The sequence below is a fragment of the Martelella alba genome (assembly GCF_006516955.1).
GTDB lineage: Bacteria > Pseudomonadota > Alphaproteobacteria > Rhizobiales > Rhizobiaceae > Martelella > Martelella alba.
The window spans coordinates 55951-113621 of record NZ_VHLG01000013.1 but is presented as its reverse complement, the minus strand read 5'-3'; the positions used below and the strand labels follow the sequence as shown (position 1 = coordinate 113621).

Genomic DNA, 57671 nt, shown 5'->3' with positions numbered 1-57671 from the left:
GCGTGATCAGCAGAACAAAGGCGATCCGCACGAATGAAAGTTTCGCCGTATGGAAGGCATAGGCGGCGAGTACGCCAACGGGCGTCGCAACCAGCATTGTCAGGATTGCAACCTTGATCGATGTCCAGGTCGCGCGCATCCATTCATCGGAGCTGAAATAGTGCTCATACCACCGAAACGACCAATGCTTCGGTGGAAATTCAAGATACTGACTGTCGGAAAACGACATTGGAACGACGATCAGCGTCGGCACGACAAGAAACAGGATGATCAGTGTTGCCAGAGCGTAGAGCCAGAGCCTGCCGCCATGGGTGACCTGTGTTTCGGTCGCCGGGGTATCAAGCCATTTCAGCATCAGTGTCCGCCTCCGGCAATCTGGTCGAGGTTGAGGAATTTCGAGGCGATCCAGAGGATAACCATGGTCATCACCAGCAGCACGACGCCCAGCGCACTCGCAGCCCCCCAATTTACGAACATCTCGATATTGGAAACGATCTTCATCGACACCATGATGACCTTGCCCCCGCCGAGAACCGCCGGCGTGACATAAAAGCCGAGGCAGAGAATGAAGACCATCAGCGCTCCGGCGAAGAGACCGGGAATGGTCAGCGGGAAAAACACGGTCCAGAACGCATGTTTCGGGGAGGCGCCCAGATTGGCTGCGGCCTTCATCAGGTCCCGGTCAATCGCCTTCATCGCCCTGAAGGTGGGCAGGATGAGGAAGGGCAGCATGATATGAACCATGCCGATCAGCGTGCCGGTCATGTCATGGACCATCTTGATCGGCTCATCCCAGAGCCCGAGCGAAATGGCCCATTGGTTGATCAGTCCCTGTTTTTGCAGCAGCACCAGCCAGGCATAGGTGCGCACAAGAAGCGATGTCCAGAAGGGCAGCAAGACGGCAATCATGAAAATGCTGGCGAGGCGGTTGGGCAGCTGCGCCAGAAAATAGGCCATCGGATAGCCGATCAGGATCGTCAGAGCGGTGGTGAAGACACTGACCTCGAAGGTCATCTCGAAGATGCGGCGGTAGGAACTGCGACTGATCATCCGCGCATAGTTCTCAAGCGAAAAGCTGCCATCCGCGCCGATGAAGGACAGATAAAACAACCAGCCGACAGGGATCACGAGAACCACGAAAACGATCAGCAATGCGGGTGCGCTGAGGCCGAAAAGCTTCAGCTTCTCGATACGCTCATCATGCTTCAGCCCCGCTGCATTGGTGTGTTTGGCAAGGGATGCGGCCATGTCAGTCCTCGCTTCCGTCGATGACAACCGCGTCATCAGGTTCGAGGTTGAGCATTACCTTGTCACCGACCGATGGCATGACCGAGAGATTGGCGCCGCGCACGGCGCCGCGCATGGTGATCAGCGTTCCATCCGACAGCTCGGATTGCAGCAGATAGCTGTCGCCCTGATAGACCACTTCGCGGGCAATGGCTTCAAACCGGTTGCTGCTTTCGCCGTTATTGTCGCGGGCGAGCGTGATGCGCTCCGGGCGGATCATCAACTGCAGGTCTTTTGCCTCGGGTACGGAACCGGCAATCTTCAGCGGCATATCGCCAAAGGCGACGCCCTTGCCGGTGCGCTGCACCGAAAGGAAGGTTGAATCGCCGATAAAGTCTGCAACGAAACGGTTGGCGGGCTGTTCGTAGAGATCGCGCGGGGCGGCCAGCTGCATGATCCGGCCATGGTTCACAACGGCGATGCGGTCGGACATGGTCAGCGCCTCACGCTGGTCATGGGTCACATAGACTGTGGTCATGCCGAGCTTTTCGTGCAGATGGCGAAGCTCGATCTGCATCTGGTCGCGCAGCTTCTTGTCGAGCGCCGAGAGCGGCTCGTCCATCAGCAAAATGCGGGGTTCGAAAACGATCGATCGGGCAAGCGCGACACGCTGGCGCTGACCGCCGGAAAGCTGGGTGATGCGGCGATTGCCATAGCCGCCGAGCTGCACGGTTTCCAGGGCGCGCTCAACCCGCGTGGCGATCTCGGCCTTGGGCACTTTCCGCAGCTTGAGTGGATAGGCGACATTGCCAGCCACGGTCATATGCGGAAACAGCGCATAGTTTTGAAACGTCATGCCGACATCGCGCAGGTGCGGAGCGAGGCGGATCACTTCGCGATCGCCGAATTTCAGGCTGCCGCTGTCAGGCCTGGTAAACCCTGCCAGCACCATCAAAAGCGTCGTTTTGCCCGAGCCGGACGGGCCGAGCAGGGTCAGGAATTCACCGCTCCTGACCTCCAGTGAGACATCGTCGAGCGCGTGAACTTTCCCGTAAGTCTTGGTGATGTGGCTGACGCTAATTGGCAGCGCTTCGGTATTTCGAGCCGTCAAGGCCATTCCTCCCAGGGGAGCTTCAAGGATTGGATATGCAGCATTGCGGGGGGCGGGCACCAGCACAGAGCGCTCCACCCCCCTTTTTGCACGCTCAGGCATGGACTACTATTCGGTCAGCATGTCCTGATACATTTCATTGGCTGTCGTTTCCCACTTGATATACCAGTCAAGCGAGATCGGAAGCTGTTTGGCGGCATTTTCCGGCGAGGACGGAAGCGTTGCGGCAACTTCCGGCGAAATCTCGCCTGTTTCATAGGCCTGCGTGTTGGTGGGACCATAGGAGATGTATTTCGGCAGGTCGTCCTGGTACTCAGCCTTGGAAATTTCGGCCAGGAACTTCATCGCCAGATCCTTGTGCGGTGCGCCCTTCGGGATGGCAAAGCAGTCAACGTCGAACAGTCCCTGATTGAAGCTGTAGGCAACTTTGGCGCCGTCCTTGGCGGCGTTGCCGAAGCGGCCGTTCCAGCCGGTGGTCATATCCACCTCACCATCCTTCATCAGCTGTGCCTGCTGGGCGCCGGATGTCCAGAAGACCTCGATATGCGGCTTTAGTTCGCGAATCTTGTCAATCGCGCGCTCGATACCTGCTTCGGAATCGAGAACGCTGTAGACGTCTTCCGGCGCGACGCCATCAGCCATCAAGGCTGGTTCCAGTGCGCCTGCGACGCTGTTGCCGCGATAGGCGCGGCTGCCGGGAAACTTCTCGGTGTCCCAGAAATCGGCCCAGCTATCGGGACCGTCTTCGCCGTAGGTGTCGGTATTCCATGCGTAAGTTGTCGAGAATACATCACTGCCGACGCAATAATCGGAATAAGTGCCTTTCAGGAAATGGGAAACGTCGACGACGTTGTAATCGATCGGTTCGAGCAGGCCTTCTGCGCCAGCCCGCGCCGCCGAGCCTGTGCCGCTGGCGACCAGGTCGAAAGTCACCTGACCTGTCTGCACCTGCAAGCGGACATCCGACATGCCGCTATAGGTTTCCTGCGTCAGGTCGATGCCCATCGCCTTGGCGGCCGGCTCGAAAAGCGCCTTGCTTTCAGCGTCCTGAAACGAGCCGCCCCAGGAGGCGACCGTCAATTCGTTGTCCTGCGCCATTGCCGATGAGGCAAGGAGCGTTGCAATCAGTGTCAAAGTCAATCTGCTGTTCATTTTCCCTCTTTCTCTTTTTAGAGTTTTCGATTTTCTCGTTATGCTCAGATCCGCCATCTGTTTTGATATTCGGGTCGCGTGCCGCTAGACGTGCGGCTTGCCCCCGGCCCAGGGGTGTTTGTCGACGAAGCGGTACCAGGTTACGGCTGCGGGCAGGAACCAGGGCTTGCCGAAGTAGAACGGGCGGGTCGGATGCTTCAGGTCGTCAAAGGCGGTCTTCCCTTCCGACGATCCCAGTATCTTCAACCCTGCCTTCATGCCGAGATAGCTCGCCATTGAAACACCGGAGCCGCAATAGCCAAGCGCGTAATGGACCCCGTCATGGCAGCCGGTATGGGCCAGTTCATCAAACGAGTAGGCTACGAACCCGGTCCAGGAATGGGTGATCGCAGCGCTCGTCAGTTCCGGAAAGATCCGGATCATCGCGTCTCGTAGCCTCGGCCCGCTGACCGCCGGATCCATCTCGGAAGCCGAGACGCGGCCACCGAAGAGAATGCGCTTCCGGTCAGGGCTGGCACGGTAATAGTAAAGCACCTTGCAGGTATCGCTGGCGATCCGCCCGGTCGGAAACAGGCGGTCGACCACGCCCTCGGGCAGTTCCTCGGTGGCGATCATATAGCTGCCGATCGGGATCACACGGCGCTTGAGCCACGGCGTCGCGCCAGTCGTGTAACCATTGGTCGCCACCAGAACGTTGCGCGCCGAAACCGGCCCTCTTTCCGTTCTCACCTCAAAGCCGCTACCCTGGCGCTCGATCGCTGTGACACGGCAATGTCCGGCGATCTCGACGCCTGCCTCAAGCGCCCGCTGCATCAGGGCGCGGTGATATTTTGCCGGCTGGAGCGCACAATGTTTCGGATAGACCACGCCGCCGTGATAGGTGTCGCTGCCGAGCTCCTTGTGTTGCTCTGCGCGTGGCACGGCAAAGGTCTCGATACCTTCGTCACGCCGCAGCTTTTCCGCTTCCCGCACAAGGACCTCGTAATGCTCGGGCGTATGGGCGGCATGAAAGCGGCCATTGCGCTCGAAATCGCAGTCGAAGCCCTCAGCGGCGACAAACTGGCCGAACCAGTCCAGAGCATCGACACCGGACTTGCGAATGGCACGGGCCTTTCGTTCTCCGAACTTCGCCGCCAGCGTCGAAAGCGACGGTTTCACGCTGGTACTGATCTGACCGCCATTGCGCGTTGAGCAGCCAAAACCTGGTGCCTCGGCATCAAGCACAAGAACGGAGCGTCCGCCGCGCGCGGCAACCAGTGCGGTATTCAAACCCGTGTAGCCAGAACCGACAATCACCAGATCCGCCTGTTTGCGCGGCTCTGATAGGGTGGCGGGAGCAGGGCCCAGATCCATGTGCCAGTATGGCGTTGTGCTTGGTTGCGCGGCGCGCATGCGATTTTCCTATGTTCAGTGGCCTGTCCGCTCGGTTGCCGGGCATCTGACGGTCTTGATCTTCGTTAAGAAAACCGTATGAGAGAAATGGATGGCTCGTGATATCCAATTTGACGATTTCACCAGACCATTTCTGCCAAAAAACGACGACTTGCAGACCCCGCAGTCTGACCAGCGGGATCTGCACACTCTCAATGCGGGTCAAAAGCCGGAAAGCGTTTCAGGCATCCAGTGAACGTCCTTGCGGCTGGCCTTGAAGAAGCATTGTCCATATTTTTCCAGGCTGTCAGGATCGATCTCAAAGCCAAGGCCGGGGGCTTGCGGCATATTGAACCAGCCCTTGTCGTGCAGGAAAGGCTGGGTGAAGATCATGTCACGGGCTTCCGGTATCCATCCGGGCTCTGCGATCGGGTATTCAAACAGCGCTTCGCCAGCAAAGCCGCTGGCGGCGAAGACATGGGCATTGACGATGAAGCCGAAACCGTTTGACCAGCAATGCGGCGTGAATTTGAGCCCGCGTTCCCGGCAGAGTGCGGCAACCTTCAGGCTCTGGCTGATCCCGCCAGCCCACATCGCATCGGGCTGATAGATGTTGTAGCAACCCATCTTCAGCATCCGCGCCAGCTCGCGATAACCCATGACATGCAGCTCGCCACCGGCAACGGGGACACGCGAATGGGTCGTCAGCTCAGCGATTTCCTCGTGCCATTCGCCGAAAAGCGGCTCTTCCACCCAGGCAAGGCCGACATCGGCTGCCGCATCGACAAAACGCTTGGCGCGCTCCAGCGACCAGAGCGGCGCCTTGCCGTTCTGGGTCAGCCGGAAGGCTTGGTTGCAATCGACCGAGATCTTCATCCGGCCCTGCATATGGGTCGCGATATCGGAGATATGTTCGATGTCGACCGCCTCATCAAAATCGTGAACGCGGATCTTCATCGTGTCGAAGCCCTCGGCAAAGCGGGCTTCGGCTTCCTCGCGGCGCACCTGCGGTGCCTTCAGTTCACCGGCAGAGGCATAGAGCTTGATCCGGTCGTCGGTTCCGCCAAGGTATTTGTAAAGTGGCAGGCCAGCGGTCTTCGCCTTGATATCCCAGAATGCCGGTTCCAGCCACCAGTTGAAATTGCCGCCGGCCGCCATGATCTGGATGCGCTCGGCAAGATTGTCGATGTCGTCCGCATCCTGTCCGAGAAACAGGCTAGCGATCGGATCGCCGAGGCCGGCGCGTTCGCGCCCGGAGGCCGGAAAGCCACTCCATCCCTCGACACCGTCATCGGTGATGAACCGGGCGATACACATGGAAACATGGGTCCTGATCGTACCGGGAATCCAAGACGGCGCATGCGGCGCAGGCAATGGTGTTTTCACCAGATAGAGCTCGACGCGGTCAAGCACTTGCATATTTCGGTCCTTTCGGAGGTTCCTTGGCTCGTTGGTCATGTCAGACTGGCGTGACCGGTATATGAAAACTATGAAAGGAATGGATTGGTCGTGATATCCAATTTGACAAATTATACAGACCAATTCGAGTGGAGTGCCGGGAGATCGCGTACAATGTCGATCCCCTTGCGCAACTCTTCCGGCGGTGCGCTGCCGAAGCCGAACACAAGTCCATTCTTTTCAATCGGGGCAAGGCAATAGCGTGACAGCGGCGCCAGAATGACACCGCGTTCACGCGCCTGTTCGACCACGGTCCTTGCATCGATATGCGGTGCGAGGTCCGCCGTTGCGTGAAATCCGCTTCTGGTTTCCTGCAGCCGGACGGTCTCGGGCAGCGAGATTGCTGCTTCTCTCAAGGCATCATAACGGGCCTTGTAGAGCCTGCGCATCAGCCGGATATGCGTGGCAAAATGCCCCTCATCCATGAAATCGGCGACAATCGCCTGGGTCGCGGTTGCCGGTCCGCTGGCCCAGGCGGCAAAGGTCTGATCGAAAGCATCGATCATGCCTTCGGGCACCAGAATGAAGCCAAGTCTCAGCGCCGGAAACAGCGACTTGGAAAAGGTGCCGACATAGAGCACGCGCCCGGATGTGTCGGTGCTGTAGAGGGCAGGCTGTGGCGCATTGTCGAAGTAAAATTCGCCATCATAATCATCTTCGATGATCAGCCCCTGCGCTTCTTCGGCCGCGCGCAGCAGTTCGAAACGCCGCGCCAGAGACATGACATGACCAAGCGGCTGCTGATGCGTCGGCGTTACGAAGGCCAGGCGGAAATGCGGTGACTTTTTCAGGCCATCAGCAACGACCATGCCTTCCTCATCAATGCCGACGGGAACCAGCTCCGCCCCCTGCGACAGAAAGGCATTGCGCGCGCCCGATGCGCCGGGATTTTCCATCCACACCCTGTCTCCCGGATTAAGCAGCATATGGGCGATCAGGGCGAAACCGTGCTGTGCGCCACAGGTGATGAAGATCTGTTCCTCGTGGCAGCGTATCCCCTTCAGTGCACTCAGATGCGTGGCAATCGCCTGGCGCAGGGCGCGCATGCCCTTCGGTTCGCCATAACCCATGACCTTGCTGCGCGCGCCGCGCAGCTGGCGGGCGGAAATGCGCGCCCAGTTGGTCATCGGGAAGGCATCAAGGGCAGGGAGCGCCGTAATGAAGGCGCGCGCCTCATGCGGCAGCCAGGTCCGCCGTGCATAGGACGGCTCGGCATGGGTGATGGCGTAGGAAAGCCGCGGCTTGCTCCCCGTTTTGGCGGGCTCAGCCATGCCCTGCGGCGGGCGCTGGGCATCAAGCGCATCGCTGACGAATGTACCGGCGCCGACCCGCGACACCAGCATGCCCTCAACGGTGAGGCGCTCGACAGCATCGATCACTGTCGTTCGCGACACACCGAGCTCGCGTGCCAGAATGCGTGTTGCCGGCAGACGGTCGCCCGCGCGCAGACCGCCGGACAGGATGATGTCGCGCAGCGCCATGTAAAGCTGAACGCCAACGCCTTTGCGCGAAGTTCGGTCGAGCTTGATATAGGAAAGAAGCGCACCGGCTGAATGTTTCATAAGCCGCAAACCTCGCGATTAAAGTGAAATTGGTCTGGAACAAGTTCTGAAATGGATATGTCTGATGCGCCAATTATGCCGCAAATGAAATGAAGTACAAGTTGACCAGAGCAATCGAAGTCTTATGAAACTCATCAAGATCGAAACATTCACCGACGAATTCATCTGCTTTGTCCGCGCCACCGCGCAGGACGGGGCCATCGGCTGGGGGCAGGTGGCGCCCTATTTCGCCGATATCACCGCTGAGGTTCTTCACCGGCAGATCGCGCCGCATGTGCTCGGCCTTGACTGCAGCGATATCGACGCGATGGTCGATCATGCGCGCGACAGGGAACACAAGTTTCCGGGGGCCTATCTGCGCCGCGCCATGGGCGGCGTTGATACGGCGCTCTGGGACATGGCGGGCAAGCGTGCTGACAAGCCGGTCTGTTCGCTGATCGGCGGCACGCCCGGCACGCTCAGGGCCTATGGCTCGTCGATGAAGCGTGACATCACGCCCGAGGACGAAAAAGAGCGTTTCCTGCGGCTGCGCGGCGAATATGGCTTTGATGCTTTCAAGTTCCGCATCGGTGCGGAGGTCGGACATAATCAGGACGAGTGGCCGGGCCGCACTGAGGAAATCGTTCCGCTGATTGCGAATGCGCTGGGCGGCGAGGCCGCATTGCTGGTTGATGCCAATTCCTGCTATTCGCCTGCCAAGGCGATCGCGGTCGGGCATTTCCTTCAGGATAACGGTATATCCCATTATGAGGAGCCGTGTCCTTACTGGGAGTTCGACCAGACCAAAGAGGTGAAGGAAGCGCTCGAGATCGACATTACCGGCGGCGAGCAGGACTGCATGATCGAAAACTGGCGACTGATGATCAGGGACAGGGTTGTTGACGTGCTGCAACCCGATATCTGCTATCTTGGCGGCATGTCGCGCAGCCTGCGGGTGGCGCGCATGGCCGAGGCGGCTGGCATGCCGGTCACGCCGCACAGTGCGAACCTGTCTCTGGTCACGCTGTTCACCATGCACTATCTGCGCGCCATCAAGACGGCGGGCAAATATCTTGAATTTTCGATCGAGGGCCGCGACTACTATCCATGGCAGGAAGGTCTCTTCCTCAATGATCCGTTCCACGTTGAGAACGGGCAGGTAACCGTGACCGATGCCCCTGGATGGGGCATCGAAATCAACCCGGAATGGCTGGCCAGATCGCGTTATCAGGTCAGCGAACTGCAGGACTGAAGGTGATGATCATGAACATCGAAGACATTCTCGCCGGGAAAAGGCCGGAAGGTCTTCCCGATGGCCATTTCATTGATGGTCAGTTCCGCCGTTCGTCTGATGCCGAGCTCATGGAAAGCTTTGACGCCGGGCGCGGCGAGGCTTTTGCCAGCTTCGTCAACGGTACGGCTGCCGATGTCGATGAAGCGGTCGCCAGCGCCAGAAAAGCCTTCGTGAATGTCTGGCGCGACATGGCGCCGGCCGAGCGCGGGCGTATTCTGGGGCGTGCCGCCAGCCTGCTGCGCGAAGAGGCCGAGCGCTTTGCCATCGTCGAGACGCTCGACTGCGGCAAGACGCTTTCGGAAGCGCGCGGCGATGTCATGGGCGCTGCCCGTGCCTTTGAATATTACGCTGGCGCCTCCGATAAGCTTCAGGGCGCGAGTTTCCCGCTGGCAAAGGGCTATCTCGGCTTCAGCCTGAATGAGCCAATGGGAGTTTCGGCCCAGATTATCCCGTGGAACTATCCAATTTCGACAGCAGCACGCGGCATGGCCCCGGCTCTTGCCGCAGGGTGCTCCGTTGTCGCCAAACCGGCAGAGCAGACCCCGTTTACTGCGCTTATGCTCGCAGACCTGCTGTCGCGCGCGGGCCTGCCCGATGGCGTCTGCAACGTCATCACCGGAACAGGCGCTGCCGTCGGCGCGCCGTTGAGCGCCCATCGCGATATCGATCAGATTACATTCACCGGCTCCGTTGTCACCGGCCAGCGGGTGATGCAGAGCGCCGCCGAACATGTCACCCGGCTGGTGCTGGAGCTGGGCGGGAAGTCACCAGTTGTCGTGCTCAGCGACTGCAACCGCGCGGCCGCTATCGACGGCGTGCTTGGTGCAATCTTTGAAAATGCCGGGCAGATCTGCTCGGCAGGATCACGACTGGTGATCGAACGCTCGATCCATGATGAATTCGTTGCCGAACTCGTTCGTCGGGCCGAGAAATACCGCCTTGGCCACGGGCTGCGCGATCCGGATTTCGGCCCGCTCAATTCCGCAGCCCATCTGCAAAAGGTCTCCGGTATCATTGATGAGGCGGAGGCCCGCGGCGCAAAAATCCTGACCGGCGGTGAGGTGGCAACCGATCCCGAAACAGGCAAAGGCTGGTTCTACAAGCCAACGATCATTGCCGACACGCCCTCAAGCGACGATCTCGTGCAGGAAGAAATTTTCGGACCGGTGCTGACCGTACAGGTCGCCGACGATGCCGAACACGCGCTCAGGCTTGCCAATGACTGCCAGTATGGCCTCGTCGGAGGCATCTACACGCAGGACATCTCCAAGGCGCTGAAGCTTGCCCGCGACATCGATGCCGGACAGATCTTCGTCAACGAATATTTCGCTGGCGGCGTCGAAGTGCCCTTCGGCGGTAACAAGATGTCGGGCTTCGGCCGCGAAAAAGGGCTTGAGGGCATGCTCTCCTATTGCAAGACCAAAAGCATAGCGATCAAGATTTAGGATAGGCGCAGCGGGTCTCCGGTGCTTCTTGATCCGCAGGCGAATCCCGGTTTTCAGCGCGTAAAGCCGGCCGGGATCCCTTGACGCTGGCCGGCAATATAAAGCGGAGCGCTTTTGGCCGGCCGATAACATAGATGCTGGAATGGCCTTTGTCGGCAATGCGTTCTATGCGCAGTGTTACGGTGCCCGGATGCGCCTTGTGACAGCGGTCTGACAGAAGATCGTTGTTTTCGTTGATCCGGCGTCTGCTGCGGCTTCCAGGGCGCAGCGTCCCTTTCCCGCCCACCGGCAGCAAGAAAAATCGGATCGGCCGCCACGGCGAAACCGGGTGGGCGATCACCTCTTCAGACACTCGAAATCAAACGTCACCACAATGCGCTGAACGACATTGAAAATGATATTGACAACGTTTTCATAAAGTGTTTTTTGCAATGACAACGTTTTCAGAATAAACGGGAACAGAGATGACGATCAGCTATTTCAGGGGCATTGCCGCCCCCGTCTCCGCACGTCTCGACATGATTGAAGCGCCAGGCTTACGCCCGCAATCCGGTGCCATACCCCTGCCGGTTCTGGCGCTGGATGAGGATGTGTTTGAGGCAAATTGCCGGGCCATGTTTGGCTATGCCGAAAAGGCCGGCGTGTTGCTGGCGCCGCATGCCAAGACCCCGATGTCGCCCGAACTGGCCCAGCGCCTGATCGATCAGGGCGCCTTTTCGCTTTCGGCTGCAAACTATCAGCAGGCAGCGGTGCTTGCGGGCCACGGCGTCCGGCGCGTCCTGATTGCCAACGAGATCGGCGGCAAGGCCTCAGGGCAGCGTTTTGCCACGCTTGCACGCGAATATCCGGGCACCGAATTCAGCTTCTTCGTTGATTCCCTGTCAAGCCTTGCGGCTGTCGCGGAAATCGGCAAAGCCACTGGCCAGCGCGTCGAAATCCTGATCGAGGTGGGCACAGGTCGCGGCGGTGCCCGCGATATCGCGACCGTTCGATCCATTGTCACGGCCGCTCTGGCCGAACCAGCCGTCCGCATTGTTGGTGTTTCGACATATGAAGGGGCCGCTGCCAAGGCAACCATTGCTGAGACCAGCCTGTCATTCCATGCGCTTTTCGCGCTCACGCTGGAGGCCTTCGCGCTGATCCGCGAGGCCCTGCCTGACCAGCCACTCTATCTTTCGGCTGGCGGCTCGTCCTATTTCGACATGGTCATCGACGCTTTGAAACCTGCAGCAGACCGTGATGGCAACACGAAGATCCTGCTGCGCTCCGGCGCGATCTATTTTCATGATCACGGGGTCTATCAGCGGGCGCTTTCAGCACTTGACGAACGTGGCGGCTTTGTCCGCATCACCGGGAAGACGGCATCCGAAAGCTTCGCGCCCGCACTTTCAATCTATGCCGAAGTGCTTTCGCGGCCCGAGCCAGGCCTTGCCATTTGCGGCATGGGCATGCGCGATGTTTCCTATGATCAGGACTTGCCTCTGCCGCTTTCTGTCTGGCGCGACGACGTCCTTCTCTACACGGCGCCAAGCGCGATGCGCGTTGCAAAACTCAATGACCAGCATGCCTTCGTGACGCTGCACCCCCATGCTGAACTGGAAGTTGGCGACATCGTTGCCTTCGGCATTTCTCACCCCTGCACCTGTCTCGATCGCTGGCGGCTGATTTTCGGCCACAGAGCGGACGGCGTGCTGTCCTCCGTCTACCCGACCTATTTCGGATAACAGAGCGAACTCCCATGCCAAATCTGAATTTTCGCCAGCTATGGCGATACGAGGATGACTTCATCCATGGCGTTCAGGTCACATTGCTTCTGACCCTTGTCGCCGTTACTGCGGGCCTCGTGATCGGGCTTGTCTGCGCCGTCTTTTCCTCAAGCCGCAACACGGCTGTCAGAGTGCTGATCCGCTCCTATGTCGAAGCGATCCGCAACACGCCGGTTCTGATCCAGTTGTTCCTGATCTTCTTCGTCCTGCCCTATGCCGGACTGAAATTTCCGCCCTTCTATGCCGCCAGCATCGCGCTGTCGCTCAATATGGGCGCCTATGCGACGGAGATCATCCGCGGCGGTCTTGCATCGATCCCGAAAAGTCAGCGTGAGGCGGGCGAATGTCTCGGTCTGACCGGTTGGCAGGTTTTCTACCATGTCATCCTGCCGCCTGCGCTGCGCAATATCTATCCCTCGCTGACCAGCCAGATCGTGCTGCTGCTGCTCGGCACATCGGTCGCTTCGCAGGTTTCCGCACCGGAACTGTTCCATGTCGCTTCCTTTGTCGACAGCCGGACCTATCGCTCCTTCGAGACCTATCTGATCATGTGCGGCATCTATTTCGCGCTCGTCATCGTCTTCCGCATCATCTTTGCCGTGATCGGCCGCGTGGCCTTTCGCTGGCCGACCGGACGATAGGAGGGGCCCATGCGCGCATTTACCATCTCCGATTTCCTCACCATGCTCTCCGGCCTGCAATGGACTGCGACGCTGGTTGTCATTGCCCTTTTCTTCGGCGCACCGCTGGCACTCATCATCGCCCGCATGTGCACGAGCCGCAGTGCAATTGCCCGTCTTGCGGCGACCGGTCTTCTCCAGCTCGTTCAGGGCGTGCCGGTTCTGGGGCTGCTGGTATTCTTCTATTTCGGCATGCCGGTTTTTCTCGGCATCAAGGTGCCGGCCATGGTCTCGGTCGGTGTTGCCTATACCATCTTCACGGCTGCCTTTCTCGGCGAAATCTGGCGTGGCGGCATCCAGTCGGTTCATGTTGCCCAGAGTGAGGCCGGTGCCTGTCTCGGCCTGACCGGCTGGCAGACCTTCCGCCATATCGTCGCGCCGCAGGCCTTCCGCACGTCGCTTCCGGCAACGATCGGCTTTGTCGTGCAGCTGATCAAGAATACCTCGCTCGCCTCGATTGTCGGCTTTGTCGAGTTGTCGCGGACCGGCCAGCTCGCCAGTGCGGCAACTTTCAAGCCTCTGCTCTGCTACGCGCTGGTCGCCGCCATCTATTTCATCGTCTGTTTCCCGCTCACGCAGTGGTCCCGTTTCCTGGAGGTCAAGCTCAATGGCGCTCGTTGATATTGCCAACGTTCACAAGAATTTCGGCCATGTTGAGGTCCTCAAGGGGATCGACCTTGCCATCGAGAAGGGCGAGATCGTCACCATTATCGGCCGCTCCGGTTCCGGCAAGTCAACGCTTCTGCGCTGCATCAACGGGCTGGAATCCATCGATCAGGGCGATATCCGTATTGATGGCCAGCAGGTTCACCACAACAAGACGGATCTGCGCAAGATGCGCGAGCATGTCGGCATCGTCTTCCAGCAGTTCAACCTGTTTCCGCATATGACGGTTGAGCGCAACATCACACTGGCACCGATCCTGACGAAAAAGATTTCGAAAGGCGCAGACGCGCGGGCGCTGGCGGAGAAGGTGCTCACCCAGGTGGGGCTGGAGCAGAAGATCGATGCCTATCCCTCCCAGCTGTCCGGTGGCCAGCAACAGCGCGTGGCCATTGCCCGCTGCCTTGCCATGTCACCCTCGCTGATGCTGTTCGACGAGGTGACCTCGGCGCTCGATCCCGAACTTGTCGGTGAGGTTTTGAAGGTCATGGAAGACCTCGCCCGGCAGGGCATGACCATGATCCTGGTCACCCACGAAATGAACTTCGCGCGCAACGTCGCCTCGAAGCTCATCTTCATGCATCACGGCCGCGTCCATGAGCAGGGCCGGCCCGCAGAATTGTTCGCCAATCCCAAAACCCCGGAACTTGCGAACTTCATCAGCTCGGTTCGCTGAGCATCCTAACCAAGCCCAAACAGGGGAACGAAAATGAAGCATTTCAAGACTATTATCGCGGCTGCCGCCATTGCCGCGGCCTCGCTCACCACGGCCACAAGCGCCTTTGCCAGCAAGCTGAGCGACATTCTCGACAGCGGCGAAGTCCGTATCGGCGTCCTCGGCGATGCAGCGCCCTGGGGCTTTCACGATGAAAATGGCAATCTCACCGGCTTCGACATTGAACTGGCGAAGCAGGTTGCCGAAGATCTCGGCGTCAAGCTCGATCTGGTCGAAGTCACCGGCCCGGCGCGTATCCCGAGCCTGTTGTCCGACCAGATCGATATCCTGATCGCCGCGGCAGGCGCCACGCCGGAACGTGCCCAGCAGGTCATGTTCACCACGCCTTATGTGGCGGTTCAGCTCGGCGTCTACGGCAAGTCCGATGCGCCGGCCTTTGAAACGGCTGCCGACCTCAAGGGTCAGTCGATCGCCGTTGCCCGCGGCTCCACGCTGGATGTCTGGCTGACCGACAATGCGCCTGAAGCCAATATTGTCCGCTTCGACGATACCGCCAGCGCCATGGCCGCCTATTTCGCCGGCCAGACAGACTTCTTTGCCGAAAACAGCGCGATTGCGCTGAGCGCCGCCAATGGCAAGGACGTTGCCCTGAAATTCCTCATCCGCCAGTCGCCGGCGCATGCGGCCGTTGCCCAGGGCGAACATGACCTGCTGCAGTGGCTCAATACCGATCTCTTCTACAACCGCATGAATGGCAAGCTTCAGGCGCTTCAGACGAAGTGGTTCAACGAAGCAACCGCGCTGCCGTGGATGTGATTGCGTGACCCGGAGCCGCCCCAAGGCGGGCGGCTCCGCCCATTCGAAACAAACCAACAAAGGAATAGATCCATGATCAAGCGCTATGAAGTCGGCTCCCGCATGAGCCAGGCCGTTGTTTCGGGCGGGCATGTTCACATTGCCGGGCAGGTGCCGGACAATCGCAAGGCGCCTTTCGAGCAGCAGGCCCGCGAAGTGCTGGCGCGTCTCGACAAGCTGATGGCCGATGCCGGAACGGATAAGTCGAAGCTTGTCTCCGTCACGGTATTGCTGCCGCATATCTCTGATTTCGATGCGCTCAATGCCGTTTACGATGCCTGGATTGATCCGGAAAATCCGCCGGCTCGCGCCTGCTATGAAGCGCGGCTCGCCGACCCTGACCTGCGTGTCGAGATGACCGCGATTGCGGCCCTCTAATCGCCATCGGTCAATTCAGGACAAACGAAAATGCATACTGGTGTTTTTCACGACCTCGATCTTTCGGCCGAGGGCAAGTCAATCAGCTATATTTCCATTCCCATGTCGGTGGATCGTTCTCCCTATTTTCAGGTGAAGGTTCCGGTCGTGACGCTGAAGAATGGCGACGGCCCGCGTATTTTGCTGATGGCTGGCAATCACGGTGATGAGTATGAGGGCGAGATCACACTGTCACGGCTGTCGCGACTGCTGACGCCGGAGATGATCCGTGGCTCGGTGACGATCATTCCTTTCACCAATGCCCCGGCCGTCATGGCGGCCAGGCGTTGCTCGCCGCTGGATGGCGGTAATCTGAACCGGGCCTTTCCGGGCGATAACGCGGGAACACCGACACAGCGCATTGCCTATTTCCTCGAACATACGCTGTTTCCGGCCCATGATGTGGTTTTCGATATTCATGCGGGCGGCACGTCGATGGAGCATCTCGGCTGTGCGCTGATCGAGCATATGGCTGATCCGAAGCAGCACGAAAAGGCGCTGGAACTGATGCAGGCCATGGGCCTTTCCTACGGCTTCGTCGCTGAAAATGGCGTTGATGCGCCAACGTCGATGGCCGCTGCCGCCCGGGCCGGTGCCATCGGTATTTCCGGTGAATTTGGCGGCTGCGCCACCGCCAGTGTGACCTCGATCCGCCTGACATCCATGGCCATTGACCGCGTCCTCATGACGCTTGGTATCGTTGACCGGCCGGTGCTGAATGCAGCTTTGCCCGCAGCCGAGCCGATGACGCTGCTGGCGCTTAAAACCCATCGCCAGGCCATCTATGCAACCAGGCGCGGCTGGTACGAGCCTGCTGTTTCGCTCGGTGATACGGTCAAGGCTGGTGATCTCGCTGGCTGGTATCATGATTTCGAGCGGCTTGAACTGGCGGAAGAACCGCTTTACTTCCAAGAATCAGGTGTGGTTCTGTCGCGTCGACTGCACACGGACAGTCAGGCTGGTGACTGCCTGATACAGGTTGCACTTTTTGCATGAAACGGGCCCATTCGGGCCGGCGGGGGCCGGAGACTTCATGAGCGAGACCGATTTGAATGCCCATAGTTTCGATCAGGTCGTTCGGGTCTGGCGAGGATCTGGAAATGGTCCGGTTTCCGCAAAGAACGGGCGCCCTCCCGACATCAAGGAGGTCGCCCGGCTTGCCGGTGTTTCACCGGTGACGGTATCGCGTGCCCTTAGGCAACCGGATATCGTCTCCCAGAAGACCCGCGAACGGATCCTCAGCGTTGTTCGCGAGACCGGCTATGCGTCCAATCCGCACGCGGTCGCGCTGCGCTCCGGACGCTCGACGATTGTGGCCGCCTTTGTCTCCAACCTTCTGAGCCAGCAATATTCGCAGGCCGTGCGTGCCTGTGCGCGGGTTCTTGAGGCGGAGGGCTATCAGCTGATGGTGGGGCAGACATCCTATTCCTATGCCATGGAACAGACCGCTATCCGTTCACTGATCGCACTTCGGCCTGCAGCGGTTTTCTTCACCGGCGTTATCGAGCTGGAAGAACACCGGCAGCAATTGAGCGAACTCGATATTCCGGTTGTTGAAAGCTGGGCCTATCCGCGTGATCCGCTGGATATGCTGGTCGGTATCTCCAATACGGATGGCGGGCGCATGGCGGCCGAACATCTGGTGGAGAAGGGCTATCGCCGCCTTGCCTATCTCGGACGCAGCGGTGGCCGTGGCTCGTTGCGTCTGAAGGGATTTCAGGCGCGAGCCCAGGAGCTTGGCGCCGACATTGTCCGCACCTTCTCGATCGATGGTATTGCCACGATCCATGACGGGCGGCAGGCCTGCCGCAGGATCCTTGATGAACCGCGTGATTTCGATGCAGTTTTCTGCGCCAATGACCTGCTTGGCACTGGCATGCTCCTTGAGGCTCGCCAGCGTGGGGTCAGGGTGCCGGACGAACTGGCCATCCTGTCCTTTGGTCACAATGATCTTGCCGGCGAACTGACGCCACGGCTGACAACGATCTCCTTTGATGTTGATCATCTCGGTGGTCGTGCGGCCGAACTGATCATCGCCCGCCTTTCCGGTGGCGAAAATACATCCGCCCCGCGTGAATGCCTCGATCTTCAGCTGCATGCCGGTGAAAGCACGTGACATTGCTCCATGCCTGAAAACAGGCGGTCAGTGGTGGCGAGCAAGGGTTTCATCGCGTTGGCGGCGGCGGATCGCACGGCGTGATATGAGGCTTGCCGCGACGACACCGGTCGCCACAAGCACCAGCAGAATCGTCGAGAGCGCGTTGATCTCCGGTGAGACACCCAGCCGGATCGAGGAGTAGATCTTGATCGGCAGCGTGGTTGAGGCCGGACCTGTGGTGAAGGAGGCAATGACCAGATCGTCGAGTGAGAGGGTGAAGGCCAGAAGCCAGCCCGAAATGATCGCCGGGGCGATAATCGGCAGGGTGACCAGACGAAAGGCACTGAGCGGGGTGCAGCCGAGATCAAGTGCAGCCTCTTCCAGTGCCTGATCGAAAGATTTCAGCCGTGCGGTCACGACGACGGCGACATAGCACATCAAGAACGTCGTGTGGGCCAGCACTACAGTCAGGACGCCGCGTTCGATTCCCATCGCGATAAAGAGCAGCAGGAGCGACAGACCGGTGATCACATCGGGCATGACCAGCGGCGCGAATGTCATGCCCATAAACAGCGTTCGTCCCGGAAAACGGCGGATCCGCACCAGTATCAGAGCGGTCATCGTGCCTAGAATGGTGCCCAATGTGGCCGAGATCACCCCAACCTGCAGCGTGATCCAGGCCGCAGACAGCATTTGCTGATCATGAAACAGCACGCCATACCATTTGAACGAAAAACCGCCCCAGACGGCCACCAGTTTCGAGGCGTTGAAACTGTAGGTGACAAGGATCACCAGCGGCACGTAGAGAAAGCTGAGGCCGAGAACAAGCGAGATCAGATTGAACAGGCTCAGGTGACGGCTCATTGTCCGCCCTCCTCGCCACGGGCCTGTGAACGCTGGAACATGAGGATCGGGACGATGAGGATGATCAGCAGGACCACCGCCACGGCCGAGGCTGTTGGCCAGTCGCGATTGGAGAAGAATTCGTCCCACAGGACGGCGCCGATCATCAGCGTGTGCGAGCCGCCCAGAAGTGAGGGGATCACGAATTCGCCGATTGCCGGGATGAAGACCAGGAAACATCCGGCGATGATACCCTGTTTCGATTGTGGCACCGTGACCAGCCAGAAGGCCGAGAGGCGCGAACAGCCCAGATCCTCGGCCGCCTCCAGAAGCGAGACATCCATCCTGTCAAGTGCGGCATAGATCGGCAGCACCATGAAGGGCAGATAGCCGTAGACAATGCCGAGATAGATGGCGAAGTCGGTATTCATCATCTGCAGCGGCTGGTCGATGACGCCGAGCCAGGTGAGCAGCTGGTTGATTAGCCCCTCTTTCGAGATGATGCCGATCCACGCATAGATGCGGATCAGAAACGAGGTCCAGAATGGCAGGATCACCAGCATCAGCAGCGCCGGGCGCCACTCGGCCCTGGCGCGCGACATGGCATAGGCGATGGGATAACCGAGCAGCAAGGTCAGGAGCGTCGCGAAAAATGCTATTCTGAGGCTGGAGACATAGGCTTTCCAGTAGAGATCGTCGGTCGTCAGATAGATGAAGTTGTCGAAGCTGAGTTCAGACAGGAATGACCGGATTGCGCTCCACCCGCCCCAGATGTCGAGGGTCGGTGAATAGGGGGGGATGGCGAGCGCAATCTCGGAAAGCGAGATCTTCAGCGCGATCAGGAAGGGGACAAGAAACAGCGTCAGCAGCCAGAGAAACGGAATGGCAATCAGGGCCAGGCGGCGCAACTTCATCGCAGAGCTCCTATCGCGTCAGCACGATGCCGGCGGTGTCTGTCCAGCTGAGCCAGACTTCGTCTTCCCAGGTGAAGTCGCGTCGCGACAGGCGCCTGGCATTGGTCATCTGTGCCGAAACCATCTGCCCGCTTTCCAGCGCAACGTGATAGGTCGACAGATTGCCGATATAGGCGATATCGACGACGCGGCCGCGGGCATGATTGGCGCGCTGATGATCGGGTTCGGCGGCGACCATGATCTTTTCCGGCCGGATCGCATAGAACACGCGCTGACCCTGCGTGAGCTGTTCGTTCATGCGGGCATGGATCGGAACTGCACCTTCGGCGAAATGAATGTCGACCTTGCCGTCGGGACCGGGATCGGCATTGCCTTCGAAGATATTCACGTCACCGATGAAATCCGCGACATAGACGGTTTCGGGGGCTTCATAGATGCCGGCCGGGGTTGAAACCTGAACGAGCCTGCCCTCATTCATCACGGCAACGCGCGAGGCCACGGTCATCGCCTCTTCCTGATCATGGGTCACGATGATGAAGGTGGTTCCTGTGCGTTCCTGGATATCCATCAGTTCGAACTGGGTCTCCTGGCGCAGCTTCTTGTCGAGCGCGCCAAGCGGCTCATCCAGCAGCAGCAGTTTCGGCGCCTTGGCGAGCGCCCGTGCCAGCGCCACGCGCTGGCGTTGCCCGCCCGAAATCTGATGTGGTTTGCGGCGGGCAAATTTCTCCAGACGTGTCAGGCGCAGCATTTCATTGACCCGCGCCTCGATCCGGTCCTTCGGCATGTTCTCGCGCTTGAGACCGAAAGCAATGTTTTCCCAAACACTTAAGTGCGGAAACAACGCATAGCTCTGGAACATCATATTGAACGGGCGGCGGTTCGGGGGAAGGGGGGTTATATCCTGTCCGGCAAACAGGATCAGGCCTGCGGTCGGGGCCTCGAAGCCGGCAATCATCCGCATCAGCGTTGTCTTTCCGCAGCCGGAGGGGCCGAGCAGGGCAAAGAATTCCCGCTCATAGATATCAAGGGTGAGATCCTCGATCGCGGTGAAAATGCCGAAACTCTTGCTGATATTTCGCGCGCGGATCAGCGGCGTGGCCTCTTTGTCTTGCCACGGGGCGAATATGGGGCGCGGTTTGGTCTGAGCCATCTGGACCTCTTATGGCTGCGTTCGGGACGAAGGCCCCCGCCAAGGGCAGGGGCCGACGATCATGCTCACGTGCCGGATTTCAGCTGGGTCCACAGCCGGGTCGCGCTGCGCTGCACTTTCGCATCATAGGGCGTGGTGATGAACAGCCGCTGCATGACCTCTTCCGGCGGATAGATCGACGGGTCATCGAGAATATCCTTGTCGACATAGGCCTGCGCGGCGAGGTTGCCATTGGCATAGAAGACATAATTGGTGGATTTGGCGATGTTCTGCGGATCCATCATGAAATTGATGAAAGCGAGAGCCCCTGCCGGGTTTGGTGCGTCGGCGGGGATCGCCATCTCGTCAAACCACATCGCCGCCCCTTCCTTGGGGATATGATATTCGACGGATACGCCATTATCGGCCTCGTCTGCCTGATCGGCTGCCTGCAATATGTCGCCGGACCAGCCGAAGGCGACACAGATATTTCCGTTCGCCAGCTCGTTGATGTAATCGGAGCTGTCGAATTTGCCGACATAGGGGCGAACCGTGTCGAGCAGCTCTTCGGCCGCCGCGAGATCTGCCGGGTCATGGCTGTCAGGATCCTTGCCCAGATATTCCAGCGCTGCCGGGAACATCTCCTTGGGCGCGTCGAGGAAGCTCACGCCGCATGTGGCAAGCTTTGACATGTTGTCCGGATCAAAGACCAGTGCGAGACTGTCGACCGGAGCGTCTTCACCAAGAACGTCCCTGACCTTCTCGGGATTGACGCCGATCCCGGTGGTTCCCCACATATAATTGACAGAATAGGCATTGTCCGGATCGAAGATTGCGGCGCGCTTCTCGATTTCGGGCCACATATTCTTCAGGTTTGGCAGGCTTGATTTGTCGAGTTTCTGAAAGACGCCAGCCTTGATCTGACGCTGTAAAAACTCGCCGGACGGCACGACGACGTCGTAGCCGGAATGGCCTGCGAGCAGCTTGGTTTCCAGCAATTCATTGCTGTCGAACACGTCATATACGACATGAATCCCGGTCTCCTGCTCAAAGGTCTCGAGCAGATCGGGGTCGATATAGTCCGACCAGTTATAGACATGGATTTCTTCCGCTGCGGCGGCATGGGTGGCCAATATGCCTGCGGCAAGGGTCACGAATACTGTCTTCATGTGTGGGTATCTCGCTGCTGTTCCGTTTTTTTCATCTTGATCAAATGATTCTGCGGCTTGCAACATGCAAACTCAAAGTAACGCAAATAACTGCTGATATCGACTTCGGGCGGTCCTTAAAATGGAGCGCCGGCTGCAAAGTTTAAACGGCGCTGGCAATACCAAACCACTGCGCCGCGGAAGATGGTGTAGCCGGAAATCCGGCACATACTCGTCTGACGCAATCCGAATGTCGGTGAAAGACAATGCGGTTGGCTCTTCGCGGTAGCAACCCATCCTTCGTCTTGAAAAAGCGCGCCCCTCGTCGGCGGTGCGTCTAGACGTTGATCCGTCCAAATCGAAAAGCACTCGCGCTGTCCGGCCTTTTCCAGGGTGATGACGTGCCTTTCAAAAATTCAAAAGGAAACTCTATTGCCATTTAAAGGGAAAACGAGTATCCCTTTGACAGTCGTCAATAACACACACAGGGGAACGACCTATGACCTGCTCCAAAATCACAGCCTATCTGAGTGCCGCGCTTTGCGGTGTTGCCTTGGCCGGGCTGGCCGAGCGCGCTGCCGCACAATCGCTTGAAGTCACGCCGAAGATGGCGGCCGAAACCGGATGGACAGAGATGCTGCCATCCGATGTCAAGGAAAAGGGCGCGCTTGCCGCGGCCACCACGGATGGCAACGCGCCTTGGTCCTTCGTCGATGAGGCGACCGGCAAAGCGGTCGGCGTGGACGTCGATATCATGAACGAGGCTGCCAAGCGCCTCGGCCTCACCATTGACTGGAGCGTTATCCAGTTCACCGCCGGCATTCCCGGCGTGCAGTCGGGCCGCTATGATTTTTATGTCAGCGCCATGGCGGACACCAAGGCCCGCGAAGAGGTTGTGAATTTCATCGACTATTCGCAGGAAGGTTCCGGCGTCATCGTCAAGAAGGGCAACCCTCTGGATATCAAGACGATGGAGGATCTTTGCGGCAAGAAGGTCGCAATCGTCACCGGGTCGCTGTTTCCTGCCATCATCGATGATCTGAACAAGAAATGCGAAACGCCTGTCGCTTTGACGGAGACGGCTGATCAGTCCGGTCCGTATCTGGCCGTTGCCAGCGGTCAGGCCGATGCGACCATGAATACCTATGGCGTCTCGAACTATACGCTTCACACCGCCACAGAGGGTATCCAGACCCAGCTTGAACTTTCGCCTGTTCCGCGCTTTGCTCCTGCCAATCAAGGCATTGCCTTTGCCAAGGACAAGACGGACATGATGGCGGCGCTGGCCGGAGCCATGCAGGCGATGGCCGAGGACGGCAGCTACCAGAAGATCATGGACAAGTGGAGCGTCGGCGACGGCGGGCTTGATCCGATCACGCTCAATGATGCGCTGTTCTGATCGGCGGGCATGTTCGCATGACACATGAGATCATATCTCATCCCACACTGGAGACCGGCCTGCATATTCATCGCAGGTCGGGACCTCTGATCCGCAACATCATCTTCGCCCTCATCGCCGTTGCTGTCGTATGTGTCGCGGCCTGGATCGTTCTTGGCAGTGGCCAGATCCGCTGGAATGTCGTGGCTGACTATATGGTTTCGGATGTGGTTCTGAAGGGCGTTCGCACGACCCTGGTGCTGACCGTCGTATCCTTCGTTGGCTCGCTCGTCCTTGGCACATTGCTCGCCGCCATGCGGATCTCGCGCAATCCGGTGCTTGAGGTGATCGCCTCGGTCTATATCTGGTTTTTCCGCGGGACGCCGCTGCTGGTGCAGATCGTTTTCTGGTTCAATCTCGGGCTTTTCCTTCCCAAGATCGAGATCGCTGGTCACGCGATTGCCACCAACAGCCTGATCAACCCGACGACGGCGGCGCTTCTTGGCCTGTTTCTGAATGTCTCGGCCTTCATGTGCGAGATCATTCGCGGCGGCCTGATCTCTGTCGATCCCGGCCAGACCGAGGCGGCGCTTTCGATCGGCATGACGCCGGGGCACGCGCTGATGAAAATCGTGCTGCCACAGGCCGTCCGGGTGATTATTCCAACGGCCGGAAATCTCGCCATCGACCTCTTGAAGTCCACGTCGCTCGTCTATGTCATCGGCACGCGGGAAATCCTCGGAACGACGCAAAGCATCGCCGCTCAGACCTTCTACGTGATCGAAATGCTGATGGTGGCGTCCATCTGGTACTTGATCCTCGTGTCGATCGCCTCGCTTGGCCAGGCCTGGCTGGAGAAGCGGCTGGCGCGCAGTGCCAGCACGAAGCGCCGGACCGTGACGGCAGAGAAATAGGAGATGAACATGGTTCACGATATGCCCGCTTCAGGGCAGGCGGACGATGTCATCCGCATTCACGACCTGAAGAAGAATTACGGTCATCTCGAAGTGCTGAAGGGCATTGACCTGACCGTCAAACGCGCCCAGGCGGCCTTTGTCATCGGCCCGTCGGGGTCCGGCAAGAGCACGCTGCTTCGCTGCGTCAACAGCCTTGAAAGCTATGAGGGCGGTCAGCTCTGGGTCGAGGACTATCTCGTCGGCGCGGAGCGGCGTGGAAATCGATTTGTCGAGGCGCATCCGAAAACCACGGCCCGCCGGCGCGGCAGCATCGGCATGGTGTTCCAGCGTTTCAACCTGTTTCCGAACATGACCGCGCTTGAAAATGTCACCGCCGGGCTGCGCATGGTCTTGAAGATGAACCGCGACGAGGCGTTTGAACGCGGCAAGCTGCTGCTGGAACGCGTCGGCCTTGCCAATCGCGCAGATGCCTTTCCGGCGCAGCTATCCGGCGGTCAGCAGCAGCGCGTCGCCATCGCCCGGGCGATTGCTGCCAATCCTTCACTTGTCCTGTTCGACGAGCCGACATCGGCCCTCGATCCGGAACTGGTCGGTGAGGTGCTGGCCGTGATGCGGGATCTGATCCGCGACGGCATGACCATGATGGTCGTGACCCACGAAATCACCTTCGCCGAGGAAGTTGGCGACATGCTCTATTTCATTGATCACGGCCGTGTTGCCGAAGCCGGTGTGCCATCGGACGTGATCCGCAATTCCAAGCATCCGCGCACGACAGAATTCCTGTCGCGGATCCGTCAGTAAAGAAGATTGCCGATGCCCAGCCCCTATATTTACGTCAACGCCGAATTGCCGAAGCGTTTCACGCCGCCGAAGATCGAGAAGAAGACGGTCGCAAAGGCCGAAGCGCTCAATGCCCTGCTGCTTGGCAATGATATCGTCATTACTGCTGCCAGTAACGGCACGACGCAGGAGCGGATCCTGTCGATCTTCGAAGATCCGGAAGTACTGTTCGGCGATCCGTCTTTCATTCCGGCCAATCGTCAGACCTGGCTGCAAAAGATCGGCCACTTTGTCGAGGCCGGCAAGCCGCTTGAATTCGTGTCGATGGCCTTTCCCTACAAGTCGCCCAATCCGCTGAAGACGGACCGCAAGGCGCCGGATCTCGGAGAGGCGTTGATGCTGCGCCGGTTTCAGGCAGTCCTTGACGCCGTTGGCGCTGTCTATGCGCCGGGCGCCCGCCTGACGATCCTTGAAGAAGGCATTCTCGGCCGCTGCCAGGGCGTGCCGCCCGAGGATATTGCTGCCTACCGTGCCGGTATTGCAGCGAGCGTTGCAGTGTCCGGTGTCGATCCGCAACGGGTGACGTTTCACAGCCTGGATACGATGGTCAGCGATATCCCCAATTTCGAGGCGCGCTGGATCCATGAGCAGGAGCGCTTGCGCGAGCTGCATGCCCAGGGAGAAGCCGGGATCGTCGATGCCTATGCCACGACGGTGAAGGCATCGCGCACATCGGTTCCGACACAGGATTACGAGCCGGAGCTGCTGGCCGCCGCCTATGATCCGGATCAGACGGAATCGGCGCTGCGCTATGTCCGTGACTATATCGAAAAGGTCGCGCACCGGCAGGTCTTTGCCTATCGCGCCATCATCAATCTCAGGGACTCGACGGGCTATCTGCATAATCTCAGACCCAATGCGCTGAAGCTGACCGTCTCGCCGAAACCCGAAAATCTGGCGGTGACGCCGGTCAATAGCTGGTCGAAGATCCTGCCTTATCATGGTGTGCCGGTGCTTGGCGCCGACGGGCGCTGGACGATCCGTTATCTCGGCGGCATGGAGAACATGGCTCTGGAGGCGCTTCATCTTGACGGCGAAGCCGATCCGGCGCCGATCGGCTATCGGGTGCTTGGATGACAGTGGATTTCTGCGTGGATATTGGTGGCACCAAGATCCAGTATTGTCTCATTGACGAAGATAACCATGTCCTGCCGCTCGGGCGCACGCCAACGGCGCTGATGCGGCGCGGCACCAAGGCTTTCGCTCAGGACCTGGCATCGCTGATCGAGGCTGTCTGTCCGCCGGGTGTCGCAAGGGTCGGGGTTTCCCTCAACGGAATTCTCGACCGGGGGCATGTGGTCTATTCCTCACTGATGGGCGGCCTTGTCGACTTTCCGTTGCAGGCCTATCTGGCCGAACGACTGAAGAAGACAGTTCACGCCGATGATGATCTTCATGCCATGGGTATCGCCGAAGCGCGCCTCGTTGAGGCATCGCGCGACAGGCCTGTGGCATTGCTCAACATCGGCACGGGGATCGGGATCGGCTTTTATGATGGGGCGGTGCTGCGTGGCAGCTATGCGGCAGGCCTGATTTCCGAACAGCCGGTCTATGTCGAGGAACTGGGCGAATATCGCTCGCTGGATCGCACGGTGTGCGGGCGCGGCATGCGGGAAATATACGAAAAACTTTGTGAAGATCGTGCGGAAGCCGTAACAATCTTTGCGCGTGCGCGGCTAGGAGAGGCGGCGGCACAGAAAACGGTGCGCATCTTTGCGCGCTATCTCGGGGAAACCATGCAGATGATCTCGCGATTCTACCATCCGGAGAGAATTGCCATCAACGGTTCGATCAAGCATGCGGCGTCGGATTTTCTCGGCCCGGCAAGCGATGTCTACCATGATGGCCTTTCAAAGCCGTTTGTCGCCGAGATCGCGATTTCACCTCTCGATCATGCCGCAGAGCGCGGTGTGATCCTGGGGCTTAAGGAGAGGGAAGAGGCGTTTTGATGCGACCCAGTCAGTCGGGAGCCAAACCGTTCGGAAAAGACAGTTCCGGCGCGTTCAAGCCAATCACCGTACACCGGACATTCCAGACCATCATCGAGCGCATTGTCGATGCCATCGATGCTGAAGGGCTGGTTCAGGGCGATCGCCTGCCGAATGAAAAAGATATGGCCGAGATGCTTCAGGTCTCGCGCCCGACGCTGCGCCAGGCGCTGCGGGTTCTCGAAAATTCCGGCGTGCTGCTGATCCGTCCAGGGCAGGCCGGCGGCATTTTCGTTGCCTCGGAAATGATCCCTGCCGAAGTGCTGGGACAGAAGATTGCACTGGAGGCCGATCATGTTGCCGAACTGATCACGGCGCGCCGGATGATTGAGCCGATCGTCTATCATATGGCTGCGGAAAATGCCTCCGATCGCGAGCTGGACCAGATCGCCGATACGATCGTGCTGATGCAGAAGCATATTGATCAGCCGAATATTGTGCTGCAGGCCGATGGCATGTTTCACCGCCGTATCGCTCATGCAACGGGCAATCAGGTGCTGCGACGGACGATGAACGGCATCTATCGCGAGCTCAACCCGCTTCGCGGTGCGCTCAGCCAGACCGAGGATCGGGCGCAGCATATGATCGAAGTGCATACACGGCAGTTGCAGGCGATCCGGCAGAAGGATCATTGTCTCATCGACCGTTTTCTCGAGGAAACCTTCGTCGACCTCGAAATCGAGTTCAATGTGACCTTCCCCTTCGGCGTTCGCTATGCGCCGAGGCAAGAACGGGGCTGACGCCTCAATAGCCAGAGACTGAAGAACAAGTCTTCACGCAATTCAGCCGGCGGTGATGCCGCAGGCTGAAAAGGACCGGTCGTGTCTTTTCGGCGACCAGCAATGACTACTGAAAGGAAGAAAAATGGAACATCTGAAATATGGAGAGCTTGAGGTTCTGGTCGGTTCAACCGACCAGGAGCAGGGTGAAGCGGCCGCAGAAGCGCTGGCAACCACCATCAAGGCGGAACTCGCCAAGAAGGACGAAATCTGCATCATCATGGCGCTCGGCGCTGCCCAGCCTCAGTTTTTCACGGCCATCAAGGCGCGCAATGATATCGAATGGAGCAAGATCACCGTTCTGCATGTCGATACCTATATGGGTGTTCATGAGAGCCAGGAGGAAAGCGGTGCGTCGCGTATGCGTAAGCATCTGCTGAACGAGGTGAAGCCGAAGGCCTTCTATCCGATGAATGGTGCAGCTCCCTCTCTGGAAGATGAGCTTGCCCGCTATACCAAGATCTACAACGATCACCAGCCCGTGCTCTGCGTTGTCGGTATTGGTGAAAGCGGGCATCTGGCCTTCAATGACCCGCCGGCAGATTTTGATACCAAGGACGTGATCCGTGTTGTTGCCCTTGATCCGACGACCCGTGGGCAGGTGTTCAAGAACGGTATCTTCAAAACCATGGATGCGGTTCCGAAATATGGCCTGTCACTGACCATGCATGCGCTCCTGAAACCGGGCCGGGTGCTGGCGCTGGTTCATGAAAAGGACAAGGCGCCGGTGATCAAGACGGCGCTTGAGGGGCCGGTTACCTTCATGTGCCCGGCTTCACTGCTGAAGAAGACGCCGCAGGCAACGCTTTACCTCAATCAGGATGCGGCCTCGCTCCTCGATCGCTGAGACCTTTGTGGCTCCGAACGGAGCCTGCATGAAAACTGAAAGCGCGGGGGAGAGCCCTTGCGCCTTTCAATGGCGGTGCGGGCGCGGCGTCTCGGAACATGCGGTGAGGAACGCTGCCGGCGCGGCGGGTGGCGGGTTCATATCCCTTCATGATCTCTGCTGAATGTGCGTGCCGGCCGGCGTCTCCGGAATTTTCAGTCAAACAGCAGCAGAGCCGCCCTCGTAAAGGCGGCTCTGTCATTGTCTTCACCGATATGTGGGATGGCCTGTTTTTTCGATATGCAGATAATGAATTTCTGACAAATGCGAATAAATCGATCGAGATTAAAGTGCGCACCGTTTACAATATGGGGCTGCGTAAGACGTATAGATTAAGAGGCATGTCGAGTTCGATCGAAGATCACATCTGTTTCGTCTTGAAACAGTGTTCACGCCCCTAAAATGGAAATGACACTCTGTGCTGCTTGATCGCGTGGAATGCATCATCTTCCAGCTCTAGCTGGCGGATCCGTTTTGCGATGCGGCGGGATGGACCGGCGGCGGGACCCCAATGCCGTGATCGCGGCCCCGCCTGAGCTTTTCAAGAATGGAGATGAGGTGCCGGATGATTGATGCGCCGATAGATGATTTGACGCGTCGAGCGCCAATCAGGGCGCGATCGAAATATTCGCCTTGGCATGGATCGAAACGCCCGCCTTGCGTGCCAGATTGCCGACGGCGCATATCTTGTCCGCAGTCTCGACTGCGCGCTCAGCTGCTGCGATATCACTTTCGCTTGCGGTATTTTTCAACTGAAGAACTGCCGTATGTTCAATCGAGAAGGCTTCGTCGGTGGCGACCGCTGATGTCTCCACGGCAAGTGTTTCCACGGGGATTTTCTTGCTGGCCGTGATGGCGCGCAGGGTCGCAGTGAAGCATGCCAGCGTGGAAGCCGTGTAGAGCTGTTTCGGATCGGCGCCCGCGCCGCTGCCGCCAAGATCTGCCGGAATGCCGATGGTGACATCCCAGCCGTCGCCGGAAATCTTGCCCTGACCCTTGAAATCACCCTGCCATGCAGCGGTCAGTTTCATCTCTGCCATTGTCTTGTCCTTTCAGGCTGCTGCCTTGATTGCCGTGGTATAGCGTTCCTTCGGATTGAGCCCGACAACGCCTTGAACCGGCTTGCCATCCTTGAATATGATCACTGTTGGAACGGAGCGGATGCCAAAGGCGCCGGCGATTTCAGGCGCGACATCGATGTCGACTTCTGCAAAGGCGGCATCATCCTTCAGTTCTGTCGCAACATCGTTGTAGATCGGTTCCAGGGCGATGCAGGGCCTGCACCAGGTTGCCCAGAAACGAAGCACCTTCACCGAGCCGGTGCCTTCCATGAAGCTGTTGAAGTTATTGCTGTCGAGTTTGGTAACGTTGGACATGAATTTCTCCTTGGTGTTTCGGTATTGTCACGCAGCGCGTTGATCGGGCAGGCCGGCAAGATATTGCTCGGCCTCAAGGGCTGCCACGCATCCCTGGCCTGCCGCTGTTACCGCCTGGCGAAACCGGTCGTCGGCGACGTCGCCAGCGGCAAAGACGCCCGGTATCGTGGTCGCTGTGCTGTCGGGAGCGGTGCTGATATAGCCGCCCGGTTTCAGTGCCAGCTGACCGGCGAAGAGAGCGGTTGCCGGGCTGTGGCCGATGGCAATGAAGACGCCATCGGTGGCGATCTCTTTCAGATCGCCGCTGCGGGTATCGCGAAGCTGGATGCCGGTGACGATCCGAGGCGTCTCAGTCCCGGTGATCTCGGCAATTTCTGCGTTCCAGATCACCTCGATCTTCGGGTGGGCAAAAAGACGTTGCTGCATGACTTTCTCGGCGCGCAGACTGTCGCGGCGATGAACCAGGATCACCCGGCCAGCGATGCCTGCAAGAAACAGCGCTTCTTCGACGGCGGTATTGCCTCCGCCCACGACCACCACTGTCCGTCCCCGGTAGAAGAAGCCGTCACATGTGGCGCAGGCAGAAACGCCACCGCCCTGGTAAAGGGTTTCAGATGGCAGGCCCAGCCAGCGCGCCCTGGCGCCGGTGGCAATGATCAGGGCAGAGGCGGAATATTCAGCGCCGCTGTCACAGTGGAGCCGGAGCCCCACATCAAGCTCAGCCCTGGTAACAAGGTCCGAGACGATCTCTGTTCCCATTCTGAGTGCCTGATCGCGCATCTGCTCAACGAGCCATGGCCCCTGAATGGCGTCGGCGAAACCGGGATAGTTTTCAACATCCGTGGTGATGGTGAGCTGACCGCCCGGTTCCAGTCCCGTCAGGAGCAAAGGAGACAGCCCTGCGCGCGCGGCGTAGATGGCAGCGGTGTAGCCGGCCGGACCGGCGCCGATAATGATAAGCTTTCTGTGCATGACCTTGCCGTTCATTGTGCTAAAGGTCATATATGCTCTTGATAGAGTGGTTTAAGTTCTATTTCTGTATCAATATATATTCTGAGATGGAATTAATTTGTCTGTCATGCCCTGCCGATCCGATCCAGACGGGCGCTATACGCAACCCGAAAGGCGAACCTGATGTTTCCGGGCGGGACGGGAGATCAAGACATCGAGAGAACAGCGGCAGAGCAGATGAGCGACTTCAATCTGAAATTCTATCAGGACCTGAGTGAACACGCCAAAGCCCTTGCAAATGCGCACAGGTTGCTCTTGCTGGATCATCTCGGTCAGGGAGAACGCGCTGTTGAACGTCTGGCCGAGATCTCTGGACTGTCCGTTGCCAATACATCGCAGCATCTGCAGCAATTGCGCCGAAGCGGTTTCGTCCAGTCACGCAGGGATGGCAAAAACGTATTGTATCGTCTGGCCGAGGGGCCCGTGATGGATGTTATTCAGGCATTGCGACATTATGCAGCCTTTCAGCGCGGGCTTCAGGATGACCTTCGCCAGGACAGTATTGCCTCCCCTGACACACTGGAGGCAATTTCCCGCGACGCACTGCTCGAACTCCTGAGCACAGGCGGCGTGACGCTTCTCGATGTCCGTCCGGAAGAAGAATTCCGTCTCGGACACCTGCCGGGGGCGACGAACATTCCGGTGAGGGATCTTGCGCATCGTATCGCTGAACTGGACACCGGACGGCAGGTGATTGCCTATTGCCGCGGCCCTTACTGTGTCCTGTCCTCCCAGGCAGCAATGCTGCTTGCCAGGCAAGGCTTTCATGTTCGACGGTTTCCAGATGGTGTCGCCGAGTGGCAGGCCGCTGGGTTGCCAACGGAAGAATAGTAGTTCTGTTTCTTTTACTTATTGGTTGCCGGCGCAGGCGTGGCGCTTCAATCCAGCGACGCCACAAGAACCTGCGGAACTGTAGGTTGCCAAATGGCTCTTGCGATATGTTCAATCATTCAATAGAAACATTGAATGATTGAATTATGGCGGTTTTGACGATGCCCGGTCGCAAAGGCCGAAAGCAGGAAGATCTGCCTGTCGGCAAAGCCTGAACAAAGTAGAGGACAGTAACGAGAATGAGTGATGTAATCCTCTTTTCACTGGTTGTCGGAATTGGCGCGACGATCGCGCTTGATATCTGGGTCATGATCGTCAAGTGGGTGACCGGAATCCTGCCGACCAATTGGGGCGTTGTCGCCCGCTGGCTGATTGGACTGACCCAGGGGCAATTCATCCTGAACGGCGCCGACACCACGCCGCCCGGTGCGGGCCAGCGCGCCCTAGGCTGGGCTTTTCATTATGTCATCGGCATCAGTTACGCTGTTTTGCTTCTGCTGTTCTGGGGCGCCGGCTTCATTCAGAACCCGACTGTCTGGCCTGTCGTTATTATCGGCTTTCTCGCCAGCACGCTGGCAGGCATGTTTATTCTCTTTCCCGGTCTCGGGGCTGGCGTCATGGCGCATAAGCTCCCCAACCAGGCTGTCATGCTGCTCTATCTCGTTGTGGCCCATGCTATCTTCGCGGCGGCGCAATATGGCCTGGCCTGCTGGGTTGCCAGCGGTCTCTAGGACAGTGCTGACATCCGCTTCAGCATCGACGAGAGGGTCTTATCGCTTGCCACATGTCGGCTCGCCGCAACGGCGACCCTCTCTTGGACAGCTTCAATCTGTCACGGTTGCCAACCCGTCATTTAATAAGATAGCTGAATGACGGGTTGGCAATCGCTTTCAAAGCCATCAGCCATGGTCTGGACTCCTTGGTATTGCTTTGGCGCTTTTCCTTTGCTCCTGGCTCAGATCAATTTCAGCGATCAGCTAAGTGATCGCGATGAAAGTACCAGCAATGACCACCACTCACGGCAGCTTCAACGTTCTTGCCAAACACCGGTTTCTTGCGATCCTGACTGCGCTGGGGCTGATGGCCTTGGCATCATCGGCTATTGCCGGTGACATCGATCTTTCCGTCGCCGCTGGCCGGGCCGATCGGCCCGAGGGAAATGGCATCGCCAAGGTCACGCTGATCGAATATTCGTCTCCCACCTGCAGCCATTGCGTCGCGTACCGGACGACTGTGGCACCGCGCATCAACGAAGAGTTCGTTAAGACCGGGAAAATCCGCTATCTGTTTCGGCCCTTCGTCCGCAACAATGTCGACATGGCGATTTTCATGCTGGCTGAAGGACAGAGCGCAGAGAATTACGATCAGTTCGTCGCCTCTTTCTATGCGCATTATGACGATCTGATCAATGCTCAGGATCTTGGACAGACATTGAGATCCATTGCGGCGGAAAACGGTTTGTCGGATGCGGAATTTGACCGTCTGGTCGCGAATGAGGACACGTTTCAGGCCCTTCGCACCCTGACAGATCAGGCAACCGGCGATTTCGACGTGCAGGGAACACCGTCCTTCTTCATCAATGGAGCGAAAATTGTCGGCGGCATTCCCTATGAGGACATGAAAGCACGTCTGGACGATGCCGTGGCCAAGGCGAATGAAGCGGACTAACCTCCGACCTTCCGCAGGCTGGCGCTGCGCCCGTTGCCGTTGCCGCGCATGACGACTATATTAATTCCAGAACTGAATTGAAAAACATTCCATTCTGGATTTTATGGAGCGCGGATAGGTTGGAAATCAAGGAGCTGCGCTGTTTCATGCGCGTTGCCGAAACGTTGAATTTCAACAGGGCTGCCGAACTGTTGAACATGTCTCAGCCTGTTGTGACCAAGACCGTTGCACAGCTTGAGCACAAGCTTGGCGTGAAGCTTTTCGAGCGCACGACGCGGCGGGTTTCACTGACAGCGTCAGGTGTTGTCCTACGACGCGAGGCCGACGGCTTGCTCAGGCATCTCGATGAAGTGCAGCGGGCCGTGCGACATGCGATTGCGGAAAAAAGCGGTCGCTTCTCCATTGGCGTCACGCCGCTTGCCATGCAGACGGTTTTCCCGCAGGTGATCCGCGGTTTTCGCGTTTCGCATCCCGAGATCGAGGTTTCAATTCGCGAGCTTCCGACGGATGCCCAGTGTCAGGCGTTGCTGGCGGCGGAAATTGATGCCGGCTTTCTGCTGGCACCGGCAAGTGATCCGAAACTTGACGTGCGTGTGATCCATTCGGAGAAAATGCGGTTGGCCGTTCCGACCTGCCATCCACACATGAAGGGGTATGCCGGCGGCCCGTTTCCGCTTTCCGCTTTCGCCAGCGACACTTTTATCATTCCGCCACGCGCACAAAATCCTGGTGTTCATGACGAGATCATTCGCGCCTGCGCCGTCTCGGGATTTCGGCCGAGGGTCAAGGATTGCACGGAGGGGCAGACCTGCCTCTGCCTGGTTGAGGCGGGCATGGGGGTCAGCTTCGTCAGCAATCGGATCGACTGTGCGACCAGCGATGATATGCACATTGTCGATCTGGAAGAACCTGCGCCTGCCCTCAGCGTTGCTCTTGCCTGGCGGCGCGACGATCCTTCCCCCCTGCTTGAGACCCTTCGCGCATTGGCAATGAATGCAGAAAAGGCGGCCGCATAAGGACCGCCCAGGCTGTTGACAAAGCTTTCCAATCCCCGCTGGCGTCATATCTGTGCTTGACACAGATATCCAGCCGCCGTGCGTCTGCACGGCGGAAGACTCTTTTAGTCCAATGCCTTGAAGAACCTGGATCCCCGTGCCGAGCACGGGGATGACGGCGGAGGGGGCGGCTGTTCCACCCCAAGCAAATGACCTTGTCAGCAGTCTGAAGAGGCCGCATAAGGACCGCCCCTTCGTTTTCAGGCGGTTGCGAAATCGTCGGGGCATTCGCCGCCATTGCCATCACGCAGGCGGGCACAATGGCGTCTGTCGATACCGGCGCTGACAAGTGCCAGCAGCAGTCCGGCGAGAACGACAATACCTGCTACCGGGCCAGTCATTGCCAGTCCCAAGTGATTGACGACGATGCCGCCACCGCCGGCACCAAGGGCGATGCCAAGATTGAACGCCGATATATTCATGCTTGACGTCGCATTGACGGCGCGCGGCGCAATCAGCGCCGCCTGTCTGACGGCATAAAGCTGCAGGATCGAAACAGAACCGAAAGCGACAATGCCCCAAAGGATGACGAGAGGTGTGACCGTCCAAAGATTGCCTGAAAGTGGGATGAGGGCCAGGAGAGCAACAGCCATGATGGCATAGATGCCGAGCAGAACCGGCATAGCGCCCGCTCTGTCAGCAATCCGCGCGCAGATCAGATTGCCGATCGCCACGGCGACACCGTAGAAAAACAGCAAGGTTCCGATGCCGTTTGGCGTCATGCCCGTGAAGGTCTCCAGGATCGGAGACAGATAGGTAAAGGCGACGAAGGAACCGCCATAGCCGACGCAGGTGATAGCGAAAAGCAGCGCCAGACGTGGTTTGAAAACCACGGATAGCTGCTCTCCAAATGAAGCAGGGACGGGGCGCTCCAGATTTGATGGCAGCAATGCGATGAGGGCGATGAAGGATAACAGTCCAATCCCGGTGACAGCAAAGAAAGTCGCACGCCATCCAAATGCGTTGGCGATGAACGCGCCGGCGGGAACACCGGAAATCAGCGCCAGCGTGATGCCCGTGAACATGGTCGCGATGGCTTGGCCTGCCTTGTCCTTGGGCACGAGCTGCGCCGCGACCACGGTTGCGATCGAATAGAAGACCCCTTGAACAATACCGGAGAGGATCCGCCCGAAAAGCAGAATTGAAAAGTTTGGTGCCAGCGCCGAGACCAGGTTTGCTGCCATAAACAGTCCCATCAGGGCCAGTACCAGCTTCTTGCGGTCGATGCGGCCGGTAAGCGCCGTCAGCAAGGGGGCAGCGACAGCTACGGCCAGCGCATAAATGCTGACGGTCAGGCCGGCGGTGGCAAGGCTGACATTTGTATCTGTCGCGATTTGAGGCAGAATGCCGACGATGACGAATTCTGCCATGCCAATAGCAAGGGCGGCAGCTGTCAGCGCCCAGACTCCGATAGGCATTGTAGGTTCTCCGATTTGTTGACGCCCGCCGCCACGGCGAGCTTTAAACCGGAGTTCCTATTGCTCATGGCTGTCGATGATAAATTCTAATATGAGATCAATTTTAATAGCGGACCGCTTAAATCCTGCTTGGCTACGCGTGGAGCGGCCTATTCTTGCACGTCAAAAATGACTTGTCGTGAATGAGCATTCATTCCGTGTTTTGGGCTTTAATACCTATTTCACCGCGCAAGGGTTTAGTGCGACCGGTATCGGACAGATCTAACGCCCCGCGAAACGGGCACCGGCAAAGGGCGTTACAGCATAGGAGCCTTTGAGATTGACGGTTCGACACCGACCTCTATTGCTCATCCCGTTGAATGAGAGTAAAAATTCTACCTAGGAGAGTGTTCGGTAGCCGGTCATGCCACTGTAAACGAGCCTCAAAATCAAAGGGAATGCTGCTTTGCGGGCGCTCTTCTGATTAAAGGCAATCGCGTGCCATGCTTGGGCAAATACATAAATCGATGAGAAGCCGGAGGAGAGAGCATTCCAGACCTGAAACCCGGTGGACACGAATCGAGAGAGCCGTCTCGATATGCTGGCGCAACCTGGTCTGTGCTGCAGCTCGCGCGCCTCGAAGATCTCGGAAATGCTGTTTTCGGCGCCGGACTGAAAGCTGTCCAGATGAGCCGTGCTCCGGTTACAGGCAGCCTTGCCTTCATCGAGCGCGACGGAATGGTCATGACCTGCGGGCGCCTTGAGCAGGCCGTATCACTGAGCGGTCCGTTATCCGAAGACCGGGTCACGCTGGGGATCGGTCTGCGGATCTCTCCCGGGTCGTGGCATTGGCACGAGCCCGTCGGCGACGGCAGTGTCGGTGTCTTCCGTCCCGGCGATGAACACGATTCGCTATATCGGGCAGGTTCGCTCTATGCCGCCGTCTCGCTGAGCCAGGAACGCCTGGAAATTGAAGCGGCGGCGCTCGATATGGTTCTCGACGACCGGACGCTGGGCGGGACGCGGTTTCGAACCGAAAGGATAGATCCACGCCATCTGGCAGGACTTTGCACGCGTCTCGACAGGGTCCATGACGGCGGCACGATCGAGATCGATCCTTCGGCCGAGATCCTGCAGCTGATGATCACCCACTGTGCCCGCAAGCCGAAAACATCGCCGCACCCGTCACGGCCGAACGGCCATGGTCCCATCGTCGGCCGCGCGCGGAGCTATATCTTGGCCAAGCTGCATGAACCGATCAGGGTCGAGGAGATCGCGGCGGCGGTCGGCACTTCGAAACGAACGCTCTACCGTGCGTTCATGGAGTTCCTGGGCGAGCCGCCGAACACCTATGTCCGGCGGCTGCGGCTGCATCGCATCCGGCATGATCTCGCCTCGGAGACCGAAGCCGCCTGTTCGATTGCCCTGATCGCGAACCAGTGGGGGATCGGAGAGCCCGGCCGGCTGTCGGGCTGGTACCGTGAGCTGTTCGGTGAGCTGCCTTCGGCCGCTGTTGCGCGCCGTCGCGCCGCTGCTTCTGCAAAATTGGCACGATCTGCATAGACAACCGACGGTTTTTTCCGAGATTGTCTTTCCTTGTCATCCTGTCGGCGTGTCTGGTCCGTCAGGCCGTGCACGGGTGCGAGTATCAACGCGCGACAAGAGGAACGGGTAATGATAGCACGATCACTTCTCGGCAGCGCGGCATTCGCGGTTGCCTTCTTGCTTCAGACGTCGCTGGCGACAGCGCAGACCGACCGTTTCGACGCGCTCGCGAACCTGCCGTTCGAACATAACCGCCCGACAGCGCAGACAGCAGCGACCCTGCGCGACGAGCTGACCTTCCAGCAGGCGACCCAGACCTATTTGTGGGCGATGCCGCTGATCAATACGCTGGGCATGAAGTTTGGGTCGGAAAAAACCTTCGGCGCTGGCTACAATGTTCTGCCGATCTGGAAGGAACGGCTGGATCCCCAGACACTGGTGACCACGCCGAATTCCGATGTGCTTTATGCGATGAGCTATGTCGAGATGGACAAGACCGGACCCATCGTCATGGACGCGCCGCCGGGCCTGCAGGGGATCCTGCTGGACTTCTGGCAGCAGCCGATCCCGGTCGATGGAGGCAAGTATTTTGGTGACGTAGGCCTGCCCGGCCCCGATGCTGGCAAAGGCGGTCATTTCCTCGTCGTGCCGCCGGGTTATGCGGGGGATGTGCCGGATGGCTATTATGTCTACCGATCCAGTACCAACAACCTGTTCATCTTCCTCAGGGCCTTCTATCAGGATCCCGCGAATCTGGAGCCAGCGGTGGAGCTTCTGGAGAAGGTCAAGGTCTACCCTCTGAGCGCAGATGAGGCAGACCGCAAGCCGATGGAGTTCCCCAATGCCTCGGGCGTGCCGGCGAACATGCTGCCGCGATCCGATTTCTCGGCGTTCGAGCAGTTGAAATGGCTGGTGGACACTGAAGGCGAAAATCTCGGCGGGGCGGATGATCTGGGACGGCTGGCCAATATCGGCCTGATCCAGGGTGTGGATTTTGCTCCCGATGACGCGACGAGGTCTATCCTCGATAAGGCGGCTACGGTGGCCTACAAGATGAGCAGGGTTATCGGCCTGTCGGAAGGTGTCGCGGGCAAGTCCTATCTGATCTGGCCAGACAGGCACTACCTGAACCCGGCGAACAACGCCGCCCAACCGGGCCCGGACAAGTCGCTGGACCTTTCATGGACCGACAGAAAGCACGGCTACAGGTCGATCGAGGAGCGGATCTGGTTCTTCACTGACTATTATTCCTGGAGCCCTGGCATGGTGTCTCAGACCCCGGGCAAAGGAGCATTCTACGGTGTTGCTTTCAACGATGCGGATGGCCATCCGCTGGTTGGCGATGCGTCCTACAAGGTGACGTTGCCGCCGGATGTTCCGGCCAAGCTGTTCTGGTCGATGACCCTTTACGAGGCCGAAAACGCATCGGGTCTGGCAACGAAAGCGCGGCGGTTCCCGTCATTGGGGTCGCGTGACAAACCGGCCGTCAATGCCGACGGCACGATCGACCTCTATATTGGTCCCGAGGCACCGCAGGGGCACGAAGCCAACTGGCTGGCCACCGCGCCGGGGCGCGGCTTCTTCGGCATCCTTCGTCTCTATGGCCCCGGCGAAAGCGCTATCGACTATAGCTGGAAGCCGGGTGACTTCGTCAGGCTACAGTAACATGGCATCGCGCCCGCAAAGGCCCGCGATCGACTTTAACGGATACGGAGAAGAGCGTTGTCCCATTTCATGCGCCGCATTGTCCTTGCTGCCGCAGTGCTGCTTGTCGCCGCAGACGTTTCGGCTCAGGACGCGCCGAGCCCAGAGGAACAGGAAGCCTATTCCATTGGCATGCAGGCCTTCATCTACGGTTATCCAATGATCGTCATGGAAAAATCGCATCTCGGCATGACCGCGACCAAGACCGTCGACAGCAGTCGGTTCATGGCGCCGCAGGGCGTCTGGGCCAGCGCGAGCGAGCTGGCCGGGCCGGACATGAAGTATATCCAGTCGACCAATAACGACACGATCTACAGCTGGATCTGGGCGGATCTGAGCGAAGAACCTTATGTCTTTGTCAAGCCAGCGACCGGCGACCGGTTCTATACGACGCAGTTCGTCGACGCTTTCACCAACAACTTCGCCTATGTCAGTACCAGAACCGACGGGCCGGGAAAGAAAACCGTGGCCCTTGTCGGGCCGGGCTTTGCGGGCAAGCTGCCGGATGGCATCGAGCGGCTTGAAGCGCCCACCGACAAGGTCTTCGTGATCCTGCGCTATGGCGTCGACGGTGAAGCCGACATGCCGAACATCAAGGCGCTGCAGGATGCGTCCACATTCATGCCGCTCAGCAACTTCGTGGCCGGGACCAAGCCCTCCGCTGCTCCGGCGCCGGCGAAACCTGACTACTCCGGCGATCTGGCCGATTTCGAATGGATCGGCGACCTGATGGCCGCGAACCGTCCGCCGGCGGACGAGGCCGGCCTGATGGGCATGTTCCGCCGTATCGGGCTGGGACCGGATCACGGCTTCGAGGAAGATAAGCTCAGTGATGAGCAAAAGGCCGGGCTGGCCCGCGCAGCCAGAGACGGGCTGGCAGCGATCGAGGCGGCGGCGAAGGGCACCGGGCATGAAGTCAACGGCTGGCAGATGCCGCCGGTATCGAATGTCTTCTTCGCAAATGACTACATGCTGCGCGCCGTCGTTGCCTGGCAATCGGTGTTTCAGAACACCCCGGACGAAGCCTACTACCCGGCGCTTTATACCGGTTCGAAGGGAGCACAGCTTGACGGCTCGTCAAACAGTTATGTGCTGCGTTTCGAAAAGGGAGATCTGCCGCCGGTCAATGCCTTCTGGTCGATCACGCTTTATGATCTCAAGGACCGCCTGATGGTGGCCAATCCGATCAATCGTTACTCCATCGGCGACCGGACCAAGGGTCTGGTGACGGGCGCGGACGGATCGCTGGAAATCTACATCCAGGCAGGCGATCCCGGCGGTGAAAAATCAGCCAACTGGCTACCCGCGCCGAAGGGCCCATTCTATCTTCTCATGCGGGCCTACCTGCCGAAAAAAGCCATGCTGGACGGCCGCTACCATCCGCCCGCCGCTACGGTGGAGTGATTTCAAAGGTATTTCCGAAGGTAACTTCATCGCTGACAGGTTCCAGCCGGGCATTCTTGAAACCCTCCAAAAGCCTCCGAGACGACACCTCGTGTGATTGCGTGCTTGGATGCTCGGGACAAGCCCGAGCATGACGGCAGGGGGCTGGGGCAGGCTTTGTCAGCAGTCGGAAGGGCCGCAGCAATGCGGCCCTTCCGTTTCGAACATGATTTCCTGATGAAGGCGGGCGCATAAAAGTGGCGCCTGGCTGAGACCCTGTCTCAGGCGAAGATGAAATCACTTTCGACCAGCTGGGTGCCGGTTGCAAGCATGATATCTATCTCGTTGCCATGACCGTCATTGATGATAGCGCAGTAACCGCTATCAGGGAGATCCGTGTATGTGATCTGGTTGGAAACCGCCTCCCAGTCAGAAAGACCGGAGACCCCTTGCAGAGCGATCTTGTCCTTCGGTTCGTACACATTGGCAACCATGCTGGTGCTGGCGGCAAAGCCATAGATGGTGTCATGTCCGAAACCGTCCTGGAAATAGAAATCGTCTTCTCCGGAACCGCCATAGAGACTGTCGTCACCGGCATCACCAAAAAATACGCCACCGGCAGATCCGGCAAAGATCCGGTCGTCGCCGGCACCACCAGAAAAACCGCCGCTGGAACAATTGCTTGCATAGATCGTGTCATTGCCGTCATCGCCAAAGACGCCGCTGTTATATCCTTCCTCGCAATGTATCGTATCATCACCCGACAAGCCGCGAAGCGCCACGATGGAGGTATCATCATAGATCGTGTCGTTTCCCTCCGTGCCGGTGTGCCCAAACACCAGTGCGGTGTTTGCCCCCATGTAATAAAAGTCGTTTTCGCTCAGGCCCTGACCATTGCTCAGCGTTACCGCAACGGTCGATCCATCATTCAGCGTGATGACCGGCACATTCGCATTGCTGGTGTCGATCTGGCTCTGAAGCGCATCCCAATTATCGGCGACAAGCGCGATTTTATCTTCCCCGGGCGTGAAATCGCGGATGATGTCGTGACCGCTTTCCGCGTCAAAGCTGAAGATATCCTTGCCGTCACCGCCGAAAAGTGTGTCGTCGCCGCGTCCGCCACAGATGTAGTCATCGCCTGCATCGCCCCAGACATAGTCATTGCCGGCCCCGGTGCTGATCATGTCATTGCCATCACCGGCATAGACGCAATCTTCGCCGAAACTGCCATAGATGATGTCATCACCACCCATGCCGAACATGGTGCTGGTCATATGTTGGGATGGATAGAACGTGCCGTCATGATCCTCCAAAGCGGATGTGTGGCCGTTTTTATCCGTGACCCAATCCTGGGTCGTGCCCGCAAACATGACATTGGAATCATTATCACCGAGGGTGATATTGGTGGCGCCATCCGTCGATGGACCGCCCAGCTTTACCGGTGTATTGCCAAGCAGGTAGTACTGGTCTCCGTTATGCATATTGGCAATCAGGCTGCTGAGATCACTCGACGAAGATTGCATTGCCGAAAGCGCGCTTTCGACCTGATCGGTGTCGACGGGCTGCTTGTCATAGCCACCGTTTCCCTGCAGCATGATATAGAGATCGTCACCCTCTTTCTTGATGTTGACAATGGAATCGACCATCGAAGTCAGAATTTTGTTCTTCATTTCGGCGTCGCTGGCGGGAAGGCTGCCCCTTTCGCCATGAGCGTCCTCGATGCCGCGCAAGGTCTCGACGATCGCCGGATCGACATGAATGACGGAGGAGACATTCGTGCCGTCACTTTTAAACGCAATGCTGAAGTTGTCGGATGCGACATCTTGGCTCTGCCAGCTATATTGCTCCATCCCGTTCGTATTGTGGAGATAGGTCTGTACGAGCTGGTCCTCCAGGGGATCGAAATCCTCGATACTGACATAGGTGTCACCGCCCTGCGGGATATTCACAGAGCCGTCCTGCCCATCCATCGCTCCGGAGAACTCATTCAAAAACCGGGTACTCTGGCGCGCTGCCATCGTCGTCGTGCTGATCAGTGCCGCTGCGGCGTGGGTAGCCAGTCCAACCCCTGGGACCCAGCCAAGAACGTCCTGGAGAACGTCTGTGACGAAGATTCCAATCGACGCCGGCCCGGTTGAAGTGGGCAGATTATAGCTTGAAGACGGGTGTTGCGTGACAAGAAAGGTATCATATCCGGCCCCGCCGGTGAGGCTGATGACACCGCTCTTGAAGGCTCCGTTCTGTTGAACGCACAGCGTGTCGTTGCCGTCATCGCCAAAAACATTGGCGTAGCCGCCGCCCGTAATATTGACGATATCATCGCCATCATCGCCATCATCGCCATCATCGCAGAGAACCCGCGTCACTTCCTCGTCCTCGTCCTCGTCACTGGTTGGCGATGAACCGCAAACATTTGCGACGTCATTACCGGACCCCATCCAGAACGTGGACGCAGGGAGATACGGATTGTCCCATGTCGTGACAAAATCATTTCCCGATCTCATATCGGCGAGAAAACCAGTATCGAAATCGGTTCCGGTAACCTTCAGGCGATCATCACCAACCGTGAAAATGAAATGATAGACTTTAGGTTGTTCCGCAGCGATCCAGTCGCGTGTACCACGATCTATTGATTTATCTTCAGGCTGATCCTCGTAATCATATGACCTTCGATACTCCAAATTCAGATGCGGTCCTGTCATTGACTTCGAAATCGAGAGGGAAGGTGGAAGGAGACGTAATTCTCTTCGCTGTAACATCTTCTTGCTCGTCTGAAGTCGCTTCCGTCGCAGCGGATCCGGTCGCTGTGGCCATGAATTGCGTGGTCACTGGCGGCAGATCGGTGCCACCGTCAGCAAAACTTAGTGCCGTTCCGGCGATATCGCTGGCGCCGATTACTGTGTCATCCGTTTGTGGATCGGCAGCATCGGCATATGGCAGATGGTAGGGGCCAGGTGCAAACCAGTCCCGCCCGTCGCGATCGCTGCGCGCGGGCATGAAATCATCGGTCACATCGTCTATGGAGCCATCGTGCCAGCCGTCATCGTGACGTTCCAGCGCCAGAAAGTCGTCCCATTCGCGTGACGGTTTTGTTTTGGTCATTTCAACCTCCCTGCCATCCGCGACGCTTTCCGTGCCGATGGCGTATCAACATCCACTCCCTCGGAATAGCCAGGCCCTTCAGGACATGGCATGTTCCGCTCCTTAAAGCAGCCGCCAGGGTGGAGAGGTGACCGCTGCTCCTTGCGGCCCTGCTGCACAGACAGGTCTGCGGCAGGCCGCACATCATGCGTCCACAAGCGCCAGGATGGCGGTGGCCGTATCAGTCAGTTCGTCAGGGGCTGGTTTGAAACGGGCTTTCCCGCTGTTTTCACGGCGGATGCGACAGAGCGCCGGCTCATCCTTGATGCAACCGGCAGCTTCGGTCCCGGCATCCGCTGAGATCAAGAATAGCGCGGAACCCGGGAAGCCTTCCGGAAGTATAGATGTGTATGTCCAGGTTTAAAATCATTTCAAACCTTTCTTCTCGGCGCACAGTCAATTTCACCCCGGCGCTTTCCAGTCCGCCAGACAGGCACTTTTTTGTTTGTGATGACCTGATGTGGCAACGCCAATCAGTCTGTTTTCCTCCTTGGGAGCCCCGCTGAGACAGCTGTCTCGCGCCCCTTGGATAGAGCTCATATAGGTCATTTTTGATAGAGAGTCAACTATATTGACGATTATCTGAATTTAGTTTTCTGCGGAATATAGAGCGAACGCGATTGCTCAATTAAAGTAGATAACGGCAAGCCCGGTGGTTCCATTATTCTTCTGAAATAGATTTAATTATTTATTTTCAGTTAGATAAATGACGTACTGCCACGCCGACCGGCCATTACCCAAAGCCCGCGAAGGAGAGGCTGCGTGACGCCGCCGCAACGCCCAGGCGGAGCGTGGAAACGGTAAGTATAACCTCAAATGGCCATTTCACTGTCGCGAGGTCAACCCTTTTGCGGCTTGAAGCCGCGAAGCGCCATAAGCGGGTTGGAAATTTCGGCCAAGGCAGAACCTCCTGTCACGCCAATCGTGAGCCTTTCAGGAAAGCCAGGGCCGGATTTAAAGAAATAGCGCCAAGGAAATCAATAATATCAATATATATTTATGTTATAGAATAAAATGACACATTTATGCCTTTTTATAGCAATATATATTACATAATTCACCGATCCATTCAGGGTGAAGAAATTGCATTTGACAGGGATTCCAGGCGTTGACCCGCCGTTTCCTTTTTTGCGATGGCCGTATAGGCTGCCCGGCCCCGGGGCAACTGTCACCCGTCACAATCGAAACGAGGCAAATCTCCAAGCCCAAGGCTTTGACCGTCTGGAATCCCGCGAAACCGAGGGCATTCCGATGAAATCACGTAAAACAAAAAATCGCGAGCTTCTCACAGCTTTGGCAGCCTCGAAGCAGGCGCTTGGCGGCGTGGCGCTGTTCAGCGCCGTCGTCAACATTCTCGCGCTCACAAGTACAGTCTTCATGCTGCAGGTCTATGATCGGGTCATTCCAAGCCGTTCCGGCGCAACCCTTCTGGCGCTATATGTGCTGATTGTGCTGCTCTATGGCCTGATGGGCGTGCTCGACAGTGTGCGCGGCAGGCTTCTGGCCCGTGTCGGCACCCGTTTTCAGGATCGGTTGGACGACCGGGTCTTTCGTATTGTCCTGCGGCTTTCACTCATCCCCTCCGAACGTGAAAAACCCGCAGAGGCGCTGAACAGTCTTGCCACCATCCAGACCTTCCTCGCCTCGCCGTTGCCGGGTGCCCTGTGTGATCTTCCATGGGTGCCTTTTTTCCTGATGATCATGTTTGTGTTCAACTTCTGGCTCGGCATGCTGGGCGTGGGCGCAGCGCTGCTCGTCACGCTTCTCGCACTGGCCAACCAGTGGCTAACGGCACACCGCAACAAGGAAGCCTTCCGGCAGCGGCTTGAAGCAGATAGCCAGACGGAGCGGACGCGAAAACAGATCGAGACCGTGCGCGCACTGGGTATGACCGGCACCTTTCTCGCACGCTGGAAGAAGGCCCGGACCGCAGCACTTCAAGCCGCTCTGGCGACCTCCGATGTTTCAGGCCGGCTGACGGCTGCCTCCCGGGCGGCACGCCAGCTATTGCAGTCATCAGCTCTCGCGCTTGGCGCCGCTCTGGTGCTTGCCGGCGACTTCCAGGCCGGGGCGATGATTGCCTGCTCGATTTTGCTCGGGCGGGCCCTGGCGCCAATCGAGCAAGTCATCGGCCAGTGGCCACTGGTCCAGCGTACCGGCCAGTGCTGGACGAGCTTGTCAGTGCTGCTGTCTTCAGTCAGAGAGGAAACAGTCGGCATGGCCCTGCCGAAACCGGAGGCCAGACTGAGCTGCGAGGGCGCCGTTATCGTTCCGCCCGGCGAGCCGCGGCCGGTTCTCTCGGCTATCACCTTTGCAGTTGAACCGGGAACGGCATTGGCCGTCATCGGTCCCTGCGCGTCAGGCAAGTCTTCGCTGGCACGCGCCGTTACCGGCCTGTGGCCGACTGCAAACGGCGTTATTCGCCTCGGCGGTGCGGATATCCGCGAATATGGACCCGATGTGCTTGGCCGTTATATCGGCTATCTTCCGCAGAGCGTGATCCTGTTTCCCGGTACGGTCGCGCAAAACATCGCCCGTTTTGATGAAGACGCCGATCCCGAGGCCATCGTTGCAGCTGCCAGAAAAGCAGAAGCACATCAGATGATCCTCGACCTGCCGCGCGGCTATGACACGATCCTGAGCGAAGGCGACAGCCTTCTGTCCGGCGGTCAACGGCAGCGGATCGGGCTGGCCCGCGCTCTCTATGGTGATCCGCTGCTGCTCGTTCTTGACGAGCCGAATGCCAGCCTCGACGAAGAAGGCCAGGCAGCTCTGAACGCTGCCATTGCCGAAGCCAAGGCGGATGGCCGCGCTGTCGTCCTCATGTCTCACCGCCCATCAGCCCTTACAGAATGCGAGAATGTCCTGCTCCTGGAAAAAGGCAGGATACGCGCTTTCGGTCCCCGCGATGTGGTTCTGCAGCGCCCGGCGCCAGCATTGTCAACCTATCGCCTTACCGCAGGAGTACATTGAGATGTCTGATAAATGGTCATGTAAACACTTTCTGAGAACCGGCTATGCCGCACTTGCTCTCGGCATTGGCGGCATGGTCCTGTGGGGATTTGCCACCGAGATCGACGGAGCCGTGGTTGCGTCAGGTCAAGTCGAGGTCCAAGTCCGCAAGCAGGTCATCCAGCATCAGGACGGCGGTGTGATTGCCGAAATCGATGTCCATGACGGCGAGCCGGTGAAAGCCGGCCAGACGCTGATCCGTCTGGATGACACCACGCTTGCAGGGCAGCGGCAGATCCTGCAACAGCAGATCTTCGAGGCCAAGGCAAAGCTCGACCGCGCATCAACGCAGGCGCTCGGCGAAACCAAACTGGTCTTCCGTCCTGATCTGATAGCTGAGGCGGCCGGCAGTCCTGAACTCAACGCCGTGCTAGCAGCCGAGCGCCGCCTGTTTGATGTTCAGACGGAATCAACAGAGCTCATGAAACAGCAGCTTGAAAGGCAGGAAGATCAGGCCAGAGACATGATCGCCGCCAGTCGCGACGAAATCGCCGCCCTTCAGACGTCCCGCGAGATCAACGAAGCTGAACTTGCCCGCTATACAAGTCTTCTGGACCGAGGCCTGACCCAGACGAGCACGGTGTCTGGCCTGCGTCAGCAGACCGCGTCGCTTGACGCACAGATTGCCGATCTCCAGACCGATATTGCCGAGACCAACGGCAATCTTGCCAGCTACGCCGTGCAGTTGCTGCGCGTTCAGTCTGATATGCGCAAGGACGCCGAGACCGAATATACAGAAACCCAACCTGAACTCGCAGAGCTCATTCAAAAACGTACCGTCGTTGACGCCGAATATGACCGGCTCTCGCTACGTGCGCCCATGGACGGTACGGTCTACGACATGTCCGTGTTCACCGTTGGTGGTGTGATAAAGCCCGGTGAGGAAATCGCCGCCATCGCTCCAGCCAACAAGCCGTTCATTCTGGCATTGCATGTTTCGCCCTCCGAGATAGATCGGGTTCGCACGGGGCAGGAAGCAATTGTGAAATTTCCGAATTTCAACAGCCGGAAAACGCCTGAATTCCATGGACAGGTCCGCACCATCTCCGCCGACAGTCTGACGGATCAACGCAGCGGCGCCTATTACTATCGTGTGGAGGTCAACCTCGATGAAACCTCACTGCAGCAGGCCAAAGACCGCGGAATCATCACTGGCATGCCGGTGGAAGCTTTTCTGCAGACAGATGAACGCAGTCCGGTATCTTATCTGGTAAAGCCCCTGACCGATTACTTCGACATGGCATTCCGGGAAGACTAGATGTTCGGTCCCGGCCTTTGAGGGAGCGGGTGACCTAGAAGGTTTCCGGCTCCGGCGTCCACTTTCTGCAGATGAATGCGTAAGGGGGGAGGACGCATGGCGTCTTCAATCGTCGTGCGATGTTGCAGACGTCGATACAGTCGGGTTCGGCTTCTGGCTCCCGTCACGCCCAGCTAAATGGCGGTCCCTGCTCGCGGAACCGGTCAAACTGTTCGATCGCTTTCAGGGAGCGGCCATCATCAATGGCGGCGAGATCCAGAATGACGGTGTTGGCGATGGTCATCGGCACGACGAGCGACTGCGACTGACCGAGCGTGCCGCGCGACACGGTTATATGATGCTCCGGAGCGGGGGTGAACCGGCCGCCCGCCAGATCCGTGATGGCAAGTGCTGTCGCACCGCGATCGGCGGCAACGGCACGGATATCGTGCATCAGCGATGGCGGGCTGCGGAAGGCAAACAGCCACAGCACGTCTTTCTCCGACATTGTCATCAGCGTTTCGCGCATCAGGTTCGGCGTTGCCGTTAAATCCATGGCCGCATAGCCGGAACGGTTGAGGCGCAGATTGACGAGATGGGCGAGCGCGCCAAAATGCCCGGTCCCGACGATGAAGATCCGCCGGCAGTCACGCAGCGCTTGCGAAAAGGCCCGGATCTGGGCGTCGGTCACGACCTTGCGGGCATTTTGTAGGGCAGCGATTTCGCTGTCGATGACGGAGGAGACAAGTTCGCCATCATCGGCGCGCAGCAGCCGGGCGGCCACGCGCGCCGCGCCATTGGTGAAATCCTCCCCCTCATTGGCAAGACTGTTCTGCAGAAAGGTGCGGAACTCCGGGTAACCGTCAAAGCCGAGCCGTCGCGCCAGCCTGACGGCCGAGGAAGGATGCAGCCCCGCACGGCTGGAGACTTCCTTGCCGTTTTCAAGTGCCGCGCGCAGCGGGTTCTGCATCAACACGTCGAGAAGACGCGTATCGGCATCGGTCAGCCGCTCGGCGTTAAGCGCGATGAGATCGCTTAGATGCTGGGGCGTATCGTCTGTCTGTTCCATGCTCTACCAGTTATGCGTTTCAACAGCTGCGATCTCGCGGCGTTCGCCGGTTTCCCGGTCAAAGAAATAGGCAGCCTTCATATCACAGGCGATCCAGCACTTGTCAGGATCTGCGGGAAGCGCGCTGCGATGTGCGGTCAGCGTAACCCGGCCGGCCGGCGTCTCGCAATGGAGCACCACATCAGATCCGGTCATTTCGCTTAAGGTCACGCGGGCGGGAAGGGCAGTGCCCTCGGGCCGATCATCCATAATGGTGAGCGCGTCGGCACGTAACCCGACCGTCAGCCCGGCTGGAATATCGGCTCCCGGCAGTTCGCCGTCGTCCAGGAAATTCATTTCCGGTGCGCCGATGAAAGAGGCGACAAACCGGTTGGCCGGGCGGTCATAGATCGCTTCCGGCGTGTCGAATTGCTGCAGATGACCGTCTTTCATCACCGCGATCCTGTCGGCAAGTGAAAGCGCCTCCGTCTGGTCGTGTGTCACATAGATGATCGTGGCGCCGAGCGAACGGTGCAGTTCCTTGATCTCGCGGCGCATGACGATCCTGAGCGCATTATCGAGATTGGATAGCGGTTCATCCATTAGAAAAGTGGATGTTTCCCGGGCAATCGCCCGGCCCATGGCAACACGCTGGCGCTGGCCGCCGGAAAGCGCCGCCGGCTTGCGGTCGAGATAGGCATCCAGCTGCAAGGTTCGGGCAACCTCTGCCGCTCTGGCATTGCGCTCCTTTTTTGGCATGCCGCGCAGTTCCAGTCCGAAGGCGATGTTTTCACGCACGCTCATATGCGGGTAGAGGGCATAGTTCTGGAAGATCATCGCAATGTCACGATCCTGCGGCGCGACATGATTGCAAAGCCTGCCATCGATCAGGATGTCGCCGTCCCGGCAGGTCTCAAGCCCGGCAATCAGCCGCAGGAGTGTCGACTTTCCGCAGCCGGACGGGCCGACAATGACGATAAATTCGCCGGGTTCGATATCCATCGAGACACCGTGCAGCACGGTCGGTCCCTGATCATAGGATTTCTTGATGTTTTTGAGTGTGATACGGCTCATAGCGAAGCTCCCTCTGCACGGCGCTGATCGCGGATGTTGATGGCGAGCGTCGGGCGATCGGTGGTGAACACCTTGACCCCAAGATCAAGCGCCTTGTCGATTTGTTGGCGCGTATGGGCGGCCCAGCAGCCAAAGGCGAGGCCGTTCTCCTCTGTCATCCTTTGCAGGGTTGCATCGGCACTGTCGATGTGAACGCCGATCTCGCCAATGCCGCGCAATCGGGCAATATCGATGACGCCGCGTCCACCAAGCTGCGCCAGAACTGCAGGACTGACCAGCCAGAGCGCGGGCCGGTCGGTCACAGCTGCGATCTCGCCCATTGTATCAAGCAGGAAGGAAGAGAAAGTTGTTGTGGCAAGCCGCTTGTTTTCATCCAGCGTGTCGACAACCCTGGTCACGAAATTGGCATAGGGCCGGCCATGCTGGCCCGGCTTGATTTCGCAGCGGAAGGCGACCGGGCTGTCCTTGAAGATGGCACATAATTCCTCGACATAAAGCGGATGGCGAAAACCCGCTCCGGCGTGATCGACGATGGCTGCACGTATTGCCGATGCGTGCATGTCGGCGATGGCACCCGCCGTGTCCGTCGTCCGGTCAAGCGTTGCGTCATGGTGGACGAAGATCCGGCCGTCGGCGCTCGGATGCAGGTCAAACTCGACTTCCTCAACGGCCATGGCTGCGGTCGCGGTGAAACCTGCAAAGGTGCTGTCGCCGAATTCCAGGGTTCCGCCGCGGTGAGATGCAATGCGTGTCACGTTTATGTTTCCAGTCATGTTCTTGATTATTTCACCGCGCCCATGGTGATGCCGCGCACCAGATGGCGTTCGACAAGCACGAAGCCGACAATGACCGGCAGCATGGAGATCGTCGATGCGGCCATGACCAATGGCCAGTCGATCAGGCCCTCTCCGGGATTGACGCGATAGAGCCGGGCAAGGCCGACCTGCAGCGTGTAGAGGTCCTCGCGACTGGTGGCGACCAGCGGCCAGATATAATTGTTCCACTCGGTGATGAAGATATAGAGGCCCATGGACAGGATAGCCGGGCGGGCGATCGGCACGATCACACGCCAGAGCACTTTCAGCGGTGACGCGCCATCCATATAGGCTGCCTCATCCAGCGCCTTGGGGATGCCGCGAATATATTGCCGCAGAAAGAATGCGGCAAAGCCATTGGAGATCGCTGGCAGGATCAGGCCGGCATAGCTGTCGAGCAGACCGGCATTGGCGAGCGTCAGATAATTCGGGATCAGGCTGATATGGCTCGGGATCATCAGCGTCGCCACCGTTGCCGCAAACAGGATATTGCTGCCGAAAAAGCGGTAACGGGCAAAGGCATAGGCCGCCATGGTGGCAAAGGCCGTGCCGATAATGGTCACCGCACCCGAGACAATCAGGCTGTTGATGAGGTAGCGGGCGAAATTATACTGGCCGATGGCGACGGCATAATTGCCGATCGTGAAGTCCGTGGTCCCGGTATAATAGGCGTTTGACGTCTGGAACGACATCCAGATCGAGTAGAGCACCGGCGAGAGGAACAAAAGGCCGGCGACAAGCGCCAGACCCGCCAGCAACGGATTGTCAGGCTTCATAGTGAACCCTCCTGCCGAGAATACGCGACTTGATGACGGCAAGCGCCACCAGCAGGATGAAGAGCAGCACGGCAAGCGCCGAGCCCTGTCCGATATCGAACAGCGTGAAGCCGATCTGATAGAGCCGGTTGACGAGAAGATCGGTGGCACCCGCCGGGCCACCCTCGGTCATCACATCGACCAGGGTGAACACCTGAAAGGCCTCGATCACCGAAATCACCAGCAGGAAATAGGTGGTCGGCATGACCAGCGGAAAGGTGACGCGCCGGAACACATGAAGCTTCTTGCCGCCATCAACGGCAGCGGCGTCATAGAGTTCCTGCGGGATCGCCTGCAGCCCGGCGATATAGATGACGATATCATAGCCCAGCTGCTTCCAGGTGTTGATGAAGATCAGCACGCCAAGCGCCAGATCAGGGCTTTGCATCCAATGCACCTTGTCGATGCCGAAGAGTGCCAGCAACCCGTTCATCATGCCGAAATCGGTTGAGAAGACCCAGGAAAACACCACGGCAATCGACACGGTCGAGGTGACCGAGGGCAGGAACAATGCACCCCGCAATATCCGCCGCGCAAAGGTCTCACGCGCAAGGGCCGCGGCAATCAGAAGCGCCAGCGCCAACCGGATCGGCACGGAGACGAAGGCGAAGATGGCGGTGACCTTCAGCGAGTTCCAGAATTCATGCGAGCGAAACAGGATCCGATAATTGTCAAAGCCGACAAAGGGCTTGTCGGGCGACATGAAGTCCCATTGCCTGAAGCTCAGATCAATGCTGGTGATGATCGGAATATAGGTGAACACCGCGATGAAGATCATCAGCGGCAGAACAAAGAAATAGGGCGTCAGTTTGCGCGGCATCGGCGAACTTTCTATGCGGCCGCTCTTTCAAGGGCGGCATGCTCTGGTGCAGCCGGTCCGCAGGCGCTGTTGCACCTTGCGGACCCACCATGTCGAAATGGATATCAGTTGGAAAGACGCCGGGCTTCTTCGCGGGTACGTTCGGCGAAATCTGCCAGCGCCGCATCCGCGTCCTTGGTCCCGAGCGCGATGGCCTGCCAGACATCATATTCGTTGGCGCGCATCCAGGTGACGACCGGCGGGCGCGGCCTGCCACGGGCAACGTCGAGCTGGTTGATGGCGACAGAGATGCCGTCTTCGTTGGCAAGGGCTTCAGCCGCGCGGGGTTCGGCTGCCGTCTTCTTGTTGATCGGCATATAGCCGGTACCTGAAAACCAGATGGCGTTCGACTGCGGGGAAGCGGCGAAGGAAATGAACTTGTAGGCTGCGTCTTTCACCTTCGGATCGGCGGAGGCGAGAATACCGATGCCAGCGCCGCCGATCGGAACCGCACAGACCTTGTTGCAAGGCATGGGCAGGACTTCGACATTGTCGCCGAGCGCCTTCTTGACGTCACCATAATCGCCGGTCGAGTTCATCATCATGCCGGCATGGCCGGAGAGGAAGAACTGCTTGTCGGAGGCTTCATCCGTCACGCCATCAGGCGAGGCGACCTTGTCCTTGATCAGCGATGCCATCCAGTCATAGGCCTCAACGGTGTTCGGGCTGTCGATCAGAACGTCACCGGTCTTGGAATCGATCAGGTCGCTGTCATTCGACATGATCAGGCCCCAGCGGGCGAACTGGCCGGGCGATGTCATGCCCATGACGCCGTCACCGCCAAGCGTCTCGGTAATCCTGGTCGCGGCGGCCTTGATGTCATCGAATGTCTTGAGCGGCGGGATTTCGCTATAGCCAGCTTTGGCGAAGATATCCTTGTTGACGTAGAGTACCGGCGTCGAGGAATTGAACGGGATGATGTAATTCTTGCCCTGATAGACGCCGACTTCGCGGGCAAAGCCGAACAGGTCGTTGGACAGGCTGTCATTGGCGAGCCTGTCGGAAAGATCATCAAGCACGCCGCGATCGGCAAAAAGGCCGTAGCGGGTCACTTCCATGATCACAGCATCGGGCGCGCGATGGGCCGGAATGGCCGCCTGCAGCTTGGCAACGATGTCATTATAATTGCCGATATACTGGGCATCGATATGGATATCGGGATTGGCTGCTTCGAAATTGGAGATAATTTCCGAAAGCGCCTGCCCGTTTGATTTTCCGTCTGCGAAGCTGTGCCAGAATTCAACGGTGGTATCTGCGGCAAAGGCGACGGACGATACGAAAGAAATGACCCCTGCCAAGGCGAATGCTGAGAGTTTCAACATCAAAATATCCTTCCTGCAACGAGAATTGCAATTTGGTTGCCAGATGCAATTACAGTCGCAAGACGACAGAGCTTTAAACGAATGATGAAGAGTTGATGACGGCCATGCACCACCGCAGCCGTCGTGACGAAGCAGCGGTTATCGAACTGATCCAGCTCTTGCAGTGAGGGTCGATCTATCGCAGAATCAACCGTGACGGGCACGCGCGCGGGATGCGACTGACCCTCATGGCAGAAAATAGGTCAGGCCGGAGAGGTTATGATGATCTATATGGAACGGATCGATCCGGCACGCCGCATGCGCCGTTTCTATCGTGTTACGATCGAACCAACGCTTTTCGGCGAGTGGGCGCTTGTGCGCGAATGGGGACGTATCGGCTGTTCCGGCGGCCAGCGCCTCGAACGATGTTTTTCCGATCACACGGCCGTCACCATGGCGCGTGATGCAATCACGGCTGCCAAGTGCCGACGCGGTTATGTGCTGCGCTGAAAAACATGCCACACCGCGTGCCAATTGGGCCATGCGGCTGACCGGTGGATGTTCACCTCCACCCGGACGAAAAGGCCCGGGTGGAAGAATGTCTGCAATTGCGTATCACGCAGTCAGATCGAAGCGGTCCGCATTCATGACTTTCACCCATGCGGCGACAAAGTCATGGACGAATTTTCCGGCATTATCGTCCTGGGCATAAACCTCGGCATAGGACCGCAGCACCGAATTGGAGCCGAAGATCAGATCCATCCGGGTCGCTGTCCATTTGACTGCGCCGGTCTGACGGTCACAGATCTCGTAAAGTCCATTGCCCGCCGGTTTCCAGACATTGGCCATATCCGTCAGATTGACGAAGAAGTCATGCGTGAGCGTTCCGGGGCGGTCGGTAAAGACGCCGTGAGAGGCTTTGGCATAATTGGTGTCGAGAACACGCATGCCGCCGACAAGCACGGTCATTTCAACGGCCGTCAGTCCCATGAGCTGGGTCCGGTCCAGCATCAGCTCTTCCGGGCTGACCACATAGTCCTTCTTCAACCAGTTGCGATAGCCGTCATGGATCGGTTCCAGCGGTGCGAAACTGTCACCATCGGTCATCTCGGCCGTTGCATCACCGCGGCCCGGTGCAAAGGGGACCGTGATCTCGAAACCTGCCGCTTTCGCCGCCTGCTCGATTCCGACGCCGCCAGCCAGCACAATCACATCGGCGATGCTCGCACCTGCCTCTTCGGCGATGGGTTCGAGTATGCTCAGCACATGGGCCAGACGGGCCGGCTCATTGCCTTCCCAGTCCTTGTGCGGGGCAAGGCGAATGCGCGCGCCATTGGCGCCGCCACGCATGTCGGATCCTCTGAAGGTGCGGGCACTGTCCCAGGCCGTTGTCACCATGTCGGCGATGGAAAGCCCTGAAGCGGCAATCTTCGCCTTGAGCGCATCGACATCATAGCCGGTCGGTCCCTGAGGCACCGGATCCTGCCAGATCAGGTCTTCTGCCGGAACATCCGGGCCGAGATAGCGAACCTTCGGGCCCATGTCGCGATGGGTCAGCTTGAACCAGGCGCGGGCAAATGTATCGGCGAAATAAGCGGGATCGGCCATGAATTTCTGGCAGATCGCGTTATAGACCGGGTCCATCTTCATCGCCATGTCGGCATCCGTCATCATCGGGTTGTGACGGATCGAGGGGTCGGACGTATCCAGCGGCTTGTCTTCCTCGGCGATTGCCACCGGCTCCCACTGCCAGGCACCGGCCGGTGATTTGCGCAGCTCCCATTCATGACCGAACAGCATGTCGAAGAAGCCCATGTCGAACTGCGTGGGATGGGTGGTCCAGGCTCCTTCAAGACCGGAGGTCACGGCGCGGCTGGCAAGGCCGTTCTGATTGGGGTTGGCCCAGCCAAGCCCCTGCATTTCGGGCCCGGCGGCTTCCGGATCGGGACCAAGTGCACCGGCATCGCCATTGCCATGGGTCTTGCCGACCGTGTGGCCACCGGCGGTGAGGGCTGCGGTTTCCTCGTCATTCATGGCCATGCGGGCAAAGGTTTCGCGCACCTGGGCGGCTGTCTTCAGCGGATCGGGCTTGCCGTTCACCCCTTCCGGGTTCACGTAGATCAGGCCCATCTGCACGGCGGCCAGAGGATTTTCCATTGTCGAGGGATCATCGACATTCTCATATCGCTCATCACTCGGTGCCAGCCATTCCTTCTCGGCGCCCCAATAGGTATCCTTTTCCGGCGCCCAGATGTCTTCGCGGCCAAAGGCGAAACCAAACACCTTCAACCCCATGGATTCATAGGCAATCGTGCCAGCGAGAATGATCAGGTCGGCCCAGGAGATCTGGTTGCCATATTTCTTCTTGATCGGCCAGAGCAGGCGCCGGGCCTTGTCGAGGCTGACATTGTCCGGCCAGGAATTCAGCGGCGCAAAGCGCTGATTGCCCGTTCCGCCGCCGCCGCGGCCATCGGCGATGCGATAGGAACCGGCAGCGTGCCAGGCCATGCGGATCATGAGGCCGCCATAATGGCCCCAGTCTGCCGGCCACCAGCTCTGGCTGTCGGTCATCAGAGCATGCAGATCACGCTTCAGCGCGGCGACATCGAGCTTGAGCACTTCCGCACGATAGTCGAACGTCTTGCCGAAGGGATCGGTCTTGGTGTCATGCTGATGCAGAATGTCCAGATTCAGCGCATTGGGCCACCAGTCCATGACAGAGGCGCTGGAAGCCGTATTCGCGCCATGCATTACCGGACATTTTCCGGCACTCTTGGGTCCATTTCCGTCCATGCTGTCTTCCTCCAAAATGATGCATCGACCCGATGTGATCGTGCATTCAGCTAAATGAAGCATCAGGCGACGTTGAAGATGCGTGATGCTCTTGCAATGCTTGGGTTCGAATGCGGTAAGACTGTATCACAAGGCCAGTTCTTCATGTGAGGCTTGTCTGTTTTTTCGCATTTCTTCTTGCATGAGCATGATAGGGAAATGCCTCGATAATCTCCAATCGCAAATTCAGAGATTTTCGATAATCTGAAGTTATGATCGGGCGCTGAGGCAAACATATTCCGTACGGAGAGCCACGGGGTGGTGTAGACACCAGGCCATCGGACGGCTCGGATTAGCCATCCGATGATCGCGTTGCTGAAGGCCTTGCGGCCCTGCGGTAATTTAGCTGCAGCTGCAGCTAGCGCACGGTCGCTGTGCGGCCGCCCTTTACAGCGTTTGCCGGGCGCTTGCGGACCAGGGTCGCCGTCTGGCGCCCTGCCGGGGCGGCACGGGCGATCGATCTGGCCTCCTCGCTTTCGACCCAGCGGCCAATGGCTTCGAGGCCCGACTGGAGATTTCGTTTCAGCGCGTCGGTCATCTCGCCGTCAAGGCAGCAGCTGTCGCTGATGGTTTGCCAGTCAATGCCGTTGCGCTTCTTCGGCGGACGCTTTCGGCAGGTGATCAGGTGGGTGAGATAGGGTCTGATATTGTCCAGGGTCTGGTTTGGCACGAGCGGTGCGATGCGGAGATTGCAGAATTCGGTGATTTTACGCTGGAAGTGAAGGGATGCGGCAGTCTGGGTTTGCATGTCAGTCTAGATTTCATCATCGTTGCCGGCAAAAGTGCCGGGGAGTGGCCTGCTAAAGCCATATGGTAAACGAAGGCTGAAAATCCGGCTGATTTGCGCGGCGATGGCTGATAATTTTGCGGGTGCTGACCCCGGATGATCTCCCTCAGGCGGCGAGAATATGTTTGACGGTCGCCTTGGCGTGGTCGGCACAGTTCGGATCACGGGTTATCAGAGCCGAGACGATGGCGCCGTCAATCAGAA

The 57671-nt window shown here is 58.4% G+C and carries 54 protein-coding genes (2 of these 54 only partly in view); 27 read left to right on the top strand and 27 right to left on the bottom strand.

The annotated features are described in order from the left end of the window. The 7 genes from FJU08_RS18145 to pdxR form a co-directional block, all read right to left on the bottom strand. Positions 1-355: the beginning of an ABC transporter permease gene (locus FJU08_RS18145; protein WP_141150456.1), read on the bottom strand. 470 nt of this gene lie to the left of the window's left edge; only the first 355 of its 825 coding nucleotides appear in the window; its start codon is at positions 353-355; its stop codon lies beyond the left edge, outside the window. Continuing rightward, entirely contained in the window at positions 355-1248 is an 894-nt protein-coding gene (locus FJU08_RS18140) for an ABC transporter permease (RefSeq protein WP_141150455.1), read from the bottom strand. The genes FJU08_RS18145 and FJU08_RS18140 overlap by 1 nt, the downstream gene beginning before the upstream one ends. 1 nt (position 1249) lies before the next feature. Further along, positions 1250-2344 (bottom strand): ABC transporter ATP-binding protein, encoded by a 1095-nt coding sequence (locus tag FJU08_RS18135; protein ID WP_141150454.1) that lies wholly within the window; start codon positions 2342-2344, stop codon positions 1250-1252. A gap of 102 nt (positions 2345-2446) precedes the next feature. Beyond that, complete coding sequence (locus tag FJU08_RS18130; protein WP_141150453.1) at positions 2447-3490, bottom strand: ABC transporter substrate-binding protein; 1044 nt, start codon at positions 3488-3490, stop codon at positions 2447-2449. Positions 3491-3574: 84 nt separating this feature from the next. Beyond that, complete coding sequence (locus FJU08_RS18125) at positions 3575-4882, bottom strand: NAD(P)/FAD-dependent oxidoreductase (RefSeq protein WP_141150452.1); 1308 nt, start codon at positions 4880-4882, stop codon at positions 3575-3577. A gap of 201 nt (positions 4883-5083) precedes the next feature. After that, on the bottom strand, positions 5084-6280 hold the full coding sequence (locus FJU08_RS18120) for a mandelate racemase/muconate lactonizing enzyme family protein (protein WP_181409911.1): 1197 nt from the start codon (positions 6278-6280) through the stop codon (positions 5084-5086). 110 nt (positions 6281-6390) lie between these two features. After that, positions 6391-7881 carry a MocR-like pyridoxine biosynthesis transcription factor PdxR gene (gene pdxR, locus FJU08_RS18115; protein ID WP_141150450.1) on the bottom strand — a complete coding sequence of 497 codons (1491 nt, stop codon included), beginning with the start codon at positions 7879-7881 and terminating at the stop codon, positions 6391-6393. 124 nt (positions 7882-8005) lie between these two features. On the opposite strand from pdxR, the gene FJU08_RS18110 reads away from it, so the two are divergent. Continuing rightward, complete coding sequence (locus FJU08_RS18110; protein WP_141150449.1) at positions 8006-9112, top strand: mandelate racemase/muconate lactonizing enzyme family protein; 1107 nt, start codon at positions 8006-8008, stop codon at positions 9110-9112. 11 nt (positions 9113-9123) lie between these two features. Beyond that, positions 9124-10599, top strand: a complete 1476-nt coding sequence (locus FJU08_RS18105) for an aldehyde dehydrogenase family protein (RefSeq protein ID WP_141150448.1) — start codon at positions 9124-9126, stop codon at positions 10597-10599. Here the strand turns inward: FJU08_RS18105 and FJU08_RS18100 are convergent. Beyond that, complete coding sequence (locus FJU08_RS18100; protein WP_141150447.1) at positions 10589-10951, bottom strand: hypothetical protein; 363 nt, start codon at positions 10949-10951, stop codon at positions 10589-10591. The genes FJU08_RS18105 and FJU08_RS18100 overlap by 11 nt on opposite strands. Before the next feature lie 112 nt (positions 10952-11063). On the opposite strand from FJU08_RS18100, the gene FJU08_RS18095 reads away from it, so the two are divergent. The 8 genes from FJU08_RS18095 (at position 11064) to FJU08_RS18060 (ending at position 17772) form a co-directional block, all read left to right on the top strand. Further along, entirely contained in the window at positions 11064-12323 is a 1260-nt protein-coding gene (locus tag FJU08_RS18095) for an alanine racemase (RefSeq protein ID WP_141150446.1), read from the top strand. Between the two features lie 14 nt (positions 12324-12337). Then, positions 12338-13006 (top strand): amino acid ABC transporter permease, encoded by a 669-nt coding sequence (locus FJU08_RS18090; protein WP_141150445.1) that lies wholly within the window; start codon positions 12338-12340, stop codon positions 13004-13006. Positions 13007-13015: 9 nt separating this feature from the next. Beyond that, positions 13016-13666 carry an amino acid ABC transporter permease gene (locus tag FJU08_RS18085; RefSeq protein ID WP_141150444.1) on the top strand — a complete coding sequence of 217 codons (651 nt, stop codon included), beginning with the start codon at positions 13016-13018 and terminating at the stop codon, positions 13664-13666. Next, positions 13653-14384, top strand: coding sequence for an amino acid ABC transporter ATP-binding protein (locus FJU08_RS18080; RefSeq protein WP_141150443.1), 732 nt, complete (start codon positions 13653-13655; stop codon positions 14382-14384). The genes FJU08_RS18085 and FJU08_RS18080 overlap by 14 nt, the downstream gene beginning before the upstream one ends. A gap of 33 nt (positions 14385-14417) precedes the next feature. After that, on the top strand, positions 14418-15200 hold the full coding sequence (locus FJU08_RS18075) for a transporter substrate-binding domain-containing protein (protein ID WP_141150442.1): 783 nt from the start codon (positions 14418-14420) through the stop codon (positions 15198-15200). Positions 15201-15272: 72 nt separating this feature from the next. Then, positions 15273-15617: a RidA family protein gene (locus tag FJU08_RS18070; protein WP_141150441.1), complete on the top strand. Its 345-nt coding sequence runs from the start codon at positions 15273-15275 to the stop codon at positions 15615-15617. A 30-nt stretch (positions 15618-15647) separates the two neighbouring features. Continuing rightward, entirely contained in the window at positions 15648-16652 is a 1005-nt protein-coding gene (locus FJU08_RS18065; protein ID WP_141150440.1) for a succinylglutamate desuccinylase/aspartoacylase family protein, read from the top strand. 37 nt (positions 16653-16689) lie between these two features. Continuing rightward, on the top strand, positions 16690-17772 hold the full coding sequence (locus FJU08_RS18060) for a LacI family DNA-binding transcriptional regulator (protein ID WP_141150439.1): 1083 nt from the start codon (positions 16690-16692) through the stop codon (positions 17770-17772). A gap of 27 nt (positions 17773-17799) precedes the next feature. Here the strand turns inward: FJU08_RS18060 and FJU08_RS18055 are convergent, their stop codons facing one another. The 4 genes from FJU08_RS18055 to FJU08_RS18040 all read right to left on the bottom strand — a co-directional run bounded on the left by FJU08_RS18055 (position 17800) and on the right by FJU08_RS18040 (position 21809). Then, a complete protein-coding gene (locus tag FJU08_RS18055; protein WP_141150438.1) occupies positions 17800-18618 on the bottom strand; it encodes an ABC transporter permease subunit in 819 nt (272 codons plus the stop codon). Continuing rightward, complete coding sequence (locus tag FJU08_RS18050) at positions 18615-19511, bottom strand: ABC transporter permease subunit (RefSeq protein WP_210245272.1); 897 nt, start codon at positions 19509-19511, stop codon at positions 18615-18617. Before FJU08_RS18050 ends, FJU08_RS18055 begins: the two co-directional genes overlap by 4 nt. A 10-nt stretch (positions 19512-19521) precedes the next feature. Then, positions 19522-20661: an ABC transporter ATP-binding protein gene (locus FJU08_RS18045; protein WP_141150437.1), complete on the bottom strand. Its 1140-nt coding sequence runs from the start codon at positions 20659-20661 to the stop codon at positions 19522-19524. A 65-nt stretch (positions 20662-20726) separates the two neighbouring features. Further along, positions 20727-21809, bottom strand: coding sequence for a polyamine ABC transporter substrate-binding protein (locus FJU08_RS18040; RefSeq protein WP_141150436.1), 1083 nt, complete (start codon positions 21807-21809; stop codon positions 20727-20729). Positions 21810-22287: 478 nt separating this feature from the next. On the opposite strand from FJU08_RS18040, the gene FJU08_RS18035 reads away from it, so the two are divergent. From FJU08_RS18035 to FJU08_RS18005, 7 genes are all read left to right on the top strand, one after another. Further along, complete coding sequence (locus FJU08_RS18035; protein ID WP_141150435.1) at positions 22288-23187, top strand: ABC transporter substrate-binding protein; 900 nt, start codon at positions 22288-22290, stop codon at positions 23185-23187. Between the two features lie 17 nt (positions 23188-23204). Further along, positions 23205-24080 carry an amino acid ABC transporter permease gene (locus tag FJU08_RS18030; protein ID WP_141150434.1) on the top strand — a complete coding sequence of 292 codons (876 nt, stop codon included), beginning with the start codon at positions 23205-23207 and terminating at the stop codon, positions 24078-24080. A 9-nt stretch (positions 24081-24089) separates the two neighbouring features. Next, entirely contained in the window at positions 24090-24884 is a 795-nt protein-coding gene (locus FJU08_RS18025; protein ID WP_235890809.1) for an amino acid ABC transporter ATP-binding protein, read from the top strand. 12 nt (positions 24885-24896) lie between these two features. Next, positions 24897-26000: an L-tyrosine/L-tryptophan isonitrile synthase family protein gene (locus FJU08_RS18020; protein WP_141150432.1), complete on the top strand. Its 1104-nt coding sequence runs from the start codon at positions 24897-24899 to the stop codon at positions 25998-26000. After that, on the top strand, positions 25997-26872 hold the full coding sequence (locus FJU08_RS18015) for an ROK family protein (protein ID WP_141150431.1): 876 nt from the start codon (positions 25997-25999) through the stop codon (positions 26870-26872). The genes FJU08_RS18020 and FJU08_RS18015 overlap by 4 nt, the downstream gene beginning before the upstream one ends. Then, positions 26872-27651, top strand: coding sequence for a FadR/GntR family transcriptional regulator (locus FJU08_RS18010; protein ID WP_141150430.1), 780 nt, complete (start codon positions 26872-26874; stop codon positions 27649-27651). The genes FJU08_RS18015 and FJU08_RS18010 overlap by 1 nt, the downstream gene beginning before the upstream one ends. Before the next feature lie 124 nt (positions 27652-27775). Beyond that, positions 27776-28537: a 6-phosphogluconolactonase gene (locus FJU08_RS18005; RefSeq protein WP_141150429.1), complete on the top strand. Its 762-nt coding sequence runs from the start codon at positions 27776-27778 to the stop codon at positions 28535-28537. A 647-nt stretch (positions 28538-29184) separates the two neighbouring features. Here the strand turns inward: FJU08_RS18005 and FJU08_RS18000 are convergent. The 3 genes from FJU08_RS18000 to trxB are packed head-to-tail and all read right to left on the bottom strand — an operon-like array spanning position 29185 to position 30939. Continuing rightward, positions 29185-29616 (bottom strand): OsmC family protein, encoded by a 432-nt coding sequence (locus FJU08_RS18000; RefSeq protein WP_141150428.1) that lies wholly within the window; start codon positions 29614-29616, stop codon positions 29185-29187. 12 nt (positions 29617-29628) lie between these two features. Beyond that, a complete protein-coding gene (locus FJU08_RS17995) occupies positions 29629-29952 on the bottom strand; it encodes a thioredoxin family protein (protein ID WP_141150427.1) in 324 nt (107 codons plus the stop codon). 27 nt (positions 29953-29979) lie between these two features. Next, the gene (trxB, locus tag FJU08_RS17990; protein ID WP_141150479.1) at positions 29980-30939 is read right to left on the bottom strand and encodes a thioredoxin-disulfide reductase; all 960 of its coding nucleotides are present in this window, start codon (positions 30937-30939) and stop codon (positions 29980-29982) included. A 201-nt stretch (positions 30940-31140) separates the two neighbouring features. Between trxB and FJU08_RS17985 the strand changes: the two genes are divergently transcribed. The 4 genes from FJU08_RS17985 to FJU08_RS17970 all read left to right on the top strand — a co-directional run bounded on the left by FJU08_RS17985 (position 31141) and on the right by FJU08_RS17970 (position 34478). Next, positions 31141-31794, top strand: coding sequence for an ArsR/SmtB family transcription factor (locus tag FJU08_RS17985; RefSeq protein WP_141150426.1), 654 nt, complete (start codon positions 31141-31143; stop codon positions 31792-31794). Positions 31795-32033: 239 nt separating this feature from the next. Further along, positions 32034-32525, top strand: a complete 492-nt coding sequence (locus FJU08_RS17980; protein WP_141150425.1) for a DUF2938 family protein — start codon at positions 32034-32036, stop codon at positions 32523-32525. Between the two features lie 259 nt (positions 32526-32784). Next, entirely contained in the window at positions 32785-33462 is a 678-nt protein-coding gene (locus tag FJU08_RS17975) for a DsbA family protein (protein ID WP_141150424.1), read from the top strand. Between the two features lie 77 nt (positions 33463-33539). Beyond that, positions 33540-34478: a LysR family transcriptional regulator gene (locus FJU08_RS17970; protein ID WP_328592422.1), complete on the top strand. Its 939-nt coding sequence runs from the start codon at positions 33540-33542 to the stop codon at positions 34476-34478. A 239-nt stretch (positions 34479-34717) separates the two neighbouring features. Here FJU08_RS17970 and FJU08_RS17965 read toward each other — a convergent pair whose 3' ends face one another. Beyond that, entirely contained in the window at positions 34718-35935 is a 1218-nt protein-coding gene (locus tag FJU08_RS17965) for an MFS transporter (RefSeq protein WP_141150422.1), read from the bottom strand. Positions 35936-36532: 597 nt separating this feature from the next. Between FJU08_RS17965 and FJU08_RS17960 the strand changes: the two genes are divergently transcribed. The 3 genes from FJU08_RS17960 to FJU08_RS17950 all read left to right on the top strand — a co-directional run bounded on the left by FJU08_RS17960 (position 36533) and on the right by FJU08_RS17950 (position 40567). Further along, on the top strand, positions 36533-37477 hold the full coding sequence (locus tag FJU08_RS17960) for a helix-turn-helix domain-containing protein (protein ID WP_235890794.1): 945 nt from the start codon (positions 36533-36535) through the stop codon (positions 37475-37477). 111 nt (positions 37478-37588) lie between these two features. Continuing rightward, the gene (locus FJU08_RS17955; RefSeq protein WP_141150421.1) at positions 37589-39124 is read left to right on the top strand and encodes a DUF1254 domain-containing protein; all 1536 of its coding nucleotides are present in this window, start codon (positions 37589-37591) and stop codon (positions 39122-39124) included. Positions 39125-39181: 57 nt separating this feature from the next. Continuing rightward, complete coding sequence (locus FJU08_RS17950) at positions 39182-40567, top strand: DUF1254 domain-containing protein (protein WP_141150420.1); 1386 nt, start codon at positions 39182-39184, stop codon at positions 40565-40567. Between the two features lie 260 nt (positions 40568-40827). Here FJU08_RS17950 and FJU08_RS17945 read toward each other — a convergent pair whose 3' ends face one another. Then, the gene (locus FJU08_RS17945) at positions 40828-43227 is read right to left on the bottom strand and encodes a calcium-binding protein (protein ID WP_181409909.1); all 2400 of its coding nucleotides are present in this window, start codon (positions 43225-43227) and stop codon (positions 40828-40830) included. Beyond that, positions 43205-43648 carry a hypothetical protein gene (locus FJU08_RS17940; protein WP_141150418.1) on the bottom strand — a complete coding sequence of 148 codons (444 nt, stop codon included), beginning with the start codon at positions 43646-43648 and terminating at the stop codon, positions 43205-43207. Before FJU08_RS17940 ends, FJU08_RS17945 begins: the two co-directional genes overlap by 23 nt. A 1290-nt stretch (positions 43649-44938) precedes the next feature. On the opposite strand from FJU08_RS17940, the gene FJU08_RS17935 reads away from it, so the two are divergent. Both FJU08_RS17935 and FJU08_RS17930 read left to right on the top strand, forming a co-directional pair. Continuing rightward, positions 44939-46660 carry a type I secretion system permease/ATPase gene (locus FJU08_RS17935; RefSeq protein ID WP_141150417.1) on the top strand — a complete coding sequence of 574 codons (1722 nt, stop codon included), beginning with the start codon at positions 44939-44941 and terminating at the stop codon, positions 46658-46660. Beyond that, positions 46548-47957: an HlyD family type I secretion periplasmic adaptor subunit gene (locus FJU08_RS17930; protein WP_235890813.1), complete on the top strand. Its 1410-nt coding sequence runs from the start codon at positions 46548-46550 to the stop codon at positions 47955-47957. The genes FJU08_RS17935 and FJU08_RS17930 overlap by 113 nt, the downstream gene beginning before the upstream one ends. Positions 47958-48120: 163 nt before the next feature. Here FJU08_RS17930 and FJU08_RS17925 read toward each other — a convergent pair whose 3' ends face one another. From FJU08_RS17925 to FJU08_RS17900, 6 genes are all read right to left on the bottom strand, one after another. Beyond that, the gene (locus FJU08_RS17925; RefSeq protein WP_141150416.1) at positions 48121-49005 is read right to left on the bottom strand and encodes a MurR/RpiR family transcriptional regulator; all 885 of its coding nucleotides are present in this window, start codon (positions 49003-49005) and stop codon (positions 48121-48123) included. A 3-nt stretch (positions 49006-49008) separates the two neighbouring features. After that, complete coding sequence (locus FJU08_RS17920; RefSeq protein WP_141150415.1) at positions 49009-50058, bottom strand: ABC transporter ATP-binding protein; 1050 nt, start codon at positions 50056-50058, stop codon at positions 49009-49011. Beyond that, entirely contained in the window at positions 50055-50813 is a 759-nt protein-coding gene (locus tag FJU08_RS17915) for a glycerophosphodiester phosphodiesterase family protein (RefSeq protein WP_141150414.1), read from the bottom strand. The genes FJU08_RS17920 and FJU08_RS17915 overlap by 4 nt, the downstream gene beginning before the upstream one ends. A gap of 26 nt (positions 50814-50839) precedes the next feature. Further along, positions 50840-51649 carry a carbohydrate ABC transporter permease gene (locus tag FJU08_RS17910; RefSeq protein ID WP_141150413.1) on the bottom strand — a complete coding sequence of 270 codons (810 nt, stop codon included), beginning with the start codon at positions 51647-51649 and terminating at the stop codon, positions 50840-50842. After that, positions 51639-52508 carry a carbohydrate ABC transporter permease gene (locus FJU08_RS17905; protein ID WP_141150412.1) on the bottom strand — a complete coding sequence of 290 codons (870 nt, stop codon included), beginning with the start codon at positions 52506-52508 and terminating at the stop codon, positions 51639-51641. The genes FJU08_RS17910 and FJU08_RS17905 overlap by 11 nt, the downstream gene beginning before the upstream one ends. Before the next feature lie 104 nt (positions 52509-52612). Further along, a complete protein-coding gene (locus tag FJU08_RS17900) occupies positions 52613-53869 on the bottom strand; it encodes an ABC transporter substrate-binding protein (protein ID WP_141150411.1) in 1257 nt (418 codons plus the stop codon). Positions 53870-54127: 258 nt separating this feature from the next. Here FJU08_RS17900 and FJU08_RS17895 point away from each other — a divergent pair, with 258 nt between their 5' ends. Further along, positions 54128-54358, top strand: coding sequence for a WGR domain-containing protein (locus tag FJU08_RS17895; protein WP_141150410.1), 231 nt, complete (start codon positions 54128-54130; stop codon positions 54356-54358). 105 nt (positions 54359-54463) lie between these two features. Here the strand turns inward: FJU08_RS17895 and katG are convergent, their stop codons facing one another. The 3 genes from katG to FJU08_RS17880 all read right to left on the bottom strand — a co-directional run. Beyond that, positions 54464-56641 carry a catalase/peroxidase HPI gene (katG, locus tag FJU08_RS17890; protein ID WP_141150409.1) on the bottom strand — a complete coding sequence of 726 codons (2178 nt, stop codon included), beginning with the start codon at positions 56639-56641 and terminating at the stop codon, positions 54464-54466. A 397-nt stretch (positions 56642-57038) separates the two neighbouring features. After that, entirely contained in the window at positions 57039-57428 is a 390-nt protein-coding gene (locus FJU08_RS17885; protein WP_141150408.1) for a hypothetical protein, read from the bottom strand. A 145-nt stretch (positions 57429-57573) separates the two neighbouring features. Beyond that, positions 57574-57671: the end of a TetR/AcrR family transcriptional regulator gene (locus FJU08_RS17880; protein ID WP_141150407.1), read on the bottom strand. 493 nt of this gene lie beyond the right edge of the window; 98 of the gene's 591 nt are visible here — the last part of the coding sequence; the start codon falls outside the window, past its right edge; the stop codon is at positions 57574-57576.

Excerpts from the sequence above, each read along its gene's own strand:
- FJU08_RS18140 (WP_141150455.1), bottom strand. The coding sequence starts at position 1,248 with ATGGCCGCATCCCTTGCCAAACACACCAATGCAGCGGGGCTGAAGCAT.
- FJU08_RS18135 (WP_141150454.1), bottom strand. The coding sequence starts at position 2,344 with ATGGCCTTGACGGCTCGAAATACCGAAGCGCTGCCAATTAGCGTCAGC.
- FJU08_RS18130 (WP_141150453.1), bottom strand. The coding sequence starts at position 3,490 with ATGAACAGCAGATTGACTTTGACACTGATTGCAACGCTCCTTGCCTCA.
- FJU08_RS18125 (WP_141150452.1), bottom strand. The coding sequence starts at position 4,882 with ATGCGCGCCGCGCAACCAAGCACAACGCCATACTGGCACATGGATCTG.
- FJU08_RS18120 (WP_181409911.1), bottom strand. The coding sequence starts at position 6,280 with ATGCAAGTGCTTGACCGCGTCGAGCTCTATCTGGTGAAAACACCATTG.
- pdxR (WP_141150450.1), bottom strand. The coding sequence starts at position 7,881 with ATGAAACATTCAGCCGGTGCGCTTCTTTCCTATATCAAGCTCGACCGA.
- FJU08_RS18110 (WP_141150449.1), top strand. The coding sequence starts at position 8,006 with ATGAAACTCATCAAGATCGAAACATTCACCGACGAATTCATCTGCTTT.
- FJU08_RS18105 (WP_141150448.1), top strand. The coding sequence starts at position 9,124 with ATGAACATCGAAGACATTCTCGCCGGGAAAAGGCCGGAAGGTCTTCCC.
- FJU08_RS18095 (WP_141150446.1), top strand. The coding sequence starts at position 11,064 with ATGACGATCAGCTATTTCAGGGGCATTGCCGCCCCCGTCTCCGCACGT.
- FJU08_RS18090 (WP_141150445.1), top strand. The coding sequence starts at position 12,338 with ATGCCAAATCTGAATTTTCGCCAGCTATGGCGATACGAGGATGACTTC.
- FJU08_RS18085 (WP_141150444.1), top strand. The coding sequence starts at position 13,016 with ATGCGCGCATTTACCATCTCCGATTTCCTCACCATGCTCTCCGGCCTG.
- FJU08_RS18080 (WP_141150443.1), top strand. The coding sequence starts at position 13,653 with ATGGCGCTCGTTGATATTGCCAACGTTCACAAGAATTTCGGCCATGTT.
- FJU08_RS18075 (WP_141150442.1), top strand. The coding sequence starts at position 14,418 with ATGAAGCATTTCAAGACTATTATCGCGGCTGCCGCCATTGCCGCGGCC.
- FJU08_RS18070 (WP_141150441.1), top strand. The coding sequence starts at position 15,273 with ATGATCAAGCGCTATGAAGTCGGCTCCCGCATGAGCCAGGCCGTTGTT.
- FJU08_RS18065 (WP_141150440.1), top strand. The coding sequence starts at position 15,648 with ATGCATACTGGTGTTTTTCACGACCTCGATCTTTCGGCCGAGGGCAAG.
- FJU08_RS18060 (WP_141150439.1), top strand. The coding sequence starts at position 16,690 with ATGAGCGAGACCGATTTGAATGCCCATAGTTTCGATCAGGTCGTTCGG.
- FJU08_RS18055 (WP_141150438.1), bottom strand. The coding sequence starts at position 18,618 with ATGAGCCGTCACCTGAGCCTGTTCAATCTGATCTCGCTTGTTCTCGGC.
- FJU08_RS18050 (WP_210245272.1), bottom strand. The coding sequence starts at position 19,511 with ATGAAGTTGCGCCGCCTGGCCCTGATTGCCATTCCGTTTCTCTGGCTG.
- FJU08_RS18045 (WP_141150437.1), bottom strand. The coding sequence starts at position 20,661 with ATGGCTCAGACCAAACCGCGCCCCATATTCGCCCCGTGGCAAGACAAA.
- FJU08_RS18040 (WP_141150436.1), bottom strand. The coding sequence starts at position 21,809 with ATGAAGACAGTATTCGTGACCCTTGCCGCAGGCATATTGGCCACCCAT.
- FJU08_RS18035 (WP_141150435.1), top strand. The coding sequence starts at position 22,288 with ATGACCTGCTCCAAAATCACAGCCTATCTGAGTGCCGCGCTTTGCGGT.
- FJU08_RS18030 (WP_141150434.1), top strand. The coding sequence starts at position 23,205 with ATGACACATGAGATCATATCTCATCCCACACTGGAGACCGGCCTGCAT.
- FJU08_RS18025 (WP_235890809.1), top strand. The coding sequence starts at position 24,090 with ATGGTTCACGATATGCCCGCTTCAGGGCAGGCGGACGATGTCATCCGC.
- FJU08_RS18020 (WP_141150432.1), top strand. The coding sequence starts at position 24,897 with ATGCCCAGCCCCTATATTTACGTCAACGCCGAATTGCCGAAGCGTTTC.
- FJU08_RS18015 (WP_141150431.1), top strand. The coding sequence starts at position 25,997 with ATGACAGTGGATTTCTGCGTGGATATTGGTGGCACCAAGATCCAGTAT.
- FJU08_RS18010 (WP_141150430.1), top strand. The coding sequence starts at position 26,872 with ATGCGACCCAGTCAGTCGGGAGCCAAACCGTTCGGAAAAGACAGTTCC.
- FJU08_RS18005 (WP_141150429.1), top strand. The coding sequence starts at position 27,776 with ATGGAACATCTGAAATATGGAGAGCTTGAGGTTCTGGTCGGTTCAACC.
- FJU08_RS18000 (WP_141150428.1), bottom strand. The coding sequence starts at position 29,616 with ATGGCAGAGATGAAACTGACCGCTGCATGGCAGGGTGATTTCAAGGGT.
- FJU08_RS17995 (WP_141150427.1), bottom strand. The coding sequence starts at position 29,952 with ATGTCCAACGTTACCAAACTCGACAGCAATAACTTCAACAGCTTCATG.
- trxB (WP_141150479.1), bottom strand. The coding sequence starts at position 30,939 with ATGAACGGCAAGGTCATGCACAGAAAGCTTATCATTATCGGCGCCGGT.
- FJU08_RS17985 (WP_141150426.1), top strand. The coding sequence starts at position 31,141 with ATGAGCGACTTCAATCTGAAATTCTATCAGGACCTGAGTGAACACGCC.
- FJU08_RS17980 (WP_141150425.1), top strand. The coding sequence starts at position 32,034 with ATGAGTGATGTAATCCTCTTTTCACTGGTTGTCGGAATTGGCGCGACG.
- FJU08_RS17975 (WP_141150424.1), top strand. The coding sequence starts at position 32,785 with ATGAAAGTACCAGCAATGACCACCACTCACGGCAGCTTCAACGTTCTT.
- FJU08_RS17965 (WP_141150422.1), bottom strand. The coding sequence starts at position 35,935 with ATGCCTATCGGAGTCTGGGCGCTGACAGCTGCCGCCCTTGCTATTGGC.
- FJU08_RS17955 (WP_141150421.1), top strand. The coding sequence starts at position 37,589 with ATGATAGCACGATCACTTCTCGGCAGCGCGGCATTCGCGGTTGCCTTC.
- FJU08_RS17940 (WP_141150418.1), bottom strand. The coding sequence starts at position 43,648 with ATGACCAAAACAAAACCGTCACGCGAATGGGACGACTTTCTGGCGCTG.
- FJU08_RS17935 (WP_141150417.1), top strand. The coding sequence starts at position 44,939 with ATGAAATCACGTAAAACAAAAAATCGCGAGCTTCTCACAGCTTTGGCA.
- FJU08_RS17930 (WP_235890813.1), top strand. The coding sequence starts at position 46,548 with ATGTCCTGCTCCTGGAAAAAGGCAGGATACGCGCTTTCGGTCCCCGCG.
- FJU08_RS17925 (WP_141150416.1), bottom strand. The coding sequence starts at position 49,005 with ATGGAACAGACAGACGATACGCCCCAGCATCTAAGCGATCTCATCGCG.
- FJU08_RS17920 (WP_141150415.1), bottom strand. The coding sequence starts at position 50,058 with ATGAGCCGTATCACACTCAAAAACATCAAGAAATCCTATGATCAGGGA.
- FJU08_RS17910 (WP_141150413.1), bottom strand. The coding sequence starts at position 51,649 with ATGAAGCCTGACAATCCGTTGCTGGCGGGTCTGGCGCTTGTCGCCGGC.
- FJU08_RS17905 (WP_141150412.1), bottom strand. The coding sequence starts at position 52,508 with ATGCCGCGCAAACTGACGCCCTATTTCTTTGTTCTGCCGCTGATGATC.
- FJU08_RS17900 (WP_141150411.1), bottom strand. The coding sequence starts at position 53,869 with ATGTTGAAACTCTCAGCATTCGCCTTGGCAGGGGTCATTTCTTTCGTA.
- FJU08_RS17895 (WP_141150410.1), top strand. The coding sequence starts at position 54,128 with ATGATGATCTATATGGAACGGATCGATCCGGCACGCCGCATGCGCCGT.
- katG (WP_141150409.1), bottom strand. The coding sequence starts at position 56,641 with ATGGACGGAAATGGACCCAAGAGTGCCGGAAAATGTCCGGTAATGCAT.
- FJU08_RS17885 (WP_141150408.1), bottom strand. The coding sequence starts at position 57,428 with ATGCAAACCCAGACTGCCGCATCCCTTCACTTCCAGCGTAAAATCACC.